At 62.8% G+C, this 57,671-nt stretch carries 44 protein-coding genes (1 of these 44 running past the window's edge); 18 read left to right on the forward strand and 26 right to left on the reverse strand.

All coding sequences use genetic code 11. The features are described from left to right. Window positions 1-188: 188 nt before the first annotated feature. A complete protein-coding gene (locus ACLEJW_RS20775; protein ID WP_178108285.1) occupies window positions 189-968 on the reverse strand; it encodes a CSS-motif domain-containing protein in 780 nt (259 codons plus the stop codon). A gap of 341 nt (window positions 969-1,309) precedes the next feature. On the opposite strand from ACLEJW_RS20775, the gene ACLEJW_RS20780 reads away from it, so the two are divergent. Beyond that, a complete protein-coding gene (locus ACLEJW_RS20780) occupies window positions 1,310-3,385 on the forward strand; it encodes an ATP-binding protein (RefSeq protein WP_409520963.1) in 2,076 nt (691 codons plus the stop codon). 6 nt (window positions 3,386-3,391) lie between these two features. Here ACLEJW_RS20780 and ACLEJW_RS20785 read toward each other — a convergent pair whose 3' ends face one another. The 5 genes from ACLEJW_RS20785 to ACLEJW_RS20805 all read right to left on the reverse strand — a co-directional run bounded on the left by ACLEJW_RS20785 (window position 3,392) and on the right by ACLEJW_RS20805 (window position 11,173). Then, window positions 3,392-4,447 (reverse strand): tetratricopeptide repeat protein, encoded by a 1,056-nt coding sequence (locus ACLEJW_RS20785; RefSeq protein ID WP_313460108.1) that lies wholly within the window; start codon window positions 4,445-4,447, stop codon window positions 3,392-3,394. Window positions 4,448-4,614: 167 nt separating this feature from the next. Next, entirely contained in the window at window positions 4,615-6,033 is a 1,419-nt protein-coding gene (locus ACLEJW_RS20790) for an efflux transporter outer membrane subunit (RefSeq protein WP_440778169.1), read from the reverse strand. Then, window positions 6,030-9,209, reverse strand: a complete 3,180-nt coding sequence (locus ACLEJW_RS20795) for an efflux RND transporter permease subunit (protein WP_440778170.1) — start codon at window positions 9,207-9,209, stop codon at window positions 6,030-6,032. The genes ACLEJW_RS20790 and ACLEJW_RS20795 overlap by 4 nt, the downstream gene beginning before the upstream one ends. 12 nt (window positions 9,210-9,221) lie before the next feature. Next, entirely contained in the window at window positions 9,222-10,463 is a 1,242-nt protein-coding gene (mexE, locus tag ACLEJW_RS20800) for a multidrug efflux RND transporter periplasmic adaptor subunit MexE (protein WP_145183281.1), read from the reverse strand. 230 nt (window positions 10,464-10,693) lie between these two features. Then, on the reverse strand, window positions 10,694-11,173 hold the full coding sequence (locus ACLEJW_RS20805; RefSeq protein ID WP_313302586.1) for a GNAT family N-acetyltransferase: 480 nt from the start codon (window positions 11,171-11,173) through the stop codon (window positions 10,694-10,696). Window positions 11,174-11,310: 137 nt separating this feature from the next. Between ACLEJW_RS20805 and ACLEJW_RS20810 the strand changes: the two genes are divergently transcribed. From ACLEJW_RS20810 to ACLEJW_RS20825, 4 genes are all read left to right on the forward strand, one after another. Then, window positions 11,311-11,931: a LysE family translocator gene (locus ACLEJW_RS20810; protein WP_440778171.1), complete on the forward strand. Its 621-nt coding sequence runs from the start codon at window positions 11,311-11,313 to the stop codon at window positions 11,929-11,931. Between the two features lie 21 nt (window positions 11,932-11,952). Beyond that, window positions 11,953-12,828: an alpha/beta fold hydrolase gene (locus tag ACLEJW_RS20815; protein WP_440778172.1), complete on the forward strand. Its 876-nt coding sequence runs from the start codon at window positions 11,953-11,955 to the stop codon at window positions 12,826-12,828. A gap of 99 nt (window positions 12,829-12,927) precedes the next feature. Beyond that, window positions 12,928-13,794 (forward strand): pirin family protein, encoded by an 867-nt coding sequence (locus ACLEJW_RS20820; protein ID WP_440778173.1) that lies wholly within the window; start codon window positions 12,928-12,930, stop codon window positions 13,792-13,794. Between the two features lie 204 nt (window positions 13,795-13,998). Further along, window positions 13,999-14,259, forward strand: a complete 261-nt coding sequence (locus tag ACLEJW_RS20825; protein WP_145183296.1) for a DUF1652 domain-containing protein — start codon at window positions 13,999-14,001, stop codon at window positions 14,257-14,259. A 46-nt stretch (window positions 14,260-14,305) separates the two neighbouring features. On the opposite strand, the gene ACLEJW_RS20830 is transcribed toward ACLEJW_RS20825, so the two are convergent. The 10 genes from ACLEJW_RS20830 to ACLEJW_RS20875 all read right to left on the reverse strand — a co-directional run bounded on the left by ACLEJW_RS20830 (window position 14,306) and on the right by ACLEJW_RS20875 (window position 27,811). Beyond that, complete coding sequence (locus tag ACLEJW_RS20830; RefSeq protein WP_145183300.1) at window positions 14,306-14,593, reverse strand: hypothetical protein; 288 nt, start codon at window positions 14,591-14,593, stop codon at window positions 14,306-14,308. 190 nt (window positions 14,594-14,783) lie between these two features. Beyond that, on the reverse strand, window positions 14,784-15,041 hold the full coding sequence (locus ACLEJW_RS20835) for a PAAR domain-containing protein (RefSeq protein WP_440778174.1): 258 nt from the start codon (window positions 15,039-15,041) through the stop codon (window positions 14,784-14,786). After that, complete coding sequence (locus ACLEJW_RS20840) at window positions 15,038-15,673, reverse strand: DUF6708 domain-containing protein (protein WP_440778175.1); 636 nt, start codon at window positions 15,671-15,673, stop codon at window positions 15,038-15,040. The genes ACLEJW_RS20835 and ACLEJW_RS20840 overlap by 4 nt, the downstream gene beginning before the upstream one ends. A gap of 188 nt (window positions 15,674-15,861) precedes the next feature. After that, window positions 15,862-19,035 (reverse strand): T6SS effector BTH_I2691 family protein, encoded by a 3,174-nt coding sequence (locus tag ACLEJW_RS20845; protein WP_440778176.1) that lies wholly within the window; start codon window positions 19,033-19,035, stop codon window positions 15,862-15,864. Next, entirely contained in the window at window positions 19,032-19,961 is a 930-nt protein-coding gene (locus ACLEJW_RS20850) for a hypothetical protein (RefSeq protein ID WP_440778177.1), read from the reverse strand. The genes ACLEJW_RS20845 and ACLEJW_RS20850 overlap by 4 nt, the downstream gene beginning before the upstream one ends. Continuing rightward, the gene (locus ACLEJW_RS20855; protein WP_440778178.1) at window positions 19,958-22,039 is read right to left on the reverse strand and encodes a type VI secretion system Vgr family protein; all 2,082 of its coding nucleotides are present in this window, start codon (window positions 22,037-22,039) and stop codon (window positions 19,958-19,960) included. The genes ACLEJW_RS20850 and ACLEJW_RS20855 overlap by 4 nt, the downstream gene beginning before the upstream one ends. Before the next feature lie 103 nt (window positions 22,040-22,142). Continuing rightward, on the reverse strand, window positions 22,143-22,787 hold the full coding sequence (gene alkB, locus ACLEJW_RS20860) for a DNA oxidative demethylase AlkB (RefSeq protein WP_313646182.1): 645 nt from the start codon (window positions 22,785-22,787) through the stop codon (window positions 22,143-22,145). A gap of 82 nt (window positions 22,788-22,869) precedes the next feature. Next, on the reverse strand, window positions 22,870-23,445 hold the full coding sequence (mobA, locus tag ACLEJW_RS20865; RefSeq protein WP_313299755.1) for a molybdenum cofactor guanylyltransferase MobA: 576 nt from the start codon (window positions 23,443-23,445) through the stop codon (window positions 22,870-22,872). Between the two features lie 62 nt (window positions 23,446-23,507). Then, a complete protein-coding gene (locus tag ACLEJW_RS20870) occupies window positions 23,508-26,630 on the reverse strand; it encodes a multidrug efflux RND transporter permease subunit (protein ID WP_440778179.1) in 3,123 nt (1,040 codons plus the stop codon). Between the two features lie 11 nt (window positions 26,631-26,641). Beyond that, on the reverse strand, window positions 26,642-27,811 hold the full coding sequence (locus ACLEJW_RS20875) for an efflux RND transporter periplasmic adaptor subunit (RefSeq protein WP_313299760.1): 1,170 nt from the start codon (window positions 27,809-27,811) through the stop codon (window positions 26,642-26,644). A gap of 160 nt (window positions 27,812-27,971) precedes the next feature. Here ACLEJW_RS20875 and ACLEJW_RS20880 point away from each other — a divergent pair, with 160 nt between their 5' ends. Continuing rightward, a complete protein-coding gene (locus ACLEJW_RS20880) occupies window positions 27,972-28,673 on the forward strand; it encodes a response regulator transcription factor (RefSeq protein ID WP_145192376.1) in 702 nt (233 codons plus the stop codon). A gap of 6 nt (window positions 28,674-28,679) precedes the next feature. After that, the gene (locus ACLEJW_RS20885) at window positions 28,680-29,981 is read left to right on the forward strand and encodes an ATP-binding protein (protein ID WP_145192379.1); all 1,302 of its coding nucleotides are present in this window, start codon (window positions 28,680-28,682) and stop codon (window positions 29,979-29,981) included. Between the two features lie 35 nt (window positions 29,982-30,016). On the opposite strand, the gene ACLEJW_RS20890 is transcribed toward ACLEJW_RS20885, so the two are convergent. The 5 genes from ACLEJW_RS20890 to wecB are packed head-to-tail and all read right to left on the reverse strand — an operon-like array spanning window position 30,017 to window position 38,281. After that, window positions 30,017-31,096, reverse strand: coding sequence for a diguanylate cyclase domain-containing protein (locus ACLEJW_RS20890; protein ID WP_440778180.1), 1,080 nt, complete (start codon window positions 31,094-31,096; stop codon window positions 30,017-30,019). Window positions 31,097-31,126: 30 nt separating this feature from the next. After that, window positions 31,127-31,966: a DUF4434 family protein gene (locus ACLEJW_RS20895; RefSeq protein WP_145192385.1), complete on the reverse strand. Its 840-nt coding sequence runs from the start codon at window positions 31,964-31,966 to the stop codon at window positions 31,127-31,129. Further along, a complete protein-coding gene (locus ACLEJW_RS20900; RefSeq protein ID WP_313299771.1) occupies window positions 31,966-34,959 on the reverse strand; it encodes a phage receptor in 2,994 nt (997 codons plus the stop codon). Before ACLEJW_RS20900 ends, ACLEJW_RS20895 begins: the two co-directional genes overlap by 1 nt. Beyond that, window positions 34,956-37,130 carry a cyclic di-3',5'-guanylate-activated glycosyltransferase NfrB gene (nfrB, locus tag ACLEJW_RS20905; RefSeq protein ID WP_145192391.1) on the reverse strand — a complete coding sequence of 725 codons (2,175 nt, stop codon included), beginning with the start codon at window positions 37,128-37,130 and terminating at the stop codon, window positions 34,956-34,958. The genes ACLEJW_RS20900 and nfrB overlap by 4 nt, the downstream gene beginning before the upstream one ends. Continuing rightward, a complete protein-coding gene (wecB, locus tag ACLEJW_RS20910; RefSeq protein WP_145192394.1) occupies window positions 37,127-38,281 on the reverse strand; it encodes a non-hydrolyzing UDP-N-acetylglucosamine 2-epimerase in 1,155 nt (384 codons plus the stop codon). Before wecB ends, nfrB begins: the two co-directional genes overlap by 4 nt. Before the next feature lie 161 nt (window positions 38,282-38,442). Here wecB and ACLEJW_RS20915 point away from each other — a divergent pair, with 161 nt between their 5' ends. The 3 genes from ACLEJW_RS20915 to yiaY all read left to right on the forward strand — a co-directional run bounded on the left by ACLEJW_RS20915 (window position 38,443) and on the right by yiaY (window position 41,847). Further along, window positions 38,443-38,874 (forward strand): PACE efflux transporter, encoded by a 432-nt coding sequence (locus ACLEJW_RS20915; protein ID WP_313299779.1) that lies wholly within the window; start codon window positions 38,443-38,445, stop codon window positions 38,872-38,874. A 184-nt stretch (window positions 38,875-39,058) separates the two neighbouring features. Then, complete coding sequence (gene ilvA, locus ACLEJW_RS20920; protein ID WP_440778181.1) at window positions 39,059-40,621, forward strand: threonine ammonia-lyase, biosynthetic; 1,563 nt, start codon at window positions 39,059-39,061, stop codon at window positions 40,619-40,621. A 77-nt stretch (window positions 40,622-40,698) separates the two neighbouring features. Further along, a complete protein-coding gene (yiaY, locus tag ACLEJW_RS20925; protein WP_313459985.1) occupies window positions 40,699-41,847 on the forward strand; it encodes an L-threonine dehydrogenase in 1,149 nt (382 codons plus the stop codon). Between the two features lie 14 nt (window positions 41,848-41,861). Here the strand turns inward: yiaY and ACLEJW_RS20930 are convergent, their stop codons facing one another. Beyond that, window positions 41,862-43,049: a hypothetical protein gene (locus tag ACLEJW_RS20930; protein WP_440778182.1), complete on the reverse strand. Its 1,188-nt coding sequence runs from the start codon at window positions 43,047-43,049 to the stop codon at window positions 41,862-41,864. A 98-nt stretch (window positions 43,050-43,147) separates the two neighbouring features. Beyond that, the gene (locus ACLEJW_RS20935; RefSeq protein WP_440778183.1) at window positions 43,148-44,767 is read right to left on the reverse strand and encodes an NADP-dependent glyceraldehyde-3-phosphate dehydrogenase; all 1,620 of its coding nucleotides are present in this window, start codon (window positions 44,765-44,767) and stop codon (window positions 43,148-43,150) included. Between the two features lie 138 nt (window positions 44,768-44,905). Between ACLEJW_RS20935 and ACLEJW_RS20940 the strand changes: the two genes are divergently transcribed. The 8 genes from ACLEJW_RS20940 to ACLEJW_RS20975 all read left to right on the forward strand — a co-directional run bounded on the left by ACLEJW_RS20940 (window position 44,906) and on the right by ACLEJW_RS20975 (window position 53,797). Beyond that, the gene (locus tag ACLEJW_RS20940; protein ID WP_440778184.1) at window positions 44,906-46,507 is read left to right on the forward strand and encodes a putative bifunctional diguanylate cyclase/phosphodiesterase; all 1,602 of its coding nucleotides are present in this window, start codon (window positions 44,906-44,908) and stop codon (window positions 46,505-46,507) included. A gap of 263 nt (window positions 46,508-46,770) precedes the next feature. Beyond that, entirely contained in the window at window positions 46,771-47,925 is a 1,155-nt protein-coding gene (locus tag ACLEJW_RS20945) for a hypothetical protein (RefSeq protein ID WP_440778185.1), read from the forward strand. Between the two features lie 53 nt (window positions 47,926-47,978). Then, window positions 47,979-49,085: a glycosyltransferase 61 family protein gene (locus ACLEJW_RS20950; protein ID WP_409520691.1), complete on the forward strand. Its 1,107-nt coding sequence runs from the start codon at window positions 47,979-47,981 to the stop codon at window positions 49,083-49,085. A gap of 172 nt (window positions 49,086-49,257) precedes the next feature. After that, window positions 49,258-49,434 carry an EPS-associated small membrane protein EppA gene (gene eppA, locus ACLEJW_RS20955; RefSeq protein ID WP_440778186.1) on the forward strand — a complete coding sequence of 59 codons (177 nt, stop codon included), beginning with the start codon at window positions 49,258-49,260 and terminating at the stop codon, window positions 49,432-49,434. A 283-nt stretch (window positions 49,435-49,717) separates the two neighbouring features. Beyond that, window positions 49,718-50,260: a polysaccharide biosynthesis/export family protein gene (locus tag ACLEJW_RS20960; RefSeq protein WP_145192421.1), complete on the forward strand. Its 543-nt coding sequence runs from the start codon at window positions 49,718-49,720 to the stop codon at window positions 50,258-50,260. Window positions 50,261-50,280: 20 nt separating this feature from the next. Further along, window positions 50,281-51,399, forward strand: a complete 1,119-nt coding sequence (locus ACLEJW_RS20965; RefSeq protein WP_440778187.1) for a hypothetical protein — start codon at window positions 50,281-50,283, stop codon at window positions 51,397-51,399. 20 nt (window positions 51,400-51,419) lie between these two features. After that, a complete protein-coding gene (locus ACLEJW_RS20970) occupies window positions 51,420-52,982 on the forward strand; it encodes a GumC family protein (RefSeq protein ID WP_145192427.1) in 1,563 nt (520 codons plus the stop codon). A gap of 11 nt (window positions 52,983-52,993) precedes the next feature. Continuing rightward, window positions 52,994-53,797 (forward strand): CpsD/CapB family tyrosine-protein kinase, encoded by an 804-nt coding sequence (locus ACLEJW_RS20975; protein ID WP_145192430.1) that lies wholly within the window; start codon window positions 52,994-52,996, stop codon window positions 53,795-53,797. 61 nt (window positions 53,798-53,858) lie between these two features. Here ACLEJW_RS20975 and galE read toward each other — a convergent pair whose 3' ends face one another. The 3 genes from galE to ACLEJW_RS20990 all read right to left on the reverse strand — a co-directional run. After that, a complete protein-coding gene (gene galE / locus ACLEJW_RS20980; protein WP_145192433.1) occupies window positions 53,859-54,824 on the reverse strand; it encodes a UDP-glucose 4-epimerase GalE in 966 nt (321 codons plus the stop codon). 75 nt (window positions 54,825-54,899) lie between these two features. Beyond that, a complete protein-coding gene (locus ACLEJW_RS20985; RefSeq protein WP_440778188.1) occupies window positions 54,900-57,500 on the reverse strand; it encodes a glycosyl hydrolase family 5 in 2,601 nt (866 codons plus the stop codon). 4 nt (window positions 57,501-57,504) lie between these two features. Then, a protein-coding gene (locus ACLEJW_RS20990) for an O-antigen ligase family protein (protein WP_440778189.1) crosses the window boundary here: on the reverse strand, window positions 57,505-57,671 show its final stretch. It continues 1,360 nt past the right edge of the window; the window shows 167 of its 1,527 coding nt (coding positions 1,361-1,527); the start codon falls outside the window, past its right edge — the gene reads right to left on this strand; its stop codon occupies window positions 57,505-57,507.

Here is a 57,671-nt window from a genome sequence, read left to right on the forward strand (position 1 = left end):
ATTTGCGTTGCCTGAACTGTCGTGCGCTTAAAAGCAAAAGCAAAAGCAAAAGCAAAAGCAACAGCAACAGCAACAGCAACAGCAATATTAAAAGCTGGAAGTGATGGGCAGGATATAAACAGCATAGTACTGGTACGCAGCAACCATTGACCTTCACGCTGCGCTGCTCTTGGCTTGCAGCTCAGCCCTCAGCCCTCAGCCCTCACGGGATGCAATTGCCCCGTGCGATAACGCCTGAACAAGGCCCAGTAAACGATTGCCCCGGTAATTAATCCCACTAACGCCAATGAAGGAAACAACTGTTTCATCGTCTGCCGCGTTTCGCGAGCCGAATACCCTTGCGCGAAACCGGTCTTCACGGTGTAGCCGTACTTCTGCGAAGTGCCTTCTACGGTAAATTCTGCAAGCGAAGGACGTAGCCCATCTCGGCTGTCGCCCTCCAACCAGATATACGCATCTGCGAATTCCAATACCAGCGTAACGCCAGTTTGAAATGCGCGCAGCTCGTTACGCAACAACTCCGCGTAACTTGTCGCAACCACTCGCGCGTTCTGCTGCTGGAGTTCATAGACAAGCAAAGGCGCATCACCAGCACCAGGGCCGTTGAACATCAGCTGCAGCGAGGATTGAGCGTCGGCAGAGCGCGGCCACAGCTCTTGCGATGCCCCGAGCGTCGTGCAAAGCCCTCGCTCTGCATGGGTCAGGGCCAATGAGCGTAAATACGAATCCCGATTGACCCATTCGAGCATTTCGCCACGAGCCGCCTTGCAGTCGGTACCCGCTAGCCTGAGCGTGTGCTCGGCCGCAGCATGAATTCTGTCCACCGCAAGGTCCACGGAGTAAATGGCCTCTTGCAGGGAAACCTGCGCCAAATCAGCGAGTTTCTTGTCCTGTTGATAGACCATGATCATCAAGCCGGTGCCCACCGGTAGCAGGCTGATCACCAGGGCGAGCAACAATTCCACCATGCTGTGCCCAGCAGTTCTGATTCTAGACATCGGTCTGGAGCCCCATATTCCTGGGCTACCCACAATGGATAGCCCAATGCAGAGCCTATGGACCGATTACCGCTTGCGCTGTAGGCCGAGGCCGCGCTTACGTTACGAAACATTAACTGCCAGCGTAGTCCGCGACATGCTGTGAATCCCCCTGGCAGCAATCGGGCGCAGCAAGCGCGAAACCACTATGATTGGCTGATCGATGACGCGCGTCCCGGCCTGTTCGAGACAGTGCACACTTGCAGGCGTGCCCTGTTAAGCCGATCATTGGATCCAATGGATGAAGCCCTGAGCCTGATGGAATCTCGACCGTGTTCGTAAACGATGGTGCACCCAAACCCTACCGCCTAGAGCTGGGCCCCGTGCCGAGTGCAGAAGGGCTGGCCGTGCAGATCCAGCAATTCGAGTGGGGCAGCACTGCGCTCGGCCCTTTGCCGCTGTGGCCAGCACCCTTGCGCATTGCCGTCGACATGATGATCCTGTCGCCATTTCCGTGCGCGGTAGTATGGGGCCCGGACATGACCGTCATCCACAACGATGCCTACACCGCATTGCTTGAGCGCGACGGAGTCGCCTTGGGCCAGCCGTTCAATGAAGTGTGGGCCAGGGCCTGGCCGCAGGTAGGATCATGGGTGTTCAAGGCGATGGAAGGCCAGTCGAATTTCGTCGAGGATCAGCCACTGCAGTTGACCTGCGAGCATACCGGCGCACGTTTGTCCTACGCTTTCAGTTACACCCCCTTGCGCGATGAATACTATGAGGTGGCGGGTTTTCTTCACACCGTCATCGAAACCACTGCCGGGGTCGAAGCCCATGATCAATGGCGAGAGCAGGCGCTGACGTTCGAGCGTCAGCTCGAGCGCTACATGGCAGACCGCGATCAGATCTGGCAGCTCTCGCGGGACGCCATGATTGTCGTCAGCCGTGACCTGCGCCTGCTGGAGGCTAATCCTGCCTGGCACAGGGCATTGGGCTGGACAGATGAAGAGATTCGTGAAAGGTCGATCCTTGAGCTGGTGCACCCAGCGGACTTGACCGAAGTAGAAGTCGCGGTAATGGACTTCGTGCATCAGCAAGGCGCCGACCAACTCGAGACGCGCATGCGTCACCGCGACGGCCATTACCGATGGTTTCGCTGGACGGCCAGCTTCGACGGCAGCCGACTGACCGCCGTTGGCCGGGATATCTCCGGTGATCGCGATGAGGTGATCAGGCAATCGGAGGCTTTCGTGCGGGCCGCCCAGCGCATGGATGCCGTCGGCCACCTGGCCGGCGGCATGGCCCATGAAATGAATAACCTGTTATCGGGTATCGGTGGCAGTCTCGAGCTGTTGCAGAGCCGCCTGGAGCAGGGTCGTCTGGGGCAAATCGATCGATACGTGGCGCTGGCCGCTGATTCGGTGCAACGGGCGATGACCTTGACCCATCACCTGCTGGCGTTCTCCCGGCACCAACCGCTATCGCCCAAGCCCATCGATGTCAATGCTCAACTAACCACCATGGAGCTGCTCCTGCGCCAAGTGCTTGGCACCGAAATGCGCATGAAATGGGAACTGGACGTGGCGCCCTGGACGCTCTGCGTGGATGTCGGGCAACTGGAGATGGCCCTGGTGCATTTATTCTCCAATGCGCGCGAAGCCTGCCTGGGCCGCGGCGAGATCACCTTGCATACGATCAACACACGGCTGCATGCGCCGTTTCCCGATGAATCCGGAGTGCCTGCCGGTGATTACGTTGGCGTCTACGTCAGCGACGACGGTCATGGCATGCCGGAGACGGACCTGCCGCGCGCGTTCGAACCCTTCTTCACCACCAAGCCCATAGGGCAGGGTGCAGGCCTTGGCCTAGCGATGGTGTACGGATTCGTTGGTCAATCCGGCGGTCATGTCTGGCTCGAATCGCAGCCAGGCCAGGGCATGCGCGTGTGCATGTTGTTCCCGCGCAGCCATGCGCATGTCGAGCAGCCTCCGGTATCGCCGATTGCGCCAGTCACCCGGGGCAGAGGCCAGCGCATATTGCTGACCGACGATGAGCACAACCTGCGTGCTGTAATCAAGGAATACCTGGAGGAGCACGGGTTTGAGGTATGCGACGCCGTGGATGCCAGCTCGGCGCTTGATTGCTTCCGCAACCAGGGGCCTTTCGATCTGGTGATCACCGATATTGGCCTGCCTGGCGGCTTCAGCGGCCGTCAGGCCGCCAAGGCGATGCGTCTGCTGGCGCCTGCGCAAAAGATCCTGTTCATCACCGGTTTCAACGATCAACCCGTGGAATTGCTGATGCTCGATACGCCCGGCACAGCGCTGATGCTCAAGCCATTCGCGCTGTCGGCGCTGAAAAACCAGGCGCTGTTGATGTTGGCCGACCCACCCGTCAGCGCCACCTAGCCGCCGCTAGAGCCCCTGCTGCAGGAAGGGATCGTCCGGGTTTTGCCGTTCCAGTTCGGCCAACAAGACCTGTACGTTCTGCAGCTGCCCGGTTTCTTTCTCGTACTGGATCAGCAGCACGCGCGCGCGGCGGTTGGCAGGCTGGCGGCTGAGCAGTGTCTCCAGCTGCTTTTGCGCAGCGTCGGATTGCTCCAGTGCGTGCAAGGTCACAGCCAAGGTGTAGCGGTAATCGGCGTTGTCAGGCTCCAGCTCCACTGCACGTGACAGCGCCAGCAGGGCATATTCCTGCTGCTCATGGCGATTCAGCCAAAGCCCGAGCTGGTACTGCAGAAAGGCTGAATCCGGCTGCAAGGTCAGGGCCTTGGCCAGGACCTCGCGGGATTGATCATGCAGGCCTTGGCGCTCGAGCAGGCGCACCTGGGTGACCAGGGCATCGGGGCTCCGAGGTGCGAGCGCGAGGCTGCGCTGTAAAGCTGCCGCGGCCTGGGTATAGGCGTTTTCGTGCAAGTACAGGCGCGCCAGGTGCACTTGGGCCGCAGCATCGTCGGGCTGCTGTTCCAACACCTGTTGATAGTGCTCCAGCGCATTTTGCAGAGGCCCGAAGTACAGGCCGATGGCGTCGGGATCAAGGCCCAGCAGCGCATCCACTGCGGCAAAACGCACGCTCTGATCGTCATCGTCCAGCAACGGGCCCAGCACCAGGCTGCGCTGGGCCGCGGGCAGCAGGCGCTGGATACTGGCAACGGCGGCGCGACGTACCAGCGGGTCGTCACTCTCAAGGTCCGTCCGTGCCAGTTTCAGGGCCAGGGGGGAAGGGTAGTTTGGCAGCTCGGCGTGCAAGGCGGCTCGCCGTATCGGCGCAAGGTCGGTGCGCTGGAGCTGTTGATACAGCACACGGGCAGCACCGGGCTGGCCCTCATGCGCCTGGCGCAGGGCCTTGGCATAGCTGGGGGCGGGCCGCGCCGCCGGTGCCGGCGCGTTGCTGCGGTGCAGTACAACGATGGTGGTCGCCACCAGCACCAGCAGCAACAGGGCGATCAGGGCGTGATGGCGTCTCGGCATAGGTGCTGTTTTTTCTGACAAGAAGAGGGCAAAGCTTGGGGCACAATGCCCTGGCCTGCAAGCGAAGCGGCTCGGGTTTGGGCGTAAAAAAGCCCCGCGGGCCTAGGCCTGCGGGGCAAAAGGTTGGGGGAGGATCCAACCAAAGGAGCCTGTGCAACAGGGGAGAGTCAGCGCGCGCTGGCCAACGTTTGCGGTTGCCAACCGCCGCCCAGCGCCTTGTAGATCGAGACGATGCCGCGATACAGCTCGACTTCGCCCTGGGCCTGGGCGTCTTCTGCGCTCAGACGCTCGCGCTCGGCATCGAGCAATACCAGGTAATCCACCGTGCCCTCGCGGTAGCGAATCGATGCCAGATCTGCAGCCTTGCGGCTGGCTTCGCTCTGGCGGATCAACGACATCAGTCGCTGCTGGGTCTTGCCGTAATCGCTGAAGGCGTTGGCCGATTCTTCCAGGGCCAGCAACACCTGCTGCTCATAGCTGGCCAGCGCCCCTTCGGCATCGGCTTTCGCCCCGCGCAGACGAGCGCGCACGCTGCCCAGGTCGAATGCGGCCCAGGTGATGCTAGGCCCCAGGGCCCAGGCGTTGGCGGCCGACGAGCCGATCTGCGAGCCGCGGGCGGCGGTAAACCCGAGGAAGCCGCTCAAGCTGACCCGTGGGAACAGATCGGCCGTGGCCACGCCGACGTTGGCTGTGGCCGCAGCCAGTTGGCGCTCGGCACTGCGGATATCCGGACGCCGGCGCAGCAACTCGCCGGGGTCACCCACCGGCAGGGCTTTGGCGATGGCTGGCAGCGCCTTGGGTGACAGATCGACACTCAGTGCTTGCGGCTGTTGGCCGAGCAGGGTGGCGATGCGATGCCGTGCACGTGCCTGTTGCGCCTCCAGTTGCGGGACCGTGGCTTCGACACCGGCCAGGCGCGCATCGGCGCGCACCACGTCAAGCTCATTGCCTACCCCCGCGTCGCGCAGGGTTTCGGTGATCGTGCGCGACTCTTGTTGAGTCTTGAGGTTGGCCAGGGCGATCTTCTCGCGCAGTTGCGCGCCGCGCAGCTGGCCGTAGGCGTCGACCAGCTCGGCAATCAGGCTGACTTGCAATTGTTGCAGATCGGCCTGAGCCGCCGCTGCCTGGGCATCGCTGGCTTCGATCTGCCGCTGGATACGGCCAAACAGATCGAGCTCCCAGGCCATGTCCAGGCCCAGGTCATAGCGCTCGCTGTTGACCCGGTCATCGGTCTGGCCGGGGATCTGACCCTTGCCAATCTCGCTGCTGGCACGGCTGGTCACCACCGGCAGTTGATCGTTGGCGGCGTCATCACGGATCGCCCGCGCCGACTTCAGCCGGGCGAATGCCACGCGCAGGTCGCGGTTGCCGTCCAACGATGCCTGTACCAACTGGTTGAGTACCGGGTCATCGAACTGCTTCCACCACAGGCTTTCGAAGCGGCTGCGATCGAAGGCTCGGGCCGGCATGTCGGTGTCAGCGATGTGGGCAGGCTCAGTGGCCGGCGCTTGATAGTCCGGGCCCACGGCACAGGCGGCCAAGGCCAGTGCCAACAGGCTCGGGGTCAGGGGTTTGAGCAGGTTCATGCGTGGTTCTCCAGCACAGGCGTGTGCTCGGCCTTGCGGGCCTGGCGACGCTCGACGAAACGGCGAATCAGGAAGAAGAACACCGGGGTCAGGAACAGGCCGAACACGGTCACGCCGATCATCCCGGAGAACACCGCCACGCCCATGGCATGACGCATCTCGGACCCTGCACCAGAGCTGAACACCAGCGGCACCACGCCCATGATGAAGGCGATCGAGGTCATCAGGATCGGCCGCAGACGCAACCGGCAGGCTTCCAGCACGGCGGCCAGCGGGTCGAGCCCCTTGGCTTGTTCGTCCTTGGCGAATTCGACGATCAGAATCGCGTTCTTGCAGGCCAGGCCCACCAATACGATCAAGCCAATCTGAGTGAAGATGTTGTTGTCGCCGCCGGACACGATCACCCCGGTGATAGCCGACAGCAGCGTCATCGGCACGATCAGGATCACCGCCAGCGGCAGACTCCAGCTCTCGTACTGCGCCGCGAGCACCAGGAAGGCCAACAGCACGCACAGCGGGAACACGAACAGGGCGGTGTTGCCCGAGAGGATCTGCTGGTAGGTCAGGTCGGTCCATTCGAAGGTCATGCCATTGGGCAGTTCTTGCTTGAGCAACTTCTCGATCGCCGCCTCAGCCTGGCCGGAGCTGTAGCCCGGGGCTGCAGCGCCGTTGATTTCGGCAGTGATGAAGCCGTTGTAATGCATGACCCGGTCCGGGCCCGAGGTGTCACTGACCTTGAGGAAGGTCGCCAACGGAATCATCTCGCCGAGGTTGTTACGCACCTTGAGCTGACCGATCTGCTCGGCGTCCAGGCGGAACTGCTGCTCGGCCTGCACGTTGACCTGGTAGGTGCGGCCAAAGCGGTTGAAGTCGTTGGTGTAGAGCGAGCCCAGGTAGACCTGCAGGGTGTCGAAGATGTCGTTGATCGCCACGCCATGGGTCTTGGCCTTTTCCCGGTCGATGGCGGCATCGACCTGCGGCACGTTGACCTGGTAGCTGGTGAACAAGCCGGCCAGTTCGGGTACTTCGTGGCTCTTGGCGATGATGTTCTGGGTTTCCTTGTACAACGCCTCGTACCCCAGGTTGCCACGGTCCTCGATCTGCAGGCGGAAGCCACCGATGGTGCCCAGGCCCTGGACCGGAGGCGGCGGGAAGATCGCGATGTAGGCGTCTTGAATGTCAGCGAACTTGGCGTTGAGCGCTGCAGCGATGGCGGCCGCCGACTGGCTCGGGTCCTTGCGCTCGTCGAACGGCTTGAGCGGGGTGAACACGATGCCGCTGTTGGGGCTGTTGGTGAAGCCGTTGATCGACAGGCCGGGGAAGGCCACCGAGTCGGCCACGCCAGGCTGCGCCAGGGCGATCTCACTCATGCGCTTGATCACCGCCTCGGTACGGTCGAGGCTCGCCGCATCAGGCAATTGGGCGAACGCGACCAGGTACTGCTTGTCCTGCGCCGGTACGAAGCCGGTGGGTGTCGAGGCAAAGCCCAGGTAGGTCAGGCCCATCAGCCCTGCGTAGATGAACAGGGCGATACCGCTTGAGCGGATGACCCGGCGCACGCCGCCGACGTAACGGTGGCTGGCGCGGTCGAAGAAGCGGTTGAACGGCGCGAACAGCCAGCTGCCCAGCAGGCGTTCGAGGATCCGCGAGAAACGGTCTTTGGGTGCGTGATGGTCCTTGAGCAGCACGGCCGCCAACGCCGGCGACAGGGTCAGCGAGTTGAAGGCCGAGATCACCGTGGAAATGGCGATGGTCAGGGCGAACTGCTTGTAGAACTGCCCGGTGAGGCCGGAAATGAACGCTGCCGGCACGAAGACTGCGCACAGTACCAACGCCGTGGCGATGATCGGCCCGGTGACTTCACCCATGGCCTTCTGCGTGGCTTCCAAGGGTTTCAGGCCCAGCCCGATATTACGCTCGACGTTCTCCACCACCACGATCGCGTCGTCCACCACGATGCCGATCGCCAGCACCAGGCCGAACAGCGACAAGGCATTGAGCGAGAAGCCGAACAGATGCATCACGGCGAAGGTACCGATCAGCGAAACGGGCACTGCCAGCAGCGGGATGATCGATGCGCGCCAGGTCTGCAGGAACAGAATGACCACCAGCACCACCAGGATCAGCGCTTCGAACAGGGTGTGCACCACCGCTTCGATGGAGCCACGCACGAACACGGTCGGGTCATAGACGATGCTGTAATCCATGCCCTCCGGGAAATCCTTCTTCAGCTCGGCCATCTTCGCCCGCACCTCGTCGGAGATGTCGATGGCATTCGAGCCTGGACGCTGGAAGATCGGGATGGCCACGGCCGGCTGGTTGTTCAGCAGTGAGCGCAGGGCGTACTGGCTGGAACCCAGCTCGACCCGAGCGATGTCCTTCAGGCGAGTGATTTCGCCGTCGGCGCCGGCGCGGATGATGATGTTCTCGAACTCTTCCTCGTTGACCAGGCGGCCCTGAGTGTTGATCGACAGTTGGAAGCTGGTCGATCCGGGGGCGGGCGGGGCGCCCAGCTGCCCGGCAGCCACTTGGCGGTTCTGCTCACGAATGGCCGCCACCACGTCGCTGGCGGTGAGGTTGCGTGAGGCGGTCTTGTTCGGATCCAGCCATACGCGCAGTGAGTAATCGCCCATGCCGAACAGCTGCACATCGCCGACGCCGCCCAGGCGCGCCAGTTCGTCCTTGATGTTGAGGATGGCGTAGCTGGACAGATAGAGCATGTCGTAGCGGTTATCCGGCGAGGTCAAGTGCACGACCATGGTCAGGTCGGGCGAGGCCTTGTCGACGGTGATGCCGATACGCGTGACCTCCTCAGGCAGCTTGGGCTGCGTGCGGGTCACACGGTTCTGCACCTGCACCTGGGCGTTGTCCAGGTCGGTGCCCAGCGCGAAGGTGATGGTCAGGGTCAGTTTGCCATCGGCGGTCGATTGCGAGGACATGTACAGCATGTTCTCGACCCCGGTAATCGCTTGTTCGAGGGGCGCTGCCACGGTTTCGCCGATCACCTTGGGGTTGGCGCCGGGGAAGTTGGCCCGCACCACCACGGTGGGCGGAACCACCTCGGGGTACTCGCTGATCGGCAGCTGGAACAGCGAGATCGAGCCTGCGATCAGCAGTATCAGCGACAGCACCGCGGCGAAGATCGGCCGGGTAATGAAGAATTTGGAGAAGTTCATCGGTGTGATCCCTTAACCGCGTGGCGCCTGGGCGCTGGCGACTTTATCGTTGGAGCCCGCTACGTTGCGCGCCTTGTTGCTCGCTTCCAGGGCCTGACGCTGCTGCGCGAGGGCAGCAAGGGTCTGTTCACTGGCCATCTGGGTTTCCTGCGGGGTCACCGGCGAGCCAGGACGGACCCGTTGCAGGCCCTTCACCACGATTCGGTCGTCCTTGCCCAGACCGCTGCGCACGATGCGCAGGCCTTCGAGCTTGGGGCCCAACTCGACGGCGCGGTAGGCCGCCTTGTTGTCCTTGTCCATCACCAGCACGAATTTCTTGCCAAGGTCGGTGCCGACTGCCTCGTCGTTGATCAGCACCGCATCGTACTGTGCGCTGCCGACCAGCTTAAGGCGGGCATACAAGCCTGGAGTGAATTGCCCGTCACGGTTGTCGAACACGGCTCGGCCACGGATGGTGCCGGTGCGCGGGTTGACCTGGTTGTCGACGAAGTTCATCTGACCCAGGTGCGGGTTGCCGGCTTCGTTGGTCAAGCCGAGGTAGACCGGCGTGCTCTGGCCGCGCTGGCCTTCTCGCGCCAGCTGGGTGTACTTCAGGTACACGCGCTCGTCGGCATCGAAGTAGGCATACACCTTGTCGGTGGAAACAACGCTGGTCAGCGCCGTGACATCCGCGGTAACGATGTTGCCGGCGGTGAATTCGGCGCGGCTCACGCGGCCGCTTATCGGTGCGGTGACGCGGGTAAAGCTCAGGTTCAGGCGTGCCAGGTCAAGCTGCGCCTGGATCGCATCGACGCCAGCACGGGCTTCGGCGGCAGCGCTGCTGCGCGACTCGGCAAGTTCGGCGGAGATCGCATTGCTGTCGCGCAAGCGTTCGCCGCGACGCGCTTCGTTGGCGCTGCGAATCGCGCTGGCCTTGGCCTGCTGCAGTTGGGCTTCGAGGCGGCGCACCTCAGCCTGGAACGGGCGTGGGTCGATCTGGAACAGCAGGTCGCCTTTCTTCACCTGGGCGCCCTCGGTGAAGCCAACCAGGTCGATCTGACCGGAGACACGCGGGCGCACTTCCACGGTTTCCGGCGCTTCGAGGCGACCGGTGAATTCGTCCCATTCGTTGATCGGTTGCTCGATGACCTTGGCGACGCTTACGGTTGGCGCGGCGGGAGCCTGAACGGCGTCGGGGGTGCGACCGCAAGCGCTGAGCACCACCACGGCAAGAGCCGCAAGGGGAAAGCGCAAGGGTTTGAGTGAGTGGTCCATGGAGAACTCCGCCAATGTATTAGTAGTGGGCGGAGTGTGAGTGTCCTGCGCGTGGCGCACGAATCGAATACAGCGAAGGTCATTATCACGCTCAATGATATCGACTGAAGGATTATCGATGCCGCCGGGTTGGCATCTTCAGACACTGAGCAGGGTGACCCACCCATCGCTCTTATCGCCAAGGCACCGGCGATATCGGACCGTACCACGTAGTACGTAACAAGCGTCCCTCAACCTTGGGCAAATTGCAGCAACGCGTCGCCATCCAACCGATAGCGCACCCACTCGCTTTGTGCCTGCGCCCCCAGCGACTGGTAAAAACCGATCGCAGGTTCGTTCCAGTCCAGCACACTCCATTCGAAGCGTCCGCAGCCGTTGGCCACCGCCTCACGGGCGATATGCCGGAGCACCTCACGGCCGGCTCCGCCGCCGCGGTGCTCCGGCGTGATGTACAAGTCTTCCAGATAAATGCCGTTACGTCCCTGCCAGGTCGAATAGCTGTAGAAATACACGGCAAACCCTACGGCCTGGCCATCCCGCTCGCAGATCAGACTACGCACGGTGCTGCCTTCGTCGAACAGGCTGTGCTCGATATCGGCCAGCGTCGCCACCACTTCATGGCGGGCACGTTCGTAGTCGGCAAGCTCGGTGATGTAGGCGAGGATCTGAGCGGCATCGGTGCGCTGGGCGGGGCGAATGGTAAGTGGCATGCTCTTTCCTTGATGGACCATGGGCTGCGAAAGGTACAGTGATGTGTATCTACGCAATTTAACTTAACTGTACCGGTCATGTGGCGGGCAGACTGCGCTAGTGTGACAGTACCTGCCACGCTTCTGGAAAGTTTCCCATGCTTGCCTCTGCCGACCTGCTCACGGCCTTCGTGCTGTTTGCCTTCGTGTCCTCGATCACTCCCGGGCCCAACAACACCATGCTGCTGGCCTCGGGGGTGAATTTCGGCGTGCGCCGCTCGATTCCTCACGCCTTGGGCATCAGCATCGGCTTCATGCTCATGGTCCTAGCGGTGGGGCTTGGGTTGGGCGAGGTGTTCAAGGCCTGGCCGACGCTCTATACGGTGTTGCGCTATACCGGCGCGGCCTACCTGTTGTACCTGGCCTGGAAAATTGCGACCTCAGGGCCGCTGGGCGCGGATGCGCCCTGTGCGCGTCGGCCGTTGGGGTTTTGGGGCGCTGCGGCCTTTCAGTGGGTCAATCCCAAAGCTTGGGTGATGGCAGTGGGCGCAATTACTACCTATACCCCAGCCCAAGGCTACGTGACCAATGTGATCGTGATCGCCATGCTGTTCGCGCTGGTCAACTTGCCCAGTGTCGGCATCTGGGTGATGTTCGGCAGCGCGCTACGCAATGTGCTGCGCGATCCACGCTGGCTGGTGCTGTTCAATGTCCTGATGGCCCTGCTGCTGGTGGCTTCACTCTATCCACTGCTGTTTGTAGAATCATCGTTTTCCTGAACCGTTAAGTACAGAAAACCGATGCAGCTGATCCCCTGGTCTCATGACAGCAGCGCAGGCTTTACCCTGCGCGGCTGGCGCTCGCCCGCCAGCGGCAAACCCTTGCTGCACTTCGTGCACGGTAACGGCTTCTGCTGCCTGGCTTACCAGCCGCTGTTGCTGGCGTTGTCCGAGCACTTCGACCTGTGGCTCTGTGATGTTCAGGGCCATGGCGACAGCGACCATGGCGGCGCATTTGTCGGCTGGAACCGCAGCGCAATGCTTGCCGGCGAAGCCTTCGATGCCGGGTGCAGCGAGTACGGCGCTGTCCGACGCTTGGCGTTGGGCCACAGCTTTGGCGGGGTGTTGACCGGATTGCTGCTGGCTACCCGGCCGGGCTTGTTCGAGCGGGCGGTGTTACTGGACCCGGTCCTGTTCAGTCGGCGCATGATTGGCGTCATGACCGTCACGGCGCTGATCGGCCTGCATCGGCACCATGCGTTGGCGCGCAAGGCTGCCAGCCGCCGCAGCCATTGGCCCGATCGCGAGGCAGCGCGGTCATCGCTGCAAGGCCGTGGCATCTTCAAAGGCTGGACTGACGCTGCACTGCACGCTTATGTCGAGCATGCCATCGGTGATCATGGCGAAGGGGGGGTGGTGCTCAAGTGCCGTCCCAGCCGCGAGGTCGAAATCTTCAGTTCGTGCCCGTCGCGGATGTGGGCACATCTGCTGGCCTTGGAAACGCCGACCCAAGTGCTGTACGGCGACCATACCTATCCCTTTGTCAGGCAATCAGTGCAGCGCTTGGCCAAGCTCAACCCGGCCGTCAGTAGCCAGCAGGTAGCCGGGGGCCACTGCTTCATGCAGGAAGATCCCGACAGGGCAGCGCAGCACATTGTTGACTACCTGCAACCCTGATCGATTGTTCCACTGACGGGACAATCAGTACCGTTTATCCTGGCTACCGGAGGCTTCGGCTCACTGATAGGGTGGCTGAAAGCTAATCAGGAGCCGTTCATGAAAACTGTCGTGGGTATCTATCGCAGCCCTCAACTCCATTGGGTGGGTGATGGCTTCCCCGTTCGCAGCCTGTTCACCTACGATCGCCTGACCCAGCAGACCAGCCCGTTCCTGCTGCTCGATTACGCAGGCCCCTATGATTTCGCGCCGACCGAGGCCCGGCGCGGCGTCGGCGAGCACCCGCACCGCGGCTTCGAAACGGTGACCATCGTCTATCAAGGTGAGGTGGAGCATCGTGACTCCACGGGCGCAGGTGGCGTGATCGGCCCCGGCGATGTGCAGTGGATGACCGCGGCCAATGGCATCCTCCACGAGGAATTTCATTCGCCCGCATTCGCCCGCAATGGCGGCACGCTGGAGATGGTGCAATTGTGGGTCAATCTGCCGGCCGCCAGTAAACGCGCGCCTGCGGGTTATCAGACGTTGCTGGCGGCGGACATTCCGCTAGTCCCGCTGGCCGACGGCGCTGGCAGTGTGCGCGTCATTGCCGGCACCTATGCGGCCCATCACGGGCCTGCGCGCACGTTCACCGCCATGAATGTGTGGGATCTAAGCCTCAACGCTGGGGCGGCGGCGCAACTGCCTGTCGTCGATGGCCATAACGCGGCGCTGGTGGTGTTGCACGGCACGGTGCGCGTCAACGGCGAGCATGCCGTCGGCCTAGCAAGCCTGGTGCTGCTCGACCAGGTGGGCGAGGACGTGTGGGTGGAGGCTGTCGAGGGTGCCAAGATGCTGTTGCTCAGTGGGCAGCCGATCGATGAGCCGGTGGTCGCTTACGGCCCCTTCGTGATGAACAGCCAGGCGGAAATCGTTGAATCGTTCGAGGCATTTCAGGCGGGGCGTTTCGGTGGATTGACCGATTGATCCAATACCGCCTGTCGCAAAACGTCCACACGCACTGAACGGTGCAAGGTGGCGCAGGCTCTCCCACTAAGGTGCCTGGATACCTTGCCTGTCATCATCGTCCTGGCAAATGGACGGCCGCTTGGGCATGGGCAATATCAATTGGCAGCCGGGCTGCCAAAGGCGTAACTACACAACAGGCCATCCTATAGAGAGGGTCGAACCATGTCGTTGATAGGCGTTTCTATGCTGGAAATGCGGCAGATCATCGAGCAAGCTTGTCTGCCGGACCGCTGCGAAATCAGCTGCGCCGATGGGGCCACGCTGACCATTCGCTTGGGGCAGGGCCGTAGCTTGGAAGATGGCGTGACCCTGAACGGGGTCGCGCTGCACAGCCTCAATAGCTGCCGAGATCTGGCGAACCTGGTGGGTCAGCTGCGCGCGCTACGCGACGATCAACCTGCAGCGCTCAAGGCGATTGCCTGACCGTCGCGCAACACCGGCCAGTACGTGCTGGCCGGTGGGAGGGGCGTTACTGCAATTCCACCAACAGATTGAGCCCGCCATCGCCGCACTTGCCTTGGTCCCTGACCACCCCGTGGTAGCTGCGACCATCCCAAACGAACGCTACGCTGTGGGCACGCTCTACCTTGGTCGGTAGCGGCGGACAGATATGCAGGCGCAGGGCAGGGCGACCCTGCAGGTTGAGCGGGGCCAGCTGACATTGGCATTCAACGCTCAACGCCACCGGACCGAACAAGGTGTCGCGCACATAATCGAGTTGCAAATTGGAGTTGGGTGCTCGGCAAGGCATTTTCATGGCCGCTGGGCTCCTGGGCAATCGCGCTGCTGGGAAGGCTGGTAGGGCATTGACGGCAGGCTCCTGGCAAAAGGATGGCATCGATCGTGTTTTCGATGCATGACGACAGCACGGGTTCAACTTATTTCATAGAGTTTCATCCGCTGCACGGCTTTGCTGACAAATGGCCATCGTCAACAGGGTAGTCATCTCACTCTAGCAGCCAATCCTGATCGCCTCCGATCAATACACCGCCGTGATCGGTGCGGTCACCTGCTCGCGCCACCGCTTTGCCTTCAACTTGGTAATGTCGCGCTCCGGTCATGATCACCGCACCACAGCCGGTCCGATCGCCCACCCTGGCTACTGCCTTGCCGTTGAACGTGTAACGCTTGGCGCCCGTTTTCACGGTGCTGCGGCCATGTAACGGACAGTCATGGGCATGCCCGACCAGAACTACTGGCTTCATGGCGAATGTTCCGCAGTGCCTGCGGTGCGTGATTCAAGGTCCATCTCTGGCGGCCATTTGACCTTTGGGGCGAGACGGTCGAAAGGGTTTCGGTGGGTAGCGTTTTCCCAAGGACCTGGATTGGGAAAGTCGTTCCAATCCCTGGGTGGGTGCACAAATCGGGGCAAAGCACTAGGGCCGTCGTTCATATAGGCTCGGGCAATCGACCAATGCACCTCACCTAGATCTATGTCGTCGAAAAAAAATAAACGATCTATGATCTTCTTGGTGCCTGGAACACTTACAGAAATCATCACTTTTTCCTGAAGGCCGCCGTGGCCGGGCACGTAGGTCCTGTAAGCCTCAGCGGTCAGGTCGTCCCAGTGGTAGCAAACTGGCTTGACGCCCCAGCCCTTGCGCCCAAATGGACGGAGTTGATTGAATCGATATTGATAGAAATAAACCTTGCGTCGAACTCGATTGAATCGGACTGGCTCATTCCTTGGTATTTCCAGGGCAAACCGTACAGCCGGAATCCCTGCATAGATGCTGCATGCTACAGTAATAATGACTGTTAAGAGCTCAATGCTTGGGCGGAGGAAGAATGTCGCTTCCTCAAAGAGTATAAATAAAATCATAGAGAAGCTAGACATTAGTATTGCTAGCCCTAGAATAAATAGAATTGCACGAGACCGGATGGACGTCCGTGCTAGCTCAAGAACGATGTCATCAAAGTAATTTGGCGGCGGGTTGAGCCTCTTGATTCTCGGGGCTAGTGTGCAAGAGACTTGTGGTCCGGGTAGATCATACCTCCATCCACTTTCTCGATTAAGTCTTCCCATCAGCGTCTCTCCTCGATGATGATTTGCGCGAACGCATCGGGAAATAGTCGATTCGGCCAGTATTGAATCAGCAGCGATGCTGACTTAATTGCCTGTCGCGCCGGATCCGCTGTTAGCACTAACTCCCCTGTAAGTTTTTTAAAGCGCGTTCTGGTGTCAATGAGTTCAGTTTTGTCAGTGCTATCGTCAATTTTCATTGAGTGAATATGTCGGCTAGCTAGTTTTGGGGCTGCGAAATATGTGCTTGATGATGTGTCTGCAGCGCTATTCAAGAGAGAAGGAAGCCCGAAATCATTAATGATGACCCGTTCCAACGCTGGGTCGCGCGGGTGTGCATTCTGTTCCGATCGGGCTATCATCAGTATCCAACGGTAGCCGCCGGTAGAAGCCGTAAATTCAGGCAGTTTTATTTCAAATTTCAAGCTGGGTACGGTTTGCAAATCTATGGGTATACCGGCTTTTGTGGTAACTGGCTGGTTTATGAATTTATAATCAAACTGTATTCCGCCCATAATGCCTGTCGTTGCAGCATTTAATTCTGCGAAAGCAATGTCTGCGTGAGCTGGAGTGCTCCAGTGAATGGGAGGCGATTCGTCTGCTCTCCCGAAATAGCAACGTCGAATCCATCGCTCCAAGTGATTCGATTCTTGCTGGGCTGCTGTTTTGAACAGAAGGTAAGCGAATAATCCGATGATTAACGAAGGTATGATCATCGCGGCATTTGAAATTGCCAATACGGCGGTATAGGTGCTCACCGCCGCGACCGTGGCTGCGACGGCGTAGTCGGTCGTTGCCGTTCGATCACCTGCCTTGGCTGTTCTAATAGCGGCCGCGATGCCTTGCATGGCGTCGAAGACCCCCGCCGCTGCATTGACAGTGGCACCATACCTAGCGACAGTGCGCCCAAACGATTGCCCGGTAGGTATGTGGGTTCGGCGTGGTATGAGAAAGCCTGCGAACTCCAGCCCGCTACCGACAATCCCAAGCCCGGTTGCGTAAAGCGCCAACAAGGCCTCGCTGAACTTAGGCCCAATCTCTTCTTCCGCCTTCTTGAGATTCTTGCTGTGGCTATCCGCTAGTAAATACAGCCCTCCCACCGACAGTAGCAATTCCCACGACTTCCCCGTGCGCTCTAACCCCTCAAAACTCCCCTTAACCATCTGCGACACTTGCCCCGCGCTAATCTGCATCCGTTGCAGCGCCTGCCGCGCCTGCGGTTCCAGTGTCCCTGCCGCCACCTTGATCTCGACCAACGCCGCCTTCGCTGCCTCGTTGAACTGGCCGGCACTGTGCTTCAGTTCGCTGACCAAGCGCTCGCGCACTTCATGCCCCTTGCCCTCGACCCACACGGTGACCGAAATCATCTGGTGGGCGATCTTCGGGTCGAGCACGGCGAGGCTCAGCAGGCCGGTCTGGATGATCGGTTTAACCCGGCCCACCGGCTTGAAGATGCCGGCGCGCACGTCGTCCAGGTCGGGCATCACCTGTTCGCGCAGCTTGGCCAGTTTCACGCTGGCGCTGTTCTGCAGCTCGCGCAGGTGCGCGCTTTGCAAGGCGTAGTATTCGCCGAGCTTCATCTGCACCTGCAGCTCGATCAGGTGTACACCGTTGTAGATCAGCTGATTGACGCTGTTCAGGTGGCGCACGGCCTGATGCACGCCAGGCGCCAAATGCGTATGCAGACGCAGGCTGGCGCCATTGACCGCGCCTTGCAGGTCGGTGATCGCTTGTTTCAGCGCGCCTCGCAGGGCCGAGCCCAGGTCTTCGCTGGCGATCAGCTTGCTTGCGGCGCTGTAGAGCTTTTCGCTGTCGTTCCAGTCGAGCGCGCCGGAGGTGGAGAAGCTCGGCAGCAAGCCGGCCAGCAAGGCTTTATCGCGCAACAGCAGGGCGCGGTAGGGGGGGCTGTGCGGATCCTGCAGCCAGTTGCGCCACAGCGCGGCGCTGCTGCCAGGGCGTGGTGCATCAGGGGAGGGCGCTTCGGTGATGCCGCCCGCCAGGCATGCGGCCAGGGTCGTGCTGTAGGCAATGCCGGATTCGCGGTCGCGGCCGTCATAGTCGTAACGTTCGATCAGGTGAAAAGCAGCGCTTTCACACACCTGTGCGTAGTGGCTGGCATGCTCGTCGATGTGCGCCTGCAAGCGCGCTTCCTGGCGGTCGTAGTCTGCCTGAAAGGCCGCCCGGCGCGGTTCGTCGTAGCGCGCATCGAGCCGCTCATCCTGCTCGCGCTGCTTTATCTCGACCTGGCGTTGGCGCTCTGCGGCAGGGTTGGCAAAAATCGGTGGACCGTCGCCGGCCTGGGCCTCGAAGTTCGGCACCTGCTGCGCCGCCCACTGGCGCTGGGTGGCGCGGATGATCTGCAGGATCTGCGAGGTCTGCAACTGGTAGGCGCGCAGCGGATCGTCGCGCCAGGCCTGGCGCTGGACCACCCACTTCAGCCGCTGCTGGTTGTATTCCTGGGCCAGCCCGAGGCTGTCGTCGAGTACCAGCGCCAATACACCGTTGTGCAACTGGTGCTCGGCGATGGCGTTGGTCAGGTAGCCGCGCAAGGCGGCCTTGCGCAGAAAGCGGCTGTGAAAGCCGTGGGCGCTGTCGAACGGGCCGCTGAGCTGCTGGGCGTATTCGAACACCTGGCGGTCGACCTGCAGCTGCTCCGGGGTCATGGCCAGGCCAAGCAGCGCGGGGTTATCGCGCGCCTGGCTCAAGTCGATGCCCTCGAAGCGACTCGCCGGCGCCTGGCCGGACTTGTAGGCATTGAGCACACTCATCGGCCACGGGTCGCTGGCGAAGGCGATCCAGGCCGAGCCGTAGGTGACGGTGTCGAAGGTGAGAAACGCCGAGGGGATGTCGTGGTTCTCGTGCACGCAGGTTTCGGGTAACGGCGGTGGCGGTCCAAGTGGCGGAGCATAAGGATCGAAACGGCGCAGGTGACCGTGCTCGGTCACTTCGAAGGCCTGCCAGACGCGCTGGTCGAGCAGCACGTACAGGTAGCCGCTGCGCAAGGTGCGCAGGCCAAGGCGCGTTTGCGTGGTGGGGTCGCTGCCAAAACGCGTGTCGGGCACCAGCGCCCTGCGCAGCGGCAAGATCGGCAGGCCCTGGCGCTGACAGGCCTTGCAGCGGTGCAAGGGCAGGGAAGACTCGGCCACGGCGATGGCGATGCGTTCGGAGATGTTCATGGGCGGCCTGCGGACTGTGCCAGCAGCGCTAGCCACTGTCGCCAGCTGGCATCGGAAACCCGACTCAGCATGGGCGCGAGCGGGCCCTGTTGCTCAATCACCTGGTCGAGCATTGCGCGTATGGGTTTAAGGCCTTCAAGCTCCGGGTGCACGCATAGCCAATGCAAGACCAGCACCTCGATGTCCGCGCTGGTGCTCAGGCCGAGACTGCGTGCTCGGGTTACGCAGCGTGAAATGTGGGTAGCGGCCCCGGCAGGCAATTGCAGCGCCGGCCGATCACCGCGATCGCCTAGCAGAATGCGCCAGGCGATCAGAATGTTTTCGATCTGCGCCACGTCGTTGTGCAACACGCTTGGATTGGCCAGCGTCTGCAACTGATGTTGCGCCTGTGCCTGCCCCTGTATGACGGTCAAGTGCCCGGCGCTGTCAAGGAACAACCACTGCTCGATTGGCCACCAAGGACCTTGGTCGGGCTGCTCAAGCTGGGCGGCCAGCAGCTCGAGACGCAGCGGTTCGTAGATCGGACAGAACGTGCGCGGGCCCGCGCCGATTGGCAGCTGGCAGAGGTCGAGGATCTGAGCGGCGACCGTGTCCAACGGCGCTGCACTGAGCAGCCAGCCACAGATCAAGCGTCTGCGGCGTGACAAGTCGCGGTGCGCCACCTCGGCGGTAAGGCTCAGCAATGGCACAAACGCCGTTCGCGCCACCGAGGACAGGCATGCAAGCACTGGGCACAGCGTTGTACGCGGGTCCAGGTCTGGGCGCACCAGCGCGATCATCTGGTCGTTGCCGATCACCTGTTGCAGGTGCGCAAGTAGCGAGTGCTCGCTGTCCGTCGGCCGGGCCAGCAAGTCGATCAGCACATAGCAGTGCACGCCCGGCCTGAGATGGCTACTGATCCGCTCGGTCACACTGCAGCGGCTCATCGCTTGAGTTCCTGGCAGCCGGCGCTGCGCTCGGCCTGCAGATCCAGGCTCAGCGCGTTGCTTGATCCGCCGGCGCTCGCGCTGGTCGGCCCTTGCAGGGTCAGGGCCAGGCCATTGAGGGTGATGCCTTGCTGATCGAGCACCAGGCTGCCGCCAGGTGTCACCAGCTCGATTCGTTGACTGGCCTGCAGCCGGTACGTGCTGGTTTGCACGGTCACGCCACCGCCAATGGTGGCGGTCGCCTCGCCTTTGATCAGCACCTCGCTGCGCCCCCCGACCGTCAGCTGCTGGTTGGCACCGATGGACTGCAGTTGGTCTTTGCCGACCTGCACCAGGCAGTCTTGGCCGATCTCGAGTCGGCCGCTGCGCCCGACGCGATCGGCCCTATCGCGGCCAATCCGGCATTGCAGGTCGCGGCCAACTGTCAGATGATCGTCGCGGCTCACCTCATCCGCCCGGTTACGCCCGACCCAGGTGCTCTGGTCATGCTTGACCACGGTGTTCTGGTCCCGCTCGGCGTGCAGGTACAGCTCCTGCTTGCCCAGCTCATCCTCGAAGCGCAACTCGTTGAAGCCATCGCCTTTGTGGGTCTGGCTTTTGATGGTCATGCGGGTCTTGTGTTCAGGCAGGTCATAGGGCGGCAGTTGATTGCCGCAATAGGTGCGGCCGGTGATCATCGGTTGGTCCGGGTCGGCATTGACGTACTGGATGATCACCTCCTGGCCAATGCGCGGAATGGCCATCGAGCCCCAGCTACCGCCGGCCCAGCCTTGCGACACCCGCACCCAGCAGGAGCTGAACTCGTCGTCCTGGCTTTCTCGGTCCCAGGGAAAGCTGACCTTGACCCGGCCCCATGGGTCGCAGTAAATCTCTTCACCGGCAGGGCCAACCACCGTTGCCATGTGCGGCCCATCGATGCGCGGTTTGGCCAGCGGCGCCGGGCGCCATTCGATGCCGCGCGGAACCAAGGTGGCGCACTGCTGGTAATGGCTGCCGCGCTGGGCACCGCTCGCTTCCTCTTCGAGGCTGGTGAACTGGGTGCCTTGGTGGCATACGGCGGTGATGCGCCAATGGGCGTTCAGATCCTCGCGCGGATGGCCGATGAGGGTAAAGCTCAAGCCCGCTTGCAGGCGTATGTCGTCGCCTTCGACCTCAGCGATGCAGGCATCGTGACGCAAGGCATTGAGGCGGGTTTCGGTAAACGGCTTGCCGACGGCATCACGCTGGTAACGCCCGGGATAATCGAACCGTTCGTAGTCCGCAGATGGCTGCGCAGCGCCGCTGGCGCAGGCTTGATGCTCCTGGCGATAGGCAGGATTGGTGAAGGTGTAGTCACGCTGCACCTGCCGAACGCTGCGCACCTGTTGGCTGTAACGCAAGCGCCGCAGGCACGGCTCAGCTTGCTCGCCGCCGCTGCTCGCGCGGTACAGTACCTGATCAGGGCCAGCCTCCCGGGCATCTTCAAGCACCGCGTGGTCGTCGGCCGGCTTGATCAGGCCATGGCTGATAAGCCCGAAGGTCACCAGGCTATCGGTGATGATCAAGGCATGCTGTGTGGCACTGTGGGCGAAACGGTAGACGAAGCCTTCTTCGGCCAGCAATCGCGCAATGAAGGCAAGGTCGGTTTCGCCGGCCTGCACGCAGAACTCGCGTTGCGCGTGAGGGGCGGTGGCGATTATCTGCGCATCGGTGATGCCCTGACGTTCGAGCATCGCCTGAACGATCTGCGGGACAGCCTTGTGCTGAAAGATGCGCCAATTGGACCTGAGGCCGGCGCGTGCCAGTTGCGGCTCGACGAGGGCACGGTAGCGTGTGCGGCAGAAGCCGGTTTCACCCTGGCTGAAGCTGCTGACCAGGCCGTGCACGTAACGCAGCGGGCGTTGCCCTTGCCAGAGGGTGAACAGCGCCGGCTGGTCGAGCAGCCGGGTGAAGTCGACATCGTCCTGATGGCTGACGAGTTCAAGCTGCAACTGAAAAGGCTGGCTCAAGGCTTCATCGAAGGTGAACGACACCACTTCGAATTCGGTATCGGCTGCCAGTGCCTGAAAGCTGTAGCGCAGAGCGGGTTGAATGGACAATGGGCATCTCCCTGAAAAACCCGCTCGAACACTATCGAGGAATGGCTTCTCAGGGGAGGGTGGCGCTTCCCATAAGCCTGTAGGAGATGTCGACGGGAGCGGTTTAGCCGGCCTTGCGCAGGGTCAGGTTGATGCGCCGTTCGCCCAGACGCGGGTGCACACCGGGTTTGATCGGCAGAACGCCGTGAAAACGCAGTCGGTCTTCACCGCCCCACACCAGCACATCAGCATGGTTCAGAGCGATGCGTTGGGTACGCTCGGCGCGCTGCAGCCCGCCGAACAGGAAGACGGCCGGTAGGCCGAGGGAGATCGAGACGATCGGCTGAGCGAAATCTTTCTCGTCACGGTCCTGGTGCAGGCTCAGGCGAGTGCCGGGCAGGTAGTGGTTGATCAGGCAGGCGTCCGGTACGAATGCGTCGAACCCAGCTGTGCCGGCAGCGCGACCGGCGAGGTCGAGCAGCACCTCGGGCAGCGCCGGCCAGGGTTGGCCGCTCAGCGGATCGGTAGGGCTGTAGCGGTAGCCCCTGGCATCGCTGACCCAGCCTAATGTGCCGCAGTTGCTCAGGGCCACGGCCATGTTCAGCCCCCCCGGCGTCTGCATGTGCCGGAACGGCGCGGCGCGCAGCACCGGTCGCAAGGCGTCGAGCAATGGCTCGACCACGTCCAGGGCAAAGCCAGGCAGCAGCACGGTATGGCTGGCCAGGCGCTGCGGCTGTGGACCGAACAGATCGAGATCGGACTGGATCATGATTGAACGCTGGATGGCACGGGCATGGTGCATTGTAAGGCACATCGGCAATGCCCGCGACGCCGGGCGTCAGCCCCGTGGCTCACTCCTGCAAGCGCTCGGGGCTGTTGAAGTTGCTCAGGCGCAGGTCACCCTCGGCACATGCCAACCCCTGCAGCGGCTCGTGCAGCAGGGCTTTGTGCAAACTGCGTTCGCCGCTGGCCCAGGCCTGTTCAAGCAGGGGCAGCAGCCGGCGCGGCAGTACGCTGAACATGGGCTGCCAATAGCCACCCTGGCGCACCATGGCGGCGCTGGCTGCGGCCACGGCCTGCTGGCGCAGCGCTGCGATCAGGGCCTGATCGATCAACGGTGCGTCGCACCCCAGCACCACCAGCCAGTCATGCCTGGCTACCTTGAGCCCGGCGATGACCCCGGCCAGCGGGCCAGGGAACCCCGCCTCCGCATCGCCTACCAGTTGGTCGGCAAAACGGCCGTAAGCCTGCTGGTTGCGGTTGCAAGAGATCACCAGATCGTCGGTGAGCGGCCGCACCGTGCGGTGGATATGTGCGATCAGTGCCTCGCCGCGCCAGGGCAGCAGGCCTTTGTCGCGACCACCCATGCGCTGGCCGCGACCGCCGGCGAGGATCAGGATGGAGCAGGGGGGCAGGGTCTCGGTCATGTAAAAAAGGGTCCCGGGCAGGTAGGCCCGGAACCCTCTCATTCGACGCGCAGCTTGTCCAGTCAGGCTTGCTCAGGCGCTGCCCGCTCAGCCTTGGCTCGAGCACGGCCGGCCAGGCGCATGACCACGACGAAGAACACCGGCACGAACACCACCGCCAAGGTCGCGCTGAGCATGCCGCCGATCACCCCTGTACCGATCGCCTGTTGACTGGCCGAGCTGGCGCCGCTGGCAATGGCCAATGGCACCACCCCGAGGATGAACGCCAGCGAGGTCATGACGATCGGGCGGAGTCGCAAGCGCGCCGCCTGGACTGCAGCTTCGGCAGCATCCATGCCCTGATCGACCAGGCTCTTGGCGAACTCGATGATCAGGATCGCATTCTTCGCCGACAGGCCGATCAGGGTGATCAGTCCCACTTTGAAGAACACATCGTTAGGCATGCCGCGCAGCGTGACCGCCAAGACCGCACCCAACACCCCCAACGGCACCACCAGCAACACGGCGGTGGGGATCGACCAGCTTTCGTACAGCGCCGCCAGGCACAGGAACACCACCAGCAGCGATAGCGCCATCAGCAGCGGTGCCTGGCTGCCGGACAAGCGCTCCTGCAGGGACAGACCGGTCCACTCCAGGCCGGCGCCAGCGGGCAGCTGCGCAACCAGCCGCTCGATCTCGGCCATGGCTTGACCGGAACTGTAGCCGGCTGCCGGCTCGCCGGAAATCGACACCGCCGGGTAGCCGTTGTAGCGGGTCAGTTGCACAGGCCCACTGACCCACTTGGCCTGCACGAACGCTGCCAGTGGCACCATTTTGCCGCTGCTGTTGCGTACGTGGATCTTCAGCAGGTCCTCGACCTGGCTGCGCTGATCGCCCTCGGCCTGCACCACCACCCGCTGCATGCGCCCCTGGTTGGGGAAGTCGTTGACGTAACTGGAGCCGACCGCAGTGTTCAGCACCGAGCCTATGTCCGCGAAGGACACGCCCAGGGCATTGGCCTGGCGGCGGTCGACCTCCAGCTCCACCTGGGGGCTTTCGGCCAGCGCCGCTTCACGCACGTTCACCAGTATCTTGCTCTTGCCCGCGCCCTCCAACAGTTGATCGCGAGCGGCCATCAACGCTGCATGGCCCATCCCGCCGCGATCTTGCAGGCGGAACTCGAAGCCGGTCGATTCGCCCAGGCCATCGATCGGTGGCGGCAATACGGAGAACGCCACCGCGTCCTTGAGCTGGGAGAACGCCATGCTGGCGCGGTCGGCGATCGACTGGGCGCTGTCCTTGGCGCCGCGCTCGGACCAGTCCTTGAGCGTGGTGAAGGCCAGTGCCGCGTTCTGCCCGCTGCCCGAGAAACTGAAGCCGAGGATCACCGTGGTATTGCCCACGCCGACCTCGCCGCTGTTGTGCGCCTCGACCTGTGCGGCGACCTGCTCGGTGCGCATCCGGCTGGCCCCTGGCGGCAGTTGGATATCGGTAATGGTGTAGCCTTGGTCTTCGGTGGGCAGAAACGCCGTCGGCAGTTGGCTGAAGCCAAAGCCCAGCACGGCCAGCAACACGCCATACACCAGCAGATAACGGCCGCTGCGTCGCAGCGCCTGCATGACCCAGGACTGGTAACCGTCGCTCAGACGTTCGAAACGGCGGTTGAACCAGCCGAAGAAGCCCTTGCGCTGATGCTGCTCACCCTTGTCGATAGGCTTGAGCAGGGTCGCGCACAGCGCTGGCGTCAGGCTCAGGGCCAGGAACGCCGAGAACAGGATCGACACCGCCATCGACACCGAGAACTGCTGGTAGATGACGCCGACCGACCCCTGCATGAAGGCCATGGGCAGGAACACGGCTACCAGCACCAAGGTAATGCCGATGATCGCGCCGCTGATCTGGCCCATGGCCTTGCGCGTAGCCTGCTTGGGCGCCAGACCCTCCTCGGCCATGATCCGCTCGACGTTCTCCACCACCACGATGGCGTCATCGACCAGGATGCCGATCGCCAGCACCATGCCAAACAGGGTCAGCACATTGACCGAGAAACCCAGCGCCAGCATGACGGCAAACGTGCCCATCAGTGCCACAGGCACCACCAGGGTAGGGATCAGCGTGTAGCGCAGGTTCTGCAAGAACAGGAACATGACCGCGAAGACCAGCAGCATGGCCTCGAACAGGGTGCTGATGACCTGCTGGATCGACACCTTGACGAACGGCGAGGTGTCGTAGGGGATATCATACTTGACCCCTTCGGGGAAGTAGCGCGACAGCTCCTGCATTTTCGCCCGCACCAGGGTGGCGGTCTGCATGGCGTTGGCACCGGGGGCCAGCTGCACGCTGAACGCCGTGCTCGGTTTGCCGTTCAGGCGCGTGCCGTACTGATAGTCCTGGGCACCGACCTCGACCCGCGCGACATCGCCAACCGTGACGGTGGAGCCGTCCGGATTGGCCCGCAGGACAATGGCGGCGAACTCTTGCGGGGTGCTCAGCTGGCCCTTGACCACCACGTTGGCGGTGATTTCCTGGGTGTCACGCGCGGGCAGGTCGCCAATGCTGCCGGGAGCGACCTGGGCGTTCTGCGCCGCCACGGCCGCCGACACATCGTCCGGGGTGAGGTTGAGGCCAATCAGCCTGGCCGGGTCGATCCAGATCCGCATGGCCCGTTCCGAACCGTACAACTGGGCCTTGCCGACCCCCTTCAAGCGCCGGATCTCGTTCATCACGTTGCGCGCCAGCAGGTCGGACAACGCCGTTTCGTCGAGGCTGCCGTCCTCCGAGGTCAGGGTGCCAAGCAACAGGAAACCGGTCGATACCTTCTCGACCTGCAAACCCTGTTGGGTCACCTGGCGCGGCAAACGCGACTCCACCACCTTCAGGCGGTTCTGTACGTCGACCTGGGCGAGATCCGGCTGGGTGCCCGGCTCGAAGGTCGCGGTGATGGTGGCGCTGCCCAGGCTACTCTGCGACTGGAAATACAACAGGTTGTCGGCACCGTTGAGCTCCTGCTCGATCAGGCTCACCACGCTTTCGTCCATGGTCGCCGCCGAGGCGCCTGGGTATACGGCATAGATCTCGATCTGCGGCGGCGCCACGTTGGGGTATTGCGCCACCGGCAGCTGGGGAATGGCCAGGGCGCCGGCAAGCAGAATGAACAGCGCCACCACCCAGGCGAAGATCGGGCGCTCGATGAAGAACTGCGGCATGGATCAGGCCCTCATTGGCCGTTGTGCTGGACGATGGATGGGGTATCGGCGGCGATCTGAACCTGATCGCCGGCCTTGACGTGCTGCAGCCCCTCGACCACTACCCGCTCGCCGGCGCGCAAACCTTCGCTGACCACCCAGCGATCGCCCTGGGCGCTGCCCAGCACTACCTGGCGCTCGCTGATCCGCGCCTGGTCATCGACCACCAGCACCTTGGGTACGCCGGCACTGTCGCGCAGCACGGCCCGTTGCGGCACGCTCAGGCCATCGCGCTGCACCGCTTGTTGCAGGCGCACCCGCACGTAGCTGCCAGGCAGCAGGTCAAGCTGAGGGTTGGGAAACTCGCTGCGCAAGGTGATCTGGTTGGTGCTTGGGTCGACGCTGATATCGGAAAACAGCAACTTGCCTGGCAGCGGATAGACGCTGCCGTCGTCCTGGATCAGCGAAGCGCGCGCTTGGCCTTCATCGACCTGTTGCAATTCGCCTGCGCGCAGGGCACGGCGCAGGGCAGTGAGTTCACGGGTCGACTGGGTGACGTCGGCATGGATCGGGTCGAGCTGCTGGATGGTCGCAAGCGCCGTTGGCTCGTTCTGCCCGACCAGCGCACCTTCGGTAACCAGGGCGCGGCCGATGCGCCCGGCGATCGGCGCGGTGACCGTGGCATAGCCCAGGTTCAGGCGTGCACGCTCAAGGGTCGCCTTGGCTTCGGCCACGGCGGCATCGGCTTGCAGGAAGGCCGCACGGGCGTTGTCGTATTCCTGGCGGCTGACTGCCTTGTCGTCGACCAACTGGCGGTAGCGCTGCTCTTGCAGGCGCGCCTGATAGACGCTCGCCTGCGCCTTGGCTAGCACGGCGCGGGCGCTGTCGTAGTCGGCCTTGAACGGTGCCGGGTCGATCAGAAACAGCACGTCGCCCTGTTTCACATCGCTGCCTTCGCGGTAGACGCGCTTGAGCACCACGCCAGCGACCCGCGCGCGCACCTCGGCGGTACGCGGCGCAAGAATACGCCCGCTCAGCTCGGTGCTGATGGCCAGGGCCTGGGGTTGCAGGGTTTCGACCCGCACGTGTGGCGTGGGCGGTTGAGGTTGCTGGTCGGCGGCGTCGTCGCAGCCGGCCAGCGACAAGGCGAACAACGCCGCCAGCGCGACGCCGCGCAGGCGTGGGGGGAGGGTGGTAGGCATACGGATCTTCCGATAATGACCGGCCTATCCTAAGGCAAGCGTTCCCTGGATTGCTGTTAGCAGCTGTAGGACCTGTGTGAAAAAGTGTTAAGAACAGTCCTGCAGGTGAGTAGCTTTCTATACTCTGCACGGCCAATCCCCCACCTCTGTCTTGCCGCCTATGCCCAACATCCTCCTGGTCGAAGACGACAGCGCGCTGTCCGAGCTGATCGCCAGCTACCTGCAACGCAACGATTTCCAGGTGCGCGTCATCGCCCGCGGGGATCAGGTCCTGGACGCCTTCAGGCAGGAAACCCCCGACCTGGTGATCCTCGACCTGATGCTGCCGGGCATCGATGGGCTGCAACTGTGCCGGCTGCTGCGCCAGGCCTCGCTGAGCTTGCCGATCTTGATGCTGACCGCGCGTGACGACAGCCACGACCAGGTGCTGGGCCTGGAAATGGGGGCTGACGATTACGTGACCAAACCCTGTGAGCCGCGGGTGCTGCTGGCCCGTATTCGCACCCTGTTGCGCCGCAGCAGCGTCAACGAACCGCGCCTGGACAGCCACCAGATCCTCATCGGCGGCTTGCGCATCGATCTGGCCGAGCGCCTGGTCAGTTGGCGCGGAGAGGAGGTCGAGCTGTCCAGTGGCGAGTACAACCTGCTGGTGGTGCTGGCGCGCAATGCCGGTGAAGTCCTCAGCCGTGACCGAATCCTTCAGCAGCTGCGTGGCATCGAGTTCAACGGCACCGACCGCTCGGTGGACGTGGCCATCTCCAAGCTGCGGCGCAAGTTCGATGACAGCGCTGGTGAAGCGCGCAAGATCAAGACCGTGTGGGGCAAGGGCTATCTGTTCAGCCGTGTCGAGTGGGAGTGCTGAGCGAGCATGCTGAAGATCCTGATCCGCCTGTATCTGCTGATCATCGTCGCTTATGCTGGTGCGTTGCTGCTGATTCCGGATGCGATCGTCGGCTTGTTCCATGAGCGCTTCATGGCCTACAACCTGGATCAGACAAAGGGCGTTCAGTCACTGATCGTGCGCCAGTTCCGGCAGGTTCCGCGCGAACAGTGGCCAGCCGTGCAACACGAATTGGCCGAAGTATTCGCACCCTTGCAGGTCGATCTGCTGCGCATCGATCAAGCGGGGCTCAGCGCCCAGGAGAGGGCGCGCCTTGAACACGGTCAGTACGCCGTGCGCATCGCCGACTGGGGCTACTACGAGACGGTCCTGGCGCCGTTGGACGAGCAGTGGCTGGTGCGCTTGCATGCAGCGCCTGACCCGCTGGACATCAACGTGCTGTCCTGGGGTGTGACGGTGCTGATCGGCGCTGCGCTGCTGGGCTGCCTGCTGCTGTGGGTGTGGCCGCACTGGCGCGATCTGGAGCGCCTCAAAGAAACTGCCAGGCGTCTGGGTCAGGGCCAGATGGCCGAGCGCACGCATATCTCGCCGCACTCCAACATCGGCGAACTGGCCGGGGTGTTCGACACCATGGCCACTGACCTGGAGCGCCATGTCAACCAGCAGCGCGAGCTGCTCGATGCGGTCTCTCACGAGCTGCGCACACCGCTGACACGTCTGGATTTCGGTCTGGTGCTGCTGTTCGACGAGGTGCCTGCGAGCAGTCGCAAGCGTCTGCTGGAACTGGTCGGGCACGTGCGCGAGCTGGATGAGCTGGTGCTGGAACTGCTGTCCTACAGTCGCCTGTACAATGCCGATCAGGCCAGGGAGCGGGTCGAGGTGTCTTTGTTGGAGCTGGTCGACAGCGTGCTTGGCGGCTTTGCCGAGGAGCTCGAGGCCAAATCAATCGAATGGGAAGTGCAGGCCGAAGGCAACCTGCCGCGCTTCGTGCTCGACCCGCGACTGACGGCGCGAGCGGTGCAGAACCTGGTGCGTAACGCCATGCGCTACTGTGACCGCAGCTTGCTCCTGCGGCTACGCCTGGAAGCAGACGGCGCCTGCCTGTTGACGGTGGAAGACGACGGCATCGGCATTCCGCCTGAAGAACGTGAGCGCATTTTCCAACCCTTTTACCGCCTGGACCGCAGCCGTGATCGCAGTACCGGCGGCTTTGGACTGGGGCTGGCGATCAGTCGTCGGGCGATCGAAGGGCAGGGCGGAACCCTGAGCGTGGCGCAGTCGGCCCTGGGCGGCGCGCAGTTTCGGATTCGCCTGCCCCGTGGTGGTTGATCACAGGCTGCGGCAGCGGCGTCGCTGCCATCCGCCTACTGCTCAGGCCGCCACAGCGCGAAACGGTCCTTGCCACTGCGTTTAGCCTCGTACAGTGCCTGATCGGCGCGTACCAATGCCGTGCTCAGGCTTTCATCACCCAGCACCGGCGCCAGGCCGATACTGATGGTTACCGGTGGTTGCCCAGGGTCTTCCCTCACGCGCTGGCACAAGGCGGCAACGTGCTGCTCGGCTGCACCCTGCTCAAGCCCTTCATAAAAGATCGCGAACTCTTCGCCGCCCAACCGGCCGAAGGCATGGCCGCCCACGCCTGCGCGAATCTGTTGCGCAACCCGCTTGAGCACCTCGTCACCCACGTCATGACCGAAGCGGTCGTTGACCCTTTTGAAATTGTCGATGTCGATCATTGCCAGGTATTGCCCAGGTATTGCCGAACGCAAGCGGCGCTCGGCCTGGGTCATGAACGCGCGGCGATTGGGTATTTCGGTCAGGGCATCGACGTAGGCCTGGTCCAGCAGCACCTTGGAAAAATAGAAGTTGTGCAACTTGGCCCGACGCATCTGCAGGTAGCTGTAGCTCACCAGGGCACTGAGAAACACTGCGTAGCTGACCAGCATCGCGCCTTCGAGCTGCGCGAGGGTGATGCGCGTGTGGTAGAAGGGGTTGAGCATCGCCCAAGTCGTCAGCATGGCGCAGAAGAACGACCAGCGCCGCACCGGTAGCAGCGACAGCGCATACAGCACCGTGGATACGCCCAGTACCAGCCACACCGGACGCAGCGCCACCGGTATGCCTTCGATCACCAGGCGCATGCCCAAGGTGATCACGGCGATGAACAGCAGGTTGAGCACATCGAAGTGCTGGCTGCGCCAGGTGAAGTGCAGGATCACGGTAAGCCCGCAGAGCAGGGCGATGAACAGGCACGAGAGCCAGGTGAAGCCCTGGCCTCCGAGAAAGCTGACGATCAGGTCGAACACCAGCCAGATGAGGGTGCTGACCGAGAACACCAGCCGGCAGAACGGGCGCATGGCCACGAACTCGTGCTGGCGGAACTCGGCCCGCAGGGATGCTGGGGCGACGCGTTGGCGCACGTGTTCTTCAAGGGTGTCGAACATCCGTGGCTCCTGGTCGCAAGCGGGGCGAATTCAATTGTAGTGCAGCACGCCCCTTGCCCAAGGCCGATAGCGCAGGGAGAACACCGCTTCGGCATGGCAGCCGTTGGCGTACTGCGGCGCCATCGGCTCGGCCTTGAAGGCCTGGCCTGGCGCACTCACCTGGCGAAACGCCTCGCGCACCACACCGATCCGGCAGGGCAGCGCCTGCTCGTAGCTCTGCCGCACCAGCGCAGATAACTGACCGGTGCCAGCGCCGTCCTGCCACCAGACATTCAAGCCCAAGCCGGCCAGTTGATCCAGCCAGGCCCCGTTGACTCGCGCCGACAAGTGCCCGGCGCTGAACGCACTGAGGTGCAGTGGCTGGTCCAGGCGCCTGGCGAAGACCCGCAACTGATTGCGTAGCGCCTTGCGCCGGTCGGCATCCTGAAAGCGCAGGTCATCGAGCTCCATGGGCAGGTACCAGCCGACCGCCGGCAAGCGCCACGCCTTGCGTAGTTGCTGATATTGGCTAAACGAACGGCCCAGCTGGGCCTTCCAATAGCTGCTCAAGCCAGCGCTGTCGAGGGTCTCGATTCGCTGGTAGTACGCCGGGTCCATGTACAGACCCAGCACCAGCTCCAGCCCTTGGTCTTGGGCTTCGCGCAGGCTGTTGGCCAGCCAGCCCTGGGCACCGCCGAAATCGCTGTCGCCGTGGGCGGTCCACTGCACGATCAGGGTGTGTCCGCCTTGGGCCCTGGTCGCGCGCCACAACTGCCGCCACTGCTCGGCGGTGACGCTGGCATCGCGGTTCAACGGCTGGTACAGCAGGCGCTGGTCGGCCATCGTCGGCAGGCACAAGGCCAGCAGGCAGAGCGCAAGCAAGGTACGCATCAGAAGGTCATCTCCGCACCCAACAGCACGCCGTTGGCCCGCTCGTACAGATTGCCGCCCAGCGACTGCTGGTATTCGGCGCGCAGCTTGAGCGAGCCGCGGTAGGCATTGTAGCGGTCCTGGTCGAACCACCACTGCCAGCGCACACCTACCCCGGCGCGCGCATCCTGGCGCCAGTCGTTGCTCGGGTCCTGGCTGGCGAACTCGACGAAACCATAAGGCATGAGGGTCTGCGCCGCAGTGCCCGGCAGCTTCCAGGCATGGCCTTGTTGATAGCGCGACAGCCAGGCATGGTCGCCGGCGCGTGTCCACCAGGCGGCATCGAGGTAGAGGAAGCGCTCGTTCCAGTCATCCTGATCGACGCGCCAATCGTTGCGCCACTCGCCCTGGTCGAGCAGCGACGCGGTGGCGCGCAGCAGCAGGTCATTGCTGGATGTCGCATGGTGGCGCAAATCGCCCCAGTTGCCGCCGACCTTGGCCGGACTCAGCAGCTCGCCCAGGCTCAGGCCGTTGTCGTGGGCCTGGTCGATTTGCCGTTGGTGGTACAGCTCGGCGTACAGGTTCAGGTTGGCGTGACCCAGCGGCTTGTAGCGCAGACCCAGGCCAGTGCCCAGGCTCTGCCCGTAGTCGCTGCGGCCTTGGCCGCCGAACAGCACGCGGCCGTAGACCGACACGGTGCTGCCGTCGCGGCTCGGTTGGTCGCCCAAGGCATGGTCCCACATGGCCATCTGCACGTTCTGCGAGCGGGCCCGCCGTTTACCAGTGCTGCGCTCGCCGTCTTCGAGGAAACGGTCGTTGGTCGAGCTGCCGCCCGGCGACCAGGTGCTCGCCAGGGTGATGGTATCGCGCCGCGACAACGCTTCATGGGCGCGGCGCTGGCGGTATCGGCGGGCTTCGAGGCTGCCATATTCATCGTCGCCGTCGACCACCTGATCTTCCACGTCCAGCACACGGCGCAACTCACGCCGTGCCGCGGCGCTGTCCTGGGCCTCGTCATAACGGACCGCCAGGGTTTCACCGAGGCGGTAATCTTCCGGGTAGTCGCGTGTCGCCTGCTGCAGGTACGGGATCGACGCCAGGCGCTGGGCCTTGTCCGCCGAGCTTGCCAGGCGCATGCCGTAGTCAGCGCGGTAGCGCGGCTGTGTCGGTGCCAAGCGCACGGCCTCGGCCAGCCAGGCGCTGCTCTGGGCGCTGTCGCCTGCCAACTGGGCCGTGCTGGCCGCTGCATAGTAGTGCTCGGCCTGCGGCTGGTGTGCCAGCGCCTGGCGCTGCATCGCCAAGGCCTCGGCGCTCTGCCCTTGAGCCTGGGCAATTGCCGCGCCCAGGCTCCAGTCGTCAGCGCTGCGGTGTGTGGCGGCATCCCAATAGTGGCGGGCCGCGGCGCTGTCCCCGGCGTTCAACGCGCCGCGCGCGGCGGTCAGGCGTGCATTGTCGTTCCAGGCCGCGGCCGGCAGTTCGCGCCAGATCGCCAAGGCACCCTGGGAATCGCCGGCCGCTTCCAGGGCATAGGCCAACGGCAAGCGGCTGCCACGATCGCCCAGGCGTTCGGCTGCCTGGTAGTAGACCACGGCTTCGCCTGGGTGCGCGGGCATCGCGCAGCGGCCCAGGGCGCGGTATTGGCCTGCTTCGCTGGGCTTGCCGACGATGGCCTGCTGGACGGCATCGCACTGTTCGTTTTCGGCCAGACGACCAAGCAGTTGCGCGCGGGTCTGGGCGTCGACCTTGGGCGCCAGGCTGACCATGCGCCGGCTGTCGAGCGGGCCGTCGTCACGCGCGTACAGATTGCCCAGGCGTTGCAGCAGCGAGGCGGTCAAACGCCCGTTGCGGCGGTCGTAGGCCTGTTCGAGCAGGCGCCGGGCATGCTCGCGCTGACCTTGCTCGAGCAACAGGTAGCTGGCCTGCTCCAGGGCCTGCAAATCACCGCTTTGCCGGTAGCGTTGCTCCCACTGGCGCGCCGTGCGCGGCTGTGGCGGATCGCCATACAAGCGCTGGCGCAATACCGCGTAGGCGCGTGGCTCGGCGTCTGTGCTGCAGCCCTTGAACTGTTCGCGAGCCAGCACTGGGTCGTGGTGCGACAGCCAGTCGACGGTTTCCAGGCACGGCCGCTGCAGGTCGTTGCTCAGGCGCAGGACCAGCGCCGCGTCATCGCCTTCGCGGGCCAGCTCCCAGAGTTGCTGGCGTTGCTCAGGTTGTTGCAATTGCGCTTTGGGCAACTGTTGCAGCCAATGCTGGGCCTGCTGGTTGTGACCCACGGCGATGGCGCGGTTGGCCATGGCCAGGCGGTAGCGGTTGGCGATGTCGGCAGACGGCGCACTTTGCAGCAGGCGCTGCAATCCCTGGTCATCCCGTTGCTGGACATAGGCGTTGGCCAGGCGCTGCCAGTCTTCGACCGGCAGTTGCCCCTTGGCGGCCAGGGGCTGCAGTTGCTCGACGGTCTCCTGCCAATTGCGCAACTGCTCGGCGAAGTTGGCCCGAGCCAGGCGCAAGGCCTGATCGTCGCCATGGGCCGGCAACTGGTTGAGCCAGGCCAGTGCCTCACTGGCCCCGCCTTGCCTGGTCAGGCTCAGGCTGTAGGCTTGCCACAGGCGCACGCGCTGAGCACCGGCACTGCTGGCCAGCCAGGCTTCGACGCGGCTGGCTGGCGGCGGATCCTGCGCGATCCAGGTCAGGCGCAGCTCCAGCAAGGCGTCGGCGTTCTGCGCATCGTCGCTCAGTTGCTGGGCCTGGCTCTCGGCTTCCTGGTAGCGGCGTTGATGGGCCAGCGCCTCGATCAGCAGCGCCCGGGCCTCGTCGTTGCCGGGCACCCGCGCCAGTACATGCCGGGTCAGGCGCTCGACCTCGTTCCAGTTGTCCTTCTTTGCTTCGCGATAGCCACGCTCCATGAACGGGTAGCTGGTGAAACGTTGAAACTCGGTCAACGGTGCGGCCAGGCTGGGCAGGGCGGTGGAGCACAGCAGCAGGCTGGACAGGGTGATGGACAGGCGCGGCTTCATGCCACCTCCCGGGTAAGGTCATAGGCAGCTTGCTGTTCGCTGGCCTGTTCGGCGAGCGCTTGTTGCAGCACGTTCTCGGTGATGATGCCGCGGGCGATGAGATGCTCGCCCAGGCTCTGACGCTCGGCATCGAAGTCGATCAACGCCTGGTTGAACAAGGTGACTGGCACCATACCGCGCAGCTGCAGCAGGCCGCCGAGCATCACTTGATGCTGGCTGACCCGTTCGATCAAATCGGCGTCGTCCTGATGACGCTCCAGTACCTTCAGCATTTCGTGGGTTTCCGGCTTCTGCCAACGGCTAGGGTAGTGATAACGCAGGCCCAGTGTGACGCGGCCCTGGGGCGCCAGGCGGCAGCTGACCGGGCGCTTGAGCTGCCGGCTGATGACGCCCAGCGACACCTGGCTGACCGGGCTTTCGCTGGCCAGAACCAAGGTCTTGCCGTCTTCGGCCACCGGCAGCACGCCATAGTGCGTGGCCAGTCGGCGTGGCAGCTTGGCGATCAACTGAGCGTCCAGTTTGAAGGGGTTGAGCGGCGCCCAAGGCATGTCCAGTTGCTCGGCCAAGGTCTGCACCAGCTGCTCGCTGGTCAGCCAGCCGCGCAACAGCAGCTCGCGACCCAGGCGGCGACGCACCGGGCTGGTGATGGCCTGCTGCAGTTGCTGCTCGCTGATATAGCCTTTTTCAATCAGGCGCTGGCCCAGCGGTGTGCGCCGTGGCGAGCCCAGGGCCGGGAATTCATGGGTGGTCTTGTCCCATGCCACGCGCCGCGCATCGCCCAGTTCCATGACCTGGCGCAGGGCGCGCAGGTTGGCGAAGAAGTTGACGAAGTTGCTCCACATCATGCGCGGTGCCGACAGCAGGCCCTCGAACAGACCGTAGTAGCGGGTCACGAACCAGCCGCGTTGGAACAGGCGGTTGATCAGCAGCACGCCGTTGAGCCAGAGCAGGGCGGTGAGCAGTTGGCTGTCGCTGAGAATCGACATGAAGCGCCAGGCGTCGGGCGCGATCACCGTCACCAGCCACATGGCCAGCAGTACCAGCAGCAGCAGGTTGACCAGAAAACTCAGCAGGTAGGCGAACAGCCCGCGGCGGTCGCGCCAGAGGAAGTAGTTGAGCGCCGCGGTGCGGCTCCAACCCAGCGAGCTGGTGCCCTGAAACACGATGCCGACGATCCACCGCGACTTTTGCCGAATGGCGTGATGCCAATCGCGGGGAAAGTGCTCGCGCACGCAGATCACCTGCGAGACGTGACGGCTCATGCCCAGGCGCCAGTCATGCTTGAGGGCCAGCGCCGGGTCGGTCACCGAATAGCGGGCGAAGATGCACTTCATGCCCTTCTGCTTGAGGCGGAAACCGATGTCATAGTCTTCGGTCAGGCTCTGTACGTCGAAGGCGATGCCATCACCTTCTTCGAGCAGTGCACTGATGGCCCGGCGGCTGAAGCAGGTCCCGACCCCGGCACTGGGCACCTGGCCGGTCAAGGCCTCGCGCACGATGACGTCCTTGCCGTGGTTCTCGGCGAACTCATCGACATAGTGCCCGGCGGTGAAACCCTTCCACTCCGGCGCGTACGGGTACACCGGAATCTGAATCATGTCCTTGTTCGGCAGCAGGTAATTGAACAGGCGCAATTCCATGGGCGAAATCACGTCTTCGGCATCATGCAGGATGAAACCGGCGAACTCGATACGGGCGTCGTCCTGAAAGCGCAGAATGGCGTCGATGATGTTGTTCAGGCAGTCGGCCTTGCTGGTGGGGCCGGGCCGCGCGCAGATCACCTTGTGCACGTTGGGGTAGTGCAGGCACACCGCATCGACATCGGCCTGGGTCTGCGGATCGTTGGGGTAGGTGCCGACGAAGATCTGGTAGTTCTCGTAGTCGATGGTCGAGGCGGCCAGGCGCGCCATTTCGCCCACCACGCCGACCTCGTTCCAGGCCGGCACCATGATCGCCAGCGGTTTTTCGGGCACCTCGAACAGGCGCTTCTCGTCGGCGCGCTCGTGTTTATCGTAGATGCGAAAGCGCCGCACCAGCTTGCGAATCCAGTAGCACAGGTCGATGAACAGGTCGTCGAGGCCCAGCAGGAACATCAGCGAAGCAAGGACGATTGCCAGGGCTTTGAGGCCAAACAGGACATAGGTGATGAAATCGATGAAAGCCAGGCTCATGCGTCTTCTCGTGGAGTATGGGTTTGCGCGAACCAGAGGCTCAGGCGTTCAGCAATGCGTTCGCTGGCATGGCCGTCGCCGAACGGTGTGTAGATACGCGCCATGCGTGCGTATTCGGCCGGGTCGTCGAGCAACAGACGGGTGTGGGCCACGATGTGCTCGGCCTGGGTGCCGACCAGCTTGACCGTGCCGCCTTTGAGCACGGCCGGGCGTTCGGTGACATCGCGCAGCACCAGCACCGGTTTGCCCAGCGCCGGAGCTTCCTCCTGCACCCCGCCCGAGTCGGTGAGGATCAGGTAGGCGCGGTTCATCAGCCAGACGAAGTGCTGGTAGTCCTGCGGTGCGATCAGGTGAATGTTGTCGCGCTTGGGCAAATGTCCATACACCGCGTGCTGCACCTGCGGGTTGAGGTGCACGGGGTAGACGAACTGTACATCCGGGTACTGCTCGGCCAGCTGCGCCAGGGCCAGGCAGATATGCTCGAAGCCGGGGCCGAAGTTTTCCCGGCGGTGACCGGTGATCAACACCACCCGTTGCCCAGGGTCGAGCGCGCTCAATGGTGATTCGGCGCTGGGTTGCCATTGCTGCTCGGCCAGGTGATCGCGCATCCACAGCAAGGCATCGATGACCGTGTTGCCGGTGACCTCGATGCGCTCGGGCGGTACGCCTTCGCGAATCAGGTTGGCATCTGAATCTCGGGTTGGGGTGAAGTGCAGGTCGGCAAGCACCCCGGTCAGGCGCCGGTTGGCTTCCTCGGGCCAGGGCTGCTGGAGATTTCCAGTGCGCAGGCCGGCTTCGACGTGACCGATCGGAATGTGCCGGTGAAACGCCGCAAGGCTTGCGATGAAGCTGGTGGTGGTGTCGCCATGGACCAGCACGATGTCAGGCTTGACCTGTTCATAGGCGTGGTCGAGCTTGTCGAGCAGGTCGCGCGACAGGCTGTTGAGCGTCTGGTTCTGGGTCATCACCTGCAGGTCCTGATCGACGCTCAGGCCAAACGCGGTGAGCACTTGTTCGAGCATTTCGCGGTGCTGGCCGGTCGAGCAGATGTGCAGCTCGACCTCCGGCCAGATTCGCAGTACCCGGGCCAGTGGCGCCATCTTGATTGCTTCGGGGCGGGTACCGAATACCATCATCACGCAGTACGCCATGGTCAAAATCCTTGTGCAAATTCCTGAACGAAGTTCTCTGACAGGTACCCCACTCGAAAGTTGTATACCGATTTGGGCATTTGCACAGTGCCGGCGGTCGCCCTTTTGCTTGCGCCGCGTATCGCGTAGTTTGATGGGCCGAATCCATCAAGGAGCCCATCATGCAAGGTAAGGCGCGCAAGGTCGTCCAGGCCATTCTCTACGAGGCCATCGCCGTGGCCTGTGTGGCGCCGGCGCTGGAGTTCGCCTTCGCTGCGGGGATGGCCCAGTCGACCGTGCTGTCGGTCCTGATGTCGGCGATCGCCATGAGCTGGAACATGGCCTACAACTGGGTGTTCGAGCGCTGGGAGGCACGCCAGGCGCAACGGCAACGCACGCTGCTGCGGCGTATCGTGCATGCGCTGGGCTTCGAGGGTGGATTGGTGCTGATCTTGCTGCCGTTGGTGGCCTACTGGCTGGATGTGACGCTGTGGGCGGCGCTGCTGACCAACCTGGCGCTGTTCATGTTCTTCTTCGTTTATGCCTTCGTTTTCCAATGGGGCTTCGACAAGGTCTTCGACGTGCCGCTGTCGGCGCAACAGGCCAAGTGTTGACGTGCTCGTGCCGGGCGCGATAACGTCGCAACCCATGAACACTTTCCCGCACGTCAACGCCATTATCATTACCGCCATTATCAGTTTGGCGGGCTAGCGCTTACGTGCACCGAACCCGCCCTGGAGGCGGGTTTCTTATCTCTGACTCCTGGGCAACGAAACAAACGCCAAGGAGTTGCCTTCGATGACCAGCCTCAACGTCAGCCCCCGTACCTCTGTCAGTCCTCAGCAGCTGTTGTCCGAGCAGGTGCGACGGATTCTCTCTGCCCCTGTGTACGACCTGGCCATCGAAACGCCCTTGCAGCCCGCCCCAGCGTTATCGGCAGGCCTCGGCAACCAGGTGTTGCTCAAGCGTGAGGACTTGCAGCCGACCTTCTCGTTCAAGATCCGCGGCGCTTACACAAGGCTGTCGCGGCTGAGCTCCGAGCAGCGCGCGCGCGGCGTGATCACCGCGTCGGCCGGCAATCATGCCCAGGGGGTGGCGCTGGCGGCCGCCCACCTGGGCATCACGGCGACCATCGTCATGCCCACCACTACGCCGTCGTTGAAGGTCGAGGGTGTGCGTTCGCGGGGTGGGCAGGTGCTGCTGCAGGGTGACAGTTTCCCGCATGCCCTGGCGCATGCGCTGAAATTGGCCGACACACGCGGCGCGACGTTCGTGCCGCCGTTCGATGACCCGGACGTTATCGCAGGGCAAGGCACCGTCGGCATGGAGATTCTGCGCCAGCAGCCAGGTGCGCTGGATGCGATCTTCGTTCCGGTGGGCGGCGGCGGCTTGGTCGCAGGCATCGCCGCCTACGTCAAATACTTGCGCCCGCAGGTCAAGGTGATCGGCGTCGAGCCGCACGACTCCAATTGCCTGCAGGCGGCCATGGCAGCCGGTGAGCGGGTGATCCTGCCGCAGGTCGGCAGCTTCGCCGACGGCGTGGCGGTGGCGCAGATCGGGGCGTGCTGTTTCGAGCTGTGCCGGCACTTCGTCGATGAAGTGCTCACCGTCAGCAATGACGAGCTGTGCGCGGCCATCAAGGACATCTACGACGACACTCGCTCGATCACCGAGCCTTCCGGTGCGCTTGCCGTGGCCGGGATCAAGCAATACGTAGCCCGCGAAGGCGTGCGCGGGCAGACCTTGGTGGCGATCGACTCTGGCGCCAACGTCAACTTCGATCGCCTGCGTCACGTGGCCGAGCGTGCCGAACTGGGTGAGCAGCGCGAAGCGATCATCGCCGTCACCATCCCCGAACGTCCCGGCAGCTTCCGCGCGTTCTGCCAGGCGCTGGGCAAGCGCCAGATCACCGAATTCAACTATCGCTGTCAACCCGGCAAGCCAGCGCAACTGTTCGTCGGCGTGCAGACCCACCCCCAGCACGATCCGCGTGGGGGTTTGCTGACCAGTTTGCGCGAGCAGGGCTACCGCGTGCTGGACCTGACCGACAACGAGCTGGCCAAGCTGCACGTGCGTCACACCGTCGGCGGGCACGCCACGCCCGGCACCGATGAGCGCGTGCTGCGCTTTGAATTTCCCGAGCGGCCCGGGGCCTTGCTGGGCTTTCTGGAACGCCTGGGCAAGCGCTGGAACATCAGCCTGTTCCACTACCGCAACCATGGCGCGGCCGAGGCGCGGGTGTTCGCCGCGCTGGAGGTGCCGGCCGATGAACAGCCTGGTTTTCCCCAGGCGCTGGAGCAGATGGGCTATCGCTATTGGGATGAGACCGCTAATCCGGCCTATCGGATGTTCCTGGGGTAACGTTGCCTTGGGTCAATATGCCAGTATTTGAATGATGGATGCTCGCTGTCAGACAGACCTGCCAGGAGGACCCGGTCATGAGCAGCACCTTTTTCATTCCGCCCGTCAACATCATGGGCATCGATTGCCTCGAACAAGCCATGTCAGCGATTGCCGGGTATGGTTTGCGCAAAGCCCTGATCGTCACCGACCAGGGGCTGGCCCAGGCCGGGGTGGCTGCGCGCATCGCCCAGAAGCTGGCCCTGCAGGATATCGACTCGGTGGTATTCGACGGCGCCAAGCCCAACCCGAGCATTGCCAATGTCGAGGCGGGCCTTGCGCTGCTGCAGCGCGAGCGTTGTGATTGCGTGGTGTCCCTGGGTGGCGGATCGCCCCATGACTGCGCCAAGGGCATCGCCCTGTGCGCAACCAATGGCGGCCATATCAGTGATTACGAAGGGGTCGATCGTTCGCGCAAGCCGCAGTTACCGCTGATTGCAATCAACACCACCGCCGGCACGGCCAGCGAGATGACCCGCTTCTGCATCATCACTGACGAGGCGCGCCACGTGAAAATGGCCATCGTCGACCGTAACGTCACGCCGATACTGTCGGTCAACGACCCGGCCCTGATGGTCGCCATGCCCAAGGGCCTGACCGCCGCCACGGGCATGGATGCCTTGACCCACGCCATTGAAGCCTACGTGTCCACCGCGGCGACGCCGATCACCGATGCCTGCGCCCTCAAGGCCATCAGCCTGATCAGCGAAAACCTGCGCCAGGCCGTCAACGATGGCACTGACCTGCAAGCACGTGAGCGGATGGCCTATGCGCAGTTTCTCGCCGGCATGGCCTTCAATAATGCTTCGCTAGGTTACGTGCATGCCATGGCCCATCAGCTGGGCGGCTTCTACGACCTGCCCCATGGCGTCTGCAATGCGGTGCTGTTGCCTCATGTCCAGCGCTTCAACGCACAGGTCAGCGCCGTGCGCCTGCGCGATGTCGCCAAGGCCTTGGGGGTCAAGGTCTGTGGGCTGGACGCCGAGCAGGGCGCCGCTGCGGCAGTGACGGCCATCGAACACCTGGCCGCGGCAGTGGGGATTCCGGCCGGTTTGGCGGAGCTCGGCGTGCAGCTGGAAGACTTCCCGGTATTGGCGCAGAACGCCCTCAAGGACGCCTGTGGCCTGACCAACCCACGGGTGGCCAGCCAGGAGGAGATCGAGGGCCTGTTCCGGGCAGCCTTGTAGGTCATGGTCGCCTCCTAGCGCTCACGCATGAAGAACCCTGCGACATACTTGCGGAAGGTTTCCAGGCTTTTGAAGTCGGCGTAGCGCTTGAAGTTTTCCGCATCGGGCTCCGGCCCGAGCGGTTGCTCGAGCAGCGACACCGACAACACCCGATCCTGATCCGAGGTCAGCACCAGCTCATCCATCACCTGGCCGCCGATCACCGGCCGGCGCATCTGCACTTTGACGCCCTTGCTGGCCATCCAGTCGATCAGCGACACCAGGGCCTTGAGTGGCTCACGCTCTTCGTCACGGTAGATCGGAAACAATTGCCCGCGTGACAGCACCGGCAGGCTAGCCACGTGAATCAGCTCGTAAAAGTGACTGCCGGCAGTGGCGGGAGAGTACAGGGCCAGCGCCAGCAACGGGCCGGACGCCCGGCTGCCGCCCCAGTACAAATGGTGCCCCTGGAAATCGAAACCCTCTTCGCTGCGGTTGTTGAACACCTTGCGACCCTTGATCTGGTCGACGCAATCCAGCAGCAGGCCGTGCCGACGGTGACTGCCGAACACCGTGGCTTCGCGCAGTCGCGACTTGAGCATCATCATGTGCTTCATGTCCAGGCGCGTTTCCAGGTAATTGGCAGCCGGCACCCGCTCGAGCAACGGGTAGCGCGCGGCGACACTGCGCAGTTCGGCAAACTGGGCCGTGGGGTCTTTTTTCAGGTGCGTGGCATACAGGTTCAGGCCGCTGGTTTCAACCCAGCTCAGCAGCAAGGACAACAGCCGTTGCTGCTCGCGGCGTTCGCTGCCAGTGCCTGATCCGCCTGTGACCTGGTCGGCCGTGCGGTAATCGCCTATCAGGCGCAGTGGGGTGTCCGGCGCGAGCCAGGCTGCCGGTGCGAGCGGTGGCGCATCGCGTTCACTGGCCTCGCGCTCGTCCTTGCTGAAGGGGCAAGCGCGGGCATGTTCGGCGGTGCCTGGGTTGTTCTTCAAAAACAAGGTGCCGGTATTGCCGTTGAGGGTGACGTTGAGCACCGGCAAGGCATCCTTGCGGCAATCGCAGGCCAACCATTGGTTGGCACTGCGTACTTTCATCAGCAACTGGTTGGCTTGCAGAAGGCGGGGCCCGGTGAGGCTGGCGCTGACGAAACCGATCAGCAGTTCTTCTTCGGCGGGGGTCAGGCTGCGCACCTGCGCGGCGGTTTTGTCGATGATTCGCATCGGGCAGCTCCAAGCTACGAGGCTTCAGCTTGGAGCTTCGAAGCTTGAGCGGCAAGTTGCAAGTGGCAAGCTTCAAGCCAAAGCGTATCGAACCGCACTTAGAAGATGTAGTCGGTGGTCAGGAAGCTCGATTGGCGGTTGCGGATGATTTCGCTGATCAGGGTCTTGTTCGCCTCCTGAAAGCGTGTGGCGACCAGGGTGCGGATCGAGAACACGCGCAGCGCATCGTGCACCGACAGCGTGCCCTCGGCGCTGTTCTTGCGGCCATTGAACGGGTAGGTGTCCGGGCCGCGCTGGCACTGGGCGTTGAGGTTGATGCGCCCGACCTGGTTGGCGAAGATGTCGACCAGGCTGCCAATGGTTGCAGGGTCGGTGCCGAACAGGCTCAGCTGCTGGCCGTAGTCGGAGTCCAATACGTAGTCGATCACCGTTTGCAGGTCGCGGTAAGGCACCACCGGTACTACCGGGCCGAACTGCTCCTCATGGTATACCCGCATGGCCGGGCTGACCGGATAGAGCAGGGCAGGGTAGAAGAACGAGCCGCGGCTTTGCCCGCCGCCTTCATTGATCACTTGCGCGCCCTTGGCCGTGGCATCGGCCACCAGTTGGTTCAAGTAGTCCACCTTGCCTGGCTCTGGCAGTGGCGTCAGCGCCACACCTGGCTCCCAGGGCATGCCCGGTTTGAGCGCGGCCAGCTTGCGCTGGAACTTGTCGAGAAACGCCGCCACGACATCTTCGTGCACGAACAGAATCTTCAGTGCCGTGCAGCGCTGTCCATTGAACGACAGAGCGCCGGTCAAGGCCTCCTCGACGGCGTTGTCCAGGTCGACCTGCGGCAGCACGATGCCGGGGTTCTTGGCGTCCAGCCCCAGGGCCGCGCGCAGCCGGTGCGGCCGCGGGTGCAACTTCTTCAGGTCGCTGGCGGCCTTGTGGGTGCCGATGAAGGCGAACACGTCGACTTTGCCGCTGGCCATCAGCGCACTGACCGTTTCGCGACCCCGCCCATAGATGACATTGATCACCCCAGGCGGAAAGCTGTCGCGGAACGCTTCTAGCAGCGGGCGGATCAGCAACACGCCGAATTTGGCTGGCTTGAATACCACGGTATTGCCCATGATCAGCGCCGGAATCAGCGTGGTGAAGGTTTCGTTGAGCGGGTAGTTGTAGGGGCCCATGCACAAGGCGACGCCCAGCGGCGCACGGCGAATCTGGCCCAATGTGCCCTGTTCCAGCTCGAAGCGGCTGGAGCGTCGGTCCAGGTCCTTGAGGGCGTTGATGGTATCGACGATGTAGTCGCAGGTGCGATCGAACTCTTTTTCCGAGTCCTTGAGGTTTTTGCCGATCTCCCACATCAGCAGCTTGACCACGGCCGTGCGCTGCTCGCGCATAAGGCCCAGGAAGGTCTCGACATGGGCGATGCGCTGCGCCACGCGCATATTGGGCCAGGCGCCGCGGCCTTTGTCGTACGCGTTGACCGCAGCATCCAGAGCGCTCAGGGCAGTCTCGGCGTCGAGTAACGGCGCACTGCCCAGCACCACCTGACGCTCGTCGCCGTTTTCCTTCAGCCAAACCGGGCTGCGCACTGTAGCCAGCGGCCCCTCCCAGCGGCGCAATTGGCCATTGACCAGGTAATCGCGCTGTTCCAGTGGCGCCTCCAGGCGCCAGTTGTGGGGAATGGCATCAACGGCGGGAAACAGCGAATCGAGCAAATCTTGCATGGCTACGGCACCTCACGTGGAAGGGTGGGTGAAACGCTTCAGCTTCGAGCATGCACCCTGAGCAAGAAAAACACCAGTCTGGCTCAATATTGCGCCACGCGCGCCGATACAGGGGCAATTGCTGATGTTTGCAGGCCTATGACCGCGTTCAAACCCCCGAAGATCTGCGAACCGACGCTCTGTGCAGCAGTGCCGCGCCTGTTGCTTGGCCGGCTGCTGCCGGTCGGTGTGTCCCTGACTGGCGTTGGCGTGTCGCTCGCCCTGGGGCATGTCGATATCCAGTGTCAACATGGCGACCATGCCGCCAGCGTGTTGCATTCCTCGCTGTTCTGGTTCGCGCTTGTTTGCAGCGGCCTGCTGAGCCTGTTCGTAGCCCAGGTCAGCCGCAAGCAGCGCCAGTTGCAACAACGCAACCTCGAGTTGCAACGCTCGCAGGCACAGCTCGAGCGCCTGGCCCATTACGACACCATCACTGGCCTGCCCAATCGCGTGCTGTTTCAACGGCAGTTGGCTCAGGCCACAGCCCTGGGACAGGGGCTGGCAGTGCTGATGCTGGACATTGACGGCTTCAAGCAGGTCAACGACAGCCTTGGCCACGCCATGGGCGATCTGTTGTTGCAGCAGGCCACCGCGCGCTTCTTGCAGGAGCTCGATAGCAGTGACCGGGTATGTCGGCTCGGCGGCGACGAATTCGTATTCATGTTGCAAGGCACTCAAGGCCAGGTCAGCCAGCAATTGCGGCAAATCTTGCGCTGCTTGCAGCGGCCGTTCGATCTCAACGGCACCGCTGCGCTGGTCACTGGCAGCATCGGCCTGGCCTGGTGCCCGCAACATGGCGAGGACGTCGACAGCCTGCTGCGCCATGCCGACACCGCCATGTATGCGGCCAAGGAAGCCGGGCGCAATGCCTGGCGGCCTTATCACCCCGACATGACCGCACGCTTGCAGCAACGTCTGGAGCTTGAGCGCAACTTGCGCCGCGCGCTGGAAGACAACGAGTTCGAGCTGTGGTATCAGCCCAAGGTCGACCTGTTCAGTGGCCAGCTCGAAGGCGTCGAGGCGCTGCTGCGCTGGCGCGATCCGCATGCCGGGCTGATCTCGCCGGCTGCGTTCATTCCGCTGGCCGAGCGCACCGGGCTGATCATTCCCTTGGGCGAGCGGGTGCTGGACCTGGCCTGCGCGCAATTGGCCGCCTGGCGCGCTGCGGACTGCTTGCCGGGGCCGCTGGCAATCAACGTCGCGGCTCTGCAGATCGAGCGCAGCGATTACGTTTCGAGCCTGGCCATGGCCCTTGAGCGCCATGGCCTTGCGCCGAACCTGCTGGAGGTGGAGATCACCGAGAGCCTATTGATGGAAAGCCAGCAGCAGGCTTGTGCGGCCCTGGCTCAGTTGCAGGCAATGGGCGTGGCTACCGCGGTCGATGACTTCGGCACCGGCTATTCGTCACTGGCGTACCTGCGCGCCTTGCCGATCGACCACCTGAAGATCGATCGAGCGTTTATCAAGGATCTGCCCGACGACGACGATGCGGTGGCCATAGCCCGAGCCATCATCGACCTGGGGCACGCCCTGGGCTATCGCATTACCGGCGAGGGCATCGAGACCCAGCAGCAGTATGATTTCCTGCGCAACGCAGGGTGTGATCAAGGGCAGGGCTATCTGATGGGGCGGCCCATGCCCGCGGCTGAATTACAAAGTTGGATCTTGCGCAATCCGCTCAGGGCCCGTTTGCCCGGTTAATGCCAAGCCAAATGCTCATGTGGGCGCTACAGGAAGAGAAACGTTGGAAGGCGCTGGCTCGACATTAAATTGGCGTCATGTTTTGTCGATAAATGCTGTCAAAATGCCGCTTGCCAAGCGCCGCTGCTGCATCTTAAATTGTTACTTAATGTGAAGTAATAATCTTCCATAGAAGTCTTGTGAATCAGCATGTTGGCTGGCTTTCTTGCAGTGCTTTCGTTTCGAACTGCCCCATAGACTCAGCAAAGGATGTCGAAGAAGCCATGAAAGAGAACTTGGCGGCGGTTGCGCGAAAAGTGGTGTCACCTTCGCTGCGCCATGACATTCGCACCGTCTCGAGCAAACTGCGGGAGGCTCTGGCCCGTACCTGTTTCTGGCGCTGGGAGGTTTCCCGTTTCAAGCTGCAACAAGCCAGTGCGTACGAGATCCTCTACATCGGCAGAAAACAACAGCGAGAGATGGCCAAGCTGCTGATTGGCGGTAAGGGCCAGCAGCCGGTAGCCGATGCGGGGGACCAGGCGCAGTCGCCGGCCGCGCGTCATGTGGTGGTGGTCAGCGAGATGCCTACCTCCGGCTCGTTGACCGTGCCGCATTATCTGAGCGCCGTGGTGCCGCTGGGGCGGCCGCTCGATGAGATCACCGCGCGCTACGACAGCGAGCTGCGCCGCAGCATTCGCAAGCACCGTCCGCTCTATCAAATGCGCCAGACCCTGTCTGACGACGAGATCGCCATGGCCGACCGACATCTGCTGCGCCCGTATGCCACGGCGCGCCAGGGCATCCACGCAGCGCAATTTCCCACCGACGAAGTGTTCCGGCTGGCCAAGGGTGTAGGACGTCTTGACCTGATCACCTGCGGTGATGAAGTGATTGGCTGTCACCTGGGTTGCGAGATCACCCGCGACGGCAAACGTTACTGGAGCACCCTACGCTTCGGCTACTGTGAAGCGGTGTTCAGCGATCCCAAGCGGCTACGCGAAGTCAATTCGATCACCACCTTCATGGCCCTGGAGTGGGCATTGGCCAACGGCTATGACTATTACGATATCGGTCTGTGCCTGGCCCGCCCGGACGACGGCCTGCTGAAGTGGAAGCGTCGGCGCGGCGGCGATATCGACGAGCTGGGTAACCATGCCTATATGTTCGTGCGCTTGCCGCGTACCGGTACAGCGCAATTCCTGTGGAATACCCCGCTGTTTGCGATCGAGGGCAACAAATTGACGCTGCATCTGGGCCTGCCTGACGGCCCCAGCGATGAAGAGGTCGCCCGGCGCTATCACGAAATGGTGTTCGGTGGGCTGCACAAAATCTATGTGTACGGCAGCGCTGACACGGGCGCGTCGTTTATCGACAACCTGCGCAGCCGTTACGCGAACCTGCAGTCACCGCCTGCGATGGAACGGATCGTTTCCAGCTGAGGCGCTTGCTGGGTCAGGGCTTTCCTTCGGAGGGGCGGTGTATGGATGGCGGCATGTCCAATTTTTCCGGTGCCTCGGCTACCCGCCAGCGTGGTTGGTCGCTGGCGGCCTATCGGCATATCCTCAGAAAACGTCTGGGACGCCAGGCCGACCGCGATATCAAGTGTCTCGCTGAAAAAACCTGGGATATCGCGCCCGGTGAAACCACCGTTTCGCCACCTGCCTTCTACCTGCCCGGCCAACTGGAGCGCGTCACTGGCTGGGAGGGGCAGCGGTTCTACCCGTACGTGCATCCGGCACGCACCATGGAAGGCGGCGTGGTGACCGAGCAGGGGCCGACTCGTGGCTATCTGCTCAAGGATGTGTGGCTGATCGACGGCGCCTTGTACAAGGACGATGCCAGCCACTGGTTGTCGCTCAAGCCAAGCCGCTTTCCTGGCGTCAATGTGCAGCACGAAATCGACCGCGCAGCCATTTACTGCACGCAGAATGGCAACACGTGGTTTGGCACCTGGCTGATGGAAAACTGCCCCACCTATGCCCTGGCCCGCGAGGAGGGGGTGCCGGTCACTACGGCGCCATCGCTTCGCTACCCCTTGTTCACTCAAGGGCCTGCCTACGAGCGTTGGCTCGACATGCAGCCGTTGCGCACGCGTGGCGCCTACTTGCGTGAAGTGGTGTTGTTCGACGATGTCAGCAACAACCGCAGCCGTCACCAGCGCTACCAGGCAATGGGCGAGAAGCTGCTCTCCCATGTCGAGCATCGGCCGCACCCAGGCGTGTTCCTGTTGCGCGGCAGCGCCGGTGACTTGCGGCTGATGCGCAATGAGCTTGAAGTCGCCGCTTACCTACAGTCGCAGCACGGCTTTCGCGTGGTCGATCCACTGCAAACCGACGTGCCCGGCATCGTTGCCGCCTGCGCCGGCGCGAAGGTCGTCGCAGGGGTGGAGGGCAGTCAGCTGGTGCACGGGGTGAACGTGCTGCAGCCAGGCGGCGCGCTGCTCACCCTGCAGCCGCCTAATCGCTTCGTAAGCTATTACAAGTACCTGACCGACCGTGACCATCAGCATTTCGGCTTTGTCGTCGGCTCGCCGCAGGGCGATGGCTTCAGCATCGACATCGGTGAGCTGGAGCGGACGCTGGCATTGTTTCCTCGTTGAAGCAGTTGCAGATTCCTGCTGACGGCATTTTGACGAAAATCCACCCGGTCGATTGATTTTTATTATGGTGTCGGATCATTGACGTAATGTCATTGTGCCCATAAGCTCAAGCCTACACCCACCCCACATTCCGCCTACCTATTTATTACTTTCCTCTTCGCAGGAGGGGATCATGCGCTCGACTCTGCTTATCAAGGCAATCTTTTTATTGGTGTTGTTAACGGGTGCAGCGCGCGCGGCCGATTCCTATCTCACTGAAAACAATATCGTTCCGCTGTCCACCGCGGGCTGGTTATTTGCTGCGGCGGTCATTGGTTTCATTGCAGTTGCCAACAGAAAGAAGATTTGAATCTGTTGCCCAACAGCGGCGCCAAATGCTTGACGCTGAATAATGGCCATTGGTTATTTTTGCAGTTTGATTCGCTTGTCAATTTTACTGCTGTTGCTATATTCCATTAGCCAACGCGCACGCGCGAGCAGCGGTTAACAGACGGGCAGGGCGCCATCGCGGTAGAGGCCTCACAGGTGACTGAGGCCATCGCAACCAGACGGTTGCGAAGCGGAGCGAGAGGTTCGACGTTGTACTCATTCAGTGCTCTAACACCTGGGCCGTCAGGCCGGAGGGATCCCTCATGACACGTTTGCTGATGTCCGTTCTCTGCGCCTTGGTTGCATGCTCTGGCGCTTTTGCCGCTGAATCCTCACCGGCTTACCTGCTGAGCCCGGGTGACAAGGTCATGATCTCGGTCTGGCAAGAGGACACCCTGCGCCAGGAAACCGTGGTACTGCCCGATGGCAGCATCACGTTCCCTCTGGCTGGCCGGGTCGACGTGGCTGGCCTTGAGGCCACTGCCGTGGCGCGCAAGATCGAAACCGCACTCAAACCGTACCTGGCGCAGCCCAACGTCAGCGTGGTGGTGACCAGCACGGCTGGCAACCTGGTGTATGTGCAGGGCAAGGTGATCAAGCCAGGCCCAGTGCCCATGGCAGGCCCGACCGCTGTGTTGCAGGCCCTTAGCATGTCCGGTGGGATGGACAAGTTTGCCGATGAAAGCGCCATCAAGGTCATCCGCGGGCAACGGGTCATGCCGGTACGCTACAAAGACCTGATCTCCGGGCGGGACATGTCGACCAACTTCCAATTGCAGGCCGGCGACACGCTGGTCGTACCTTGACCCTCCAATAAGAACGACCCGTGCCTATCTATAGAACGACCAGTGTTGCGACGGCGATCATGATGATGCCGTTCTCCGGGGTGGTTAGCGCCGCCAGTTGGCAATCTTCGGTCCAGGTGCCCTCGACCGTCGAGTACGACAGTAACCCACTGCTCCTGACGTCCAAGGAGAAAGGTGTGACGCGTACCATCATTGCCCCTGACTACACTTTGGTAGGTCAGTTCGATCGCGACCAGCTACGCCTGGGCCTGGGCCTTCATGTGCTGCGCTCCTCCGACCGCTCGGTGATGGACGACCGTGAAGATCCGCACCTGAGCCTCGGCTGGCAGCGCGAGACCCAGACCGGCGGCTTCGGCCTGCTGGCGCAGTACGACGAAAGTTCGACACTCTCGGGGGCGGTGCAGGATACCGGCGTGGTCACCACCACCGATGGCACGCAGAAAATGACGCGGCTGTCGGGTAACTGGAGCAGCGCCATCAGTGAGCGCAGCACCCTGGCCAACGAACTGCGCTACTCGCATGCCACTTACGACGTCAGCTCGCTGACGGGCTTCGACGAGTATGCCAACGACTTTACCTGGACCTATGCCTTCAACGAGCGCACCGACATCATCAGCGGTTTCGCCGTGCGCCGTTACCAGCCCGATGACAGCAGCGTGGCCACTGCCACCACCAGCTATGTGCCCACCATTGGCATGAAGCACCAGTTCTCCGACAGCCTGGTCGGCGCCGTACATGTAGGCGTCAACCAGACCGACGGCAACGGTACCCGGCGCCGTGGTGAGGGTGGGGCTGCGCTGACCTACAGTGGGGCGCGTAGCGAAGCGACCCTCAGCGCCGACCGCACCACGCTGTCGAACGGTGAGGGCGGCGCCGCCCAGCTGGACATGCTGCGCGCGGGCTGGAGCTACCTGGTCACCGAAACCACCCGTGTCGGCGCCGATGCCTGGTGGCAGGACAGCAAAGGGCAGAACCCCAATACCTTGCAGACCTACAGCGTGTGGGCCAGCCGCGCCTTCTCGCCAGCCTGGGACCTGCGCCTGTCACTGATGTACAAGCAGCGTCGTCAGGATGGACTGCCTGACGCCGAAGCCACCATCGCCGGCCTGACGTTGACCTACAGGTTTCCAGACATCTGAATCGCACCCCGGTGGCCCTTATGAAATCTGAGTACGAGCTGTCCATAAAAGATTACATCGCCATCCTCAAGGACCGCGCCTGGTTGTTGGGTATCGTCATGGTGGTGGTGCTGGCGGCCACCGTGGGCGTGGCGATTTCGGTGCCGCCGATCTACCAGTCCACCGGCACCATCCTGGTCGAATCGCAGCAGATCTCGCCTGACCTGGTTTCGGCCGGCAACAACACCTTCGCCGATGAGCGCATCGAGGTCATTCGCCAGCGCGTCATGACCCGTGAAAACCTGCTGCGCATCATCGACAAGTATCGCCTGTTCGCCGACCGCGGCAGCTTCAGCGAGAGTGACAAGATCGAGCAGATGCGCAGTGCGATTGCCGTGGCAACCCTCAGTACCTACGTCAAGGGCCGCGGTGAAGCGACGGTGGCGTTCACCGTGTCGTATGAGGACAAGCACGCAGATGTCGCCAAGGAAGTGGCGGATGAGCTGGTGTCGCTGTTTCTCAACGAAAACATGAAGCAGCGCACCGAGCGTGCCACTGAAACCACCGAGTTCCTGACCCAGGAAGCGAACAAGCTCGGGGCCGAACTCGCCTCTTTGGAAAACCAGCTGGCCGACTTCAAGCAGGCCCATGCCAATGCCTTGCCGGAAAACCAGCAACTGCGCATGAGCATGCTGTCGCGCTCTGAGCTGGAGTTCCGTGAAGTCGATCGTGACTACAAGGCGGCCCAGGAAGAGCTGCGCTATCTGGAGCTGGAGTTGTCGGCAGCCAACAGCGGCGCCGCCACTGCGCCCGCCAATGGCAGGCCCGCCGCGGCTGATCCGCAGGACCTGCCAAGCCTCAAGGCCGAATACGCAAGGCTGTTGACCCGTTACACTGAAGCGCACCCTGACGTGGTGGCGATCAAGCGCAAGATCGACGTACTCCAGGCCTCCGGCGAGAAAGGTATCGCCGCGGCAGCTGCGGGTAATCTTGACGCTGCCCGCGTGCGCACCAAGATGGCCGCTGCGCAATCGCGGATCGCCTCGCTGGCCGAGCAGAAGCGCCAATTGACCAGCAAGATGGAAGCCTACGAGGCCGATATCCTGGAAGCGCCGCAGGTCGAGCGTGGCTTGGTCACCTTGATGCGTGACCACGACAACGCGCGCAAGAAGTACGAAGAGATCCGCAACAAAGAGATGGGCGCGAAGATCACCGAGAGCCTGGAGCAAGAAAACAAGGCCGAGCGTTTCGTGCTGCTCGAGCCACCGCTGCTGCCAGAAAAACCGGTCAAGCCCAACCGCAAGAAGATCGTCGCCCTGGGCCTGGTGCTGGCCCCGGCAGCAGGCGGCGGCCTGGTGATGTTGCTGGAAATGCTCAATCAGCGTGTGCGCGGTGTCGGCGCCCTGGAAAGTGTGCTTGGGCGGCGAGTGCTGGTGGCCGTGCCTTATATCCAGACCAAGGCAGACAAGGCCAGGCGCAAGCGACTGGTCTCGCTGTTGATCGGCGCTGCCCTGCTGCTGGTGGCAATCCTGTTGGTGGTCGTCCACATGTTCTACATGCCCTTGGACCTCCTGCTTTTCAAAGCTATGGCTCGGTTTGAATAGGAAGCGCAGCGATGGACAGAAATACGCCGACTGGCAAGAACATTCATCAGGTTTCACCTGCGCCAGCCGACACGCCCAAGGTGCCGACGGTCCGAGAAAGACCGGGCGAGATCGGGCAATTCGATTACGTGCAAACCAAGGTGGTGCCGCTCAACCCGGAACACCTTGAGCGTAACCGCATCATCTCCTTCAACAAGAACTCGAACATGAGCGGGGCGATCGACCTGCTGCGCACCCAGGTGCTGCAGGCCATGGAGGATAACGGCTGGCGCACGCTTGCCATCACCTCGCCGACGCCGGAGGCGGGCAAGACGGTGCTCGCGGTCAACCTGGCCATGAGCATCGCCCACCACACCACCAAGACCGCCTTGCTGGTCGATTTCGACCTGCGCCGCCCGCGTGTTGGCAGCAGCCTCGGGCTGCCGATGGAGAAGGCCCTCAACGATGTGCTCGATGGCAATGCCTGGCTCGAGGAAGCGCTGGTCAATCCGACCCTGCCACGTTTCGTGGTGCTGCCGACCCGCGAGCCAGTGCCGATGTCCACCGAGGTGCTGTCCTCGCCCAAGGTCGATCACCTGATCAGCGACCTGCGCGACCGCTACGATTCACGCATCTGCATCTTCGACCTGCCGCCGTTGCTGAGTTCGGACGATGCGATGACCGTGCTGCCGAAATTCGACTGCGTACTACTGGTGGTAGCCAACGGCATGAACAGCAAGAAAGACATCGAGGATTGCCTCTACCACCTGGCTTCCTCGAACTTGGTAGGGGCGGTGCTGAACAAGGCGGACGAGCCGCTGCGCACGTATTACTGAGGCTGCTTGATGCTCCCAGCCTGCTAATGCGGCTCGCCAATGAGCCGCTCGCCTGGGCAGCTCATTGGCGCCATGGGTATCTCAGCTCCCACTCCCACGCATGCGCCACGATTTCCTCCAGCGACGTGATCTGCGGCTGCCAGCCGAGCACCGCACGGGCTCTGTCGGCATCGGCCACCAGACGAGGCGGGTCGCCAGCGCGACGCGGTGCCTGAATGACCTCGATGGGCTTGCCGGTGACGACCCGAGCCGTTTCGATCACTGCCTGCACCGAGAACCCCAGGCCGTTACCCAGGTTGAATGCTGCCGTGGCGCCGCCAGCGTGCAGATAATGCACGGCCAGCGCGTGCGCTGAGGCCAGGTCGGTGACGTGGATGTAGTCGCGAATGCAGGTGCCGTCGGGGGTGTCGTAATCGTTGCCGAACACCGTCACCGCCGCGCGGCGTCCCGCTGCCGCCTGCAGGATCAGCGGTATCAGGTGGGTTTCCGGTTCGTGACACTCGCCCAGTTCGCCCTCAGGGTCGGCACCTGCGGCATTGAAATAGCGCAAGCACACCGAGCGCAGCCCGTAAGCCCGGTCGAAATCCTCGAGCATCTGCTCGAGCATCCACTTGCTACGCCCATAGGGATTGATTGGCAGCTTGGGATGGGCTTCGTCGATGGGCACGTACAGCGGGTCGCCATACACGGCCGCGGTCGAGGAGAAGATCAACTGCTTGATACCTGCACGGACCATGGCCTGGAGCAGGCTCAAGGACGCGCAGACATTGTTCAGGTAGTACTTGCCCGGATCGCACACCGATTCACCCACCTGGATGAACGAGGCGAAGTGAAACACCGCATCGAAGGCATGCTCACAGAACAGCGTGTCTAGCGCCTGGCCGTCGGCGATGTCCAGGTGCACCCATGCAACGCCCGACGCGGGCGGCTCGAGGTCTGCCACCACCACCTCATGGCCTGCGCGCAGCAGGTGCTTGACCATGTGCGAACCAATGTAGCCTGCACCGCCGACAACCAAGTACTTCATCCAATTCTCCTGGAACCGAAGCCGCGTCGAATGCCTGGCACGCAGGTCATCAGAGAGGGTAGATGGCCATATGCCTTATTTCAAGAACAGCCAATTGTCCATGCGCTTGCCATCGAAAGTGATCAGGTATTGGCCGTTGTCGAAGCGCACCGGCAGGGCGATTTCCTTGCCGTCGGCGCTGCGCGCGTAGAGTTTCAAGCCGGCCGGCGCCTTGATGCTCAGAATGCCTTGCAGCGGCTCGACATGGAACGGGGTCATGTCGTCCGGACGCGGAACCGCGCGGCTGCCCAGGGATATCAGCAGCTTGCGCGACTGCGTCAGCGGCTGTTCGTCCAGGCTTTGCACGACGACGCTGGCATAGCGGGTTTTCAGCTGCGTCTGGATACCCCCGACGCTGAGCGATTGCCCGCCCAGCCAACCGGTTAGCGCTTGGGTCATGGGCGTGTCGATGGTGTACAGCCCTTGCTGCCAGTCGTGGCGAAGCTCGCCGGTGTCAGAGACGGCTGCATGGGCATCGTCTGCCAGGAGCGACTGGCCTGGGTCCTTCAGCACCTGGGCATCGGCGGGAATCTGGCTGGCTTGCAACCAAGGCAGTTGCGTCGTCGCCGGCATGGCGATCTGCAGGCGGCCCTTTTCCGTGGCCGTGCGCAGCAGCGCCGAGTTGGCCGGCGAGATTTCCTGGCCATAGAGCATCTCAGCTGACGGCGCGAACACATAGCGGGTAGTGGCCGGGTGCACATCCTGGCGGCGATAGAGCAGTGCCGCCGCCGGCAACGTGGCGAGCAGTCCGGGGTCGCTGTAGGCGTTCCAGTTGTCGGCGCGCACCCATCCTTCGTAGAACACTTGCTGGCTGTAGGCATATTGCATGATCGCCGCCCAACCTTGATGACTGCCGGTGCCTGCCACGTAGAGCGGCAGGCTGTGACGGTCGGGCAGGGGGAAGGGCTCGGCGTTCCATTCGGTGACAGTCATGGGTTTGCCCACGACCTGCGCAGCCGCCAGCCAGTCGATCATGCCATCGCTGCGCAGTGGGTTCTTCTCCAGCTGGCCGATACCGCCGTAGGCATGCGCATCGACCACGTCGCCGGCAGTCAGCGCCGGTAGCGAGGACAGCCCATTCAGGCCCCAGGTGCTGGTGGTGGCGATCGGCACCTTGACCCCAAGGTCGCGCAGGTAGCCGATCATGTCGGCGTAGAAGCGTTGCTCCAGGTCATTGAGAAACAGCTTCGAGGGGCCGTGCTCCCAGGCCCGCCAGGTCTTGTCGGCCGGCAGGTCATGGCGGCTGGCGAAGGCCTTGGCCAAGTCCATGTACAGGCGGTTGTGCTTGGGTACGTTCTTGTCGGGCAGCAACGCATTGCCAAAGTGGTGGGTGACGTCGTTTTCGTTGGTGATCAACACCGCCGCGATGGCCGGGTCATCCTTGTAGGCAAGGCCGGTGTAGCGGTTGACGTGGGTCAGGTACTGCTCGGCGAAGCGCTTGAGCGCCTGTTGCAGGGTCACGTTGACGAACAGGTAGCCCTTCATGTCAGCCACGCCATGGGCCTTGGGCAGTTCGTCGAAACCATAGATGCCATCGGCGGCGGTCACCGGCCGCTGCACATGCAGGTCGAGCCAGACATAAATGCCTTCGTCCTTGAGGCTCTTGATCCACAGGTCGATTTTCCCCAGCGATTCTGCGCTCAGCTGCTGGGTGTTCTTGAGCGTCTCCAGATCGCCGAAGATGTTCGGGGTCACCCAGGGCGAGTCGTGGTGGTGCAGGCGCACGAGGTTGACGCCAAGGGCCGACAAGCGCTTGGCCTGTTGCTTGATTTCCTCGTCAGGGGTGCGGAACAGTGCGTAAGCCGACACATTGGTGCCCCAGAAGCGCGCCACGGTGCCATTGGCGAAGCGCAACTGCTCGCCGTCAGCCTTGACGAAGCCGCGCTTGCCCGCCGGTTTTTCCGCGGCGTTGAGAAACGACAGGTCGACCGGAGCGGTGCGCCAGTTCAGTTGGTCATCCGGCCAGTTCGACGGGTCGGCCATGCCGAAGCGTTCGCTGGTCGTCGGGCCAATGTCGATGTCGCCGGTGACGCTGAGCTGCGCCTTGATCTGCTGGCGCCCAGGTTCAATCGGGTCGCTGTAGAAGAAGGTGCGCACCTCGCTGCTGTCACCGCGCTCGAAGTACACCTTGGCCAGCGCTCTGTCGAAGCGCATTTCTACCCGTGGCCCCTGCGGGTTCTTGCCCCAGGCCCAGCCACGGTTGTCCGCCAGCAGAACCGGGTCGCCCATTTCGCCGGCAATCAATGCCGGGTCGAAGCGCCAGATGATGCCGCCGCCCTTGACGCCGGTTTGGCGGCTGCGCGCTTGCAGGTCGAAGTCCCAGGTCAGGGTTTGCGCCTGCGGTCTGGCGATGGCCGCTTGAATATCGAAATCCAGCGCCTTGTTGCTGCCGGTGAGGGTGTAACGGTAGGGGCCGTCGATCTTCACGCTCGGGTAATAGCCGGTCCATGACCAGTCCGCGCCCCAGAAATCGAAGCTTGGAACGAACGCAGGCGCACCGCCGTGGGTCATGCTTGGCAGGCCGTTTTGTTCGTTGACGCTCACCACCCAGTCTGCTCCCCAGGCGTGCCATGGGCCTGTCAGCAGGCCAAGCAACAACGTTATGCAGGTCCATCTACGCAGGCGAAGGCTAGGCATCGAGCTACCTCGGTTGAAGGCTGGCGGTGGTCGCCGGGGCGCTGACGGCAACCACCCGGCGACGCATCATCTGGATGTAGGCGACGCTGAGCCCGCCAATCGACCAGTACACGATCGGGATGACGGTGATGCTGCTGACGGTGAAGATCGTCACCAGAATCCCCACCAAGG

This window comes from Pseudomonas sp. SMSB3 (assembly GCF_052041965.1).
Classification (GTDB): domain Bacteria; phylum Pseudomonadota; class Gammaproteobacteria; order Pseudomonadales; family Pseudomonadaceae; genus Aquipseudomonas.

What these genes read in the sequence shown, in the direction of transcription:
- ACLEJW_RS20775 (WP_178108285.1), bottom strand. Translation starts at nt 968, where the DNA reads ATGGTGGAATTGTTGCTCGCCCTGGTGATCAGCCTGCTACCGGTGGGC.
- ACLEJW_RS20785 (WP_313460108.1), bottom strand. Translation starts at nt 4,447, where the DNA reads ATGCCGAGACGCCATCACGCCCTGATCGCCCTGTTGCTGCTGGTGCTG.
- ACLEJW_RS20790 (WP_440778169.1), bottom strand. Translation starts at nt 6,033, where the DNA reads ATGAACCTGCTCAAACCCCTGACCCCGAGCCTGTTGGCACTGGCCTTG.
- ACLEJW_RS20795 (WP_440778170.1), bottom strand. Translation starts at nt 9,209, where the DNA reads ATGAACTTCTCCAAATTCTTCATTACCCGGCCGATCTTCGCCGCGGTG.
- mexE (WP_145183281.1), bottom strand. Translation starts at nt 10,463, where the DNA reads ATGGACCACTCACTCAAACCCTTGCGCTTTCCCCTTGCGGCTCTTGCC.
- ACLEJW_RS20805 (WP_313302586.1), bottom strand. Translation starts at nt 11,173, where the DNA reads ATGCCACTTACCATTCGCCCCGCCCAGCGCACCGATGCCGCTCAGATC.
- ACLEJW_RS20810 (WP_440778171.1), top strand. Translation starts at nt 11,311, where the DNA reads ATGCTTGCCTCTGCCGACCTGCTCACGGCCTTCGTGCTGTTTGCCTTC.
- ACLEJW_RS20815 (WP_440778172.1), top strand. Translation starts at nt 11,953, where the DNA reads ATGCAGCTGATCCCCTGGTCTCATGACAGCAGCGCAGGCTTTACCCTG.
- ACLEJW_RS20820 (WP_440778173.1), top strand. Translation starts at nt 12,928, where the DNA reads ATGAAAACTGTCGTGGGTATCTATCGCAGCCCTCAACTCCATTGGGTG.
- ACLEJW_RS20825 (WP_145183296.1), top strand. Translation starts at nt 13,999, where the DNA reads ATGTCGTTGATAGGCGTTTCTATGCTGGAAATGCGGCAGATCATCGAG.
- ACLEJW_RS20830 (WP_145183300.1), bottom strand. Translation starts at nt 14,593, where the DNA reads ATGAAAATGCCTTGCCGAGCACCCAACTCCAATTTGCAACTCGATTAT.
- ACLEJW_RS20835 (WP_440778174.1), bottom strand. Translation starts at nt 15,041, where the DNA reads ATGAAGCCAGTAGTTCTGGTCGGGCATGCCCATGACTGTCCGTTACAT.
- ACLEJW_RS20840 (WP_440778175.1), bottom strand. Translation starts at nt 15,673, where the DNA reads ATGTCTAGCTTCTCTATGATTTTATTTATACTCTTTGAGGAAGCGACA.
- ACLEJW_RS20845 (WP_440778176.1), bottom strand. Translation starts at nt 19,035, where the DNA reads ATGAACATCTCCGAACGCATCGCCATCGCCGTGGCCGAGTCTTCCCTG.
- ACLEJW_RS20850 (WP_440778177.1), bottom strand. Translation starts at nt 19,961, where the DNA reads ATGAGCCGCTGCAGTGTGACCGAGCGGATCAGTAGCCATCTCAGGCCG.
- alkB (WP_313646182.1), bottom strand. Translation starts at nt 22,787, where the DNA reads ATGATCCAGTCCGATCTCGATCTGTTCGGTCCACAGCCGCAGCGCCTG.
- mobA (WP_313299755.1), bottom strand. Translation starts at nt 23,445, where the DNA reads ATGACCGAGACCCTGCCCCCCTGCTCCATCCTGATCCTCGCCGGCGGT.
- ACLEJW_RS20870 (WP_440778179.1), bottom strand. Translation starts at nt 26,630, where the DNA reads ATGCCGCAGTTCTTCATCGAGCGCCCGATCTTCGCCTGGGTGGTGGCG.
- ACLEJW_RS20875 (WP_313299760.1), bottom strand. Translation starts at nt 27,811, where the DNA reads ATGCCTACCACCCTCCCCCCACGCCTGCGCGGCGTCGCGCTGGCGGCG.
- ACLEJW_RS20880 (WP_145192376.1), top strand. Translation starts at nt 27,972, where the DNA reads ATGCCCAACATCCTCCTGGTCGAAGACGACAGCGCGCTGTCCGAGCTG.
- ACLEJW_RS20885 (WP_145192379.1), top strand. Translation starts at nt 28,680, where the DNA reads ATGCTGAAGATCCTGATCCGCCTGTATCTGCTGATCATCGTCGCTTAT.
- ACLEJW_RS20890 (WP_440778180.1), bottom strand. Translation starts at nt 31,096, where the DNA reads ATGTTCGACACCCTTGAAGAACACGTGCGCCAACGCGTCGCCCCAGCA.
- ACLEJW_RS20895 (WP_145192385.1), bottom strand. Translation starts at nt 31,966, where the DNA reads ATGCGTACCTTGCTTGCGCTCTGCCTGCTGGCCTTGTGCCTGCCGACG.
- ACLEJW_RS20900 (WP_313299771.1), bottom strand. Translation starts at nt 34,959, where the DNA reads ATGAAGCCGCGCCTGTCCATCACCCTGTCCAGCCTGCTGCTGTGCTCC.
- nfrB (WP_145192391.1), bottom strand. Translation starts at nt 37,130, where the DNA reads ATGAGCCTGGCTTTCATCGATTTCATCACCTATGTCCTGTTTGGCCTC.
- wecB (WP_145192394.1), bottom strand. Translation starts at nt 38,281, where the DNA reads ATGGCGTACTGCGTGATGATGGTATTCGGTACCCGCCCCGAAGCAATC.
- ACLEJW_RS20915 (WP_313299779.1), top strand. Translation starts at nt 38,443, where the DNA reads ATGCAAGGTAAGGCGCGCAAGGTCGTCCAGGCCATTCTCTACGAGGCC.
- ilvA (WP_440778181.1), top strand. Translation starts at nt 39,059, where the DNA reads ATGACCAGCCTCAACGTCAGCCCCCGTACCTCTGTCAGTCCTCAGCAG.
- yiaY (WP_313459985.1), top strand. Translation starts at nt 40,699, where the DNA reads ATGAGCAGCACCTTTTTCATTCCGCCCGTCAACATCATGGGCATCGAT.
- ACLEJW_RS20930 (WP_440778182.1), bottom strand. Translation starts at nt 43,049, where the DNA reads ATGCGAATCATCGACAAAACCGCCGCGCAGGTGCGCAGCCTGACCCCC.
- ACLEJW_RS20935 (WP_440778183.1), bottom strand. Translation starts at nt 44,767, where the DNA reads ATGCAAGATTTGCTCGATTCGCTGTTTCCCGCCGTTGATGCCATTCCC.
- ACLEJW_RS20940 (WP_440778184.1), top strand. Translation starts at nt 44,906, where the DNA reads ATGACCGCGTTCAAACCCCCGAAGATCTGCGAACCGACGCTCTGTGCA.
- ACLEJW_RS20945 (WP_440778185.1), top strand. Translation starts at nt 46,771, where the DNA reads ATGAAAGAGAACTTGGCGGCGGTTGCGCGAAAAGTGGTGTCACCTTCG.
- ACLEJW_RS20950 (WP_409520691.1), top strand. Translation starts at nt 47,979, where the DNA reads ATGTCCAATTTTTCCGGTGCCTCGGCTACCCGCCAGCGTGGTTGGTCG.
- eppA (WP_440778186.1), top strand. Translation starts at nt 49,258, where the DNA reads ATGCGCTCGACTCTGCTTATCAAGGCAATCTTTTTATTGGTGTTGTTA.
- ACLEJW_RS20960 (WP_145192421.1), top strand. Translation starts at nt 49,718, where the DNA reads ATGACACGTTTGCTGATGTCCGTTCTCTGCGCCTTGGTTGCATGCTCT.
- ACLEJW_RS20970 (WP_145192427.1), top strand. Translation starts at nt 51,420, where the DNA reads ATGAAATCTGAGTACGAGCTGTCCATAAAAGATTACATCGCCATCCTC.
- ACLEJW_RS20975 (WP_145192430.1), top strand. Translation starts at nt 52,994, where the DNA reads ATGGACAGAAATACGCCGACTGGCAAGAACATTCATCAGGTTTCACCT.
- galE (WP_145192433.1), bottom strand. Translation starts at nt 54,824, where the DNA reads ATGAAGTACTTGGTTGTCGGCGGTGCAGGCTACATTGGTTCGCACATG.
- ACLEJW_RS20985 (WP_440778188.1), bottom strand. Translation starts at nt 57,500, where the DNA reads ATGCCTAGCCTTCGCCTGCGTAGATGGACCTGCATAACGTTGTTGCTT.